General features: G+C 59.9%; 69 protein-coding genes and 2 riboswitches (1 of these 71 cut by a window edge). Of the genes, 61 read left to right on the top strand and 8 right to left on the bottom strand.

The annotated features are described in order from the left end of the window. Positions 1-124, top strand: a riboswitch (FMN riboswitch). This riboswitch is flagged as partial in the annotation. A gap of 115 nt (positions 125-239) precedes the next feature. From B3H64_RS11055 to B3H64_RS11080, 6 genes are all read left to right on the top strand, one after another. Then, positions 240-818, top strand: a complete 579-nt coding sequence (locus tag B3H64_RS11055) for an ECF transporter S component (protein ID WP_050618173.1) — start codon at positions 240-242, stop codon at positions 816-818. A gap of 131 nt (positions 819-949) precedes the next feature. Further along, positions 950-1267: a PadR family transcriptional regulator gene (locus B3H64_RS11060; protein ID WP_286735104.1), complete on the top strand. Its 318-nt coding sequence runs from the start codon at positions 950-952 to the stop codon at positions 1265-1267. Then, on the top strand, positions 1264-2472 hold the full coding sequence (locus B3H64_RS11065; protein ID WP_286735106.1) for a DUF2812 domain-containing protein: 1209 nt from the start codon (positions 1264-1266) through the stop codon (positions 2470-2472). The genes B3H64_RS11060 and B3H64_RS11065 overlap by 4 nt, the downstream gene beginning before the upstream one ends. Positions 2473-2537: 65 nt before the next feature. Continuing rightward, positions 2538-3791 (top strand): DNA polymerase IV, encoded by a 1254-nt coding sequence (gene dinB / locus B3H64_RS11070; RefSeq protein WP_050618170.1) that lies wholly within the window; start codon positions 2538-2540, stop codon positions 3789-3791. Positions 3792-3834: 43 nt separating this feature from the next. Further along, positions 3835-4878: an inorganic phosphate transporter gene (locus B3H64_RS11075; protein WP_050618169.1), complete on the top strand. Its 1044-nt coding sequence runs from the start codon at positions 3835-3837 to the stop codon at positions 4876-4878. Between the two features lie 88 nt (positions 4879-4966). Further along, positions 4967-6157: a coenzyme F420-0:L-glutamate ligase gene (locus B3H64_RS11080; protein ID WP_050618168.1), complete on the top strand. Its 1191-nt coding sequence runs from the start codon at positions 4967-4969 to the stop codon at positions 6155-6157. 64 nt (positions 6158-6221) lie between these two features. Here B3H64_RS11080 and B3H64_RS11085 read toward each other — a convergent pair whose 3' ends face one another. Then, the gene (locus tag B3H64_RS11085; protein WP_286735112.1) at positions 6222-6659 is read right to left on the bottom strand and encodes a hypothetical protein; all 438 of its coding nucleotides are present in this window, start codon (positions 6657-6659) and stop codon (positions 6222-6224) included. A 239-nt stretch (positions 6660-6898) separates the two neighbouring features. Here B3H64_RS11085 and B3H64_RS11090 point away from each other — a divergent pair, with 239 nt between their 5' ends. Continuing rightward, the gene (locus tag B3H64_RS11090; protein WP_286735114.1) at positions 6899-8104 is read left to right on the top strand and encodes an AfsR/SARP family transcriptional regulator; all 1206 of its coding nucleotides are present in this window, start codon (positions 6899-6901) and stop codon (positions 8102-8104) included. A 77-nt stretch (positions 8105-8181) separates the two neighbouring features. Here B3H64_RS11090 and B3H64_RS11095 read toward each other — a convergent pair whose 3' ends face one another. The 3 genes from B3H64_RS11095 to B3H64_RS11105 form a co-directional block, all read right to left on the bottom strand. After that, a complete protein-coding gene (locus B3H64_RS11095) occupies positions 8182-9555 on the bottom strand; it encodes a penicillin-binding transpeptidase domain-containing protein (RefSeq protein ID WP_050618165.1) in 1374 nt (457 codons plus the stop codon). Further along, positions 9552-11345 carry an FtsW/RodA/SpoVE family cell cycle protein gene (locus tag B3H64_RS11100; RefSeq protein WP_050618164.1) on the bottom strand — a complete coding sequence of 598 codons (1794 nt, stop codon included), beginning with the start codon at positions 11343-11345 and terminating at the stop codon, positions 9552-9554. Before B3H64_RS11100 ends, B3H64_RS11095 begins: the two co-directional genes overlap by 4 nt. Positions 11346-11459: 114 nt before the next feature. Further along, on the bottom strand, positions 11460-12395 hold the full coding sequence (locus B3H64_RS11105) for a DUF4349 domain-containing protein (protein ID WP_050618163.1): 936 nt from the start codon (positions 12393-12395) through the stop codon (positions 11460-11462). Positions 12396-12527: 132 nt separating this feature from the next. Here B3H64_RS11105 and B3H64_RS11110 point away from each other — a divergent pair, with 132 nt between their 5' ends. The 5 genes from B3H64_RS11110 (at position 12528) to B3H64_RS11130 (ending at position 18136) form a co-directional block, all read left to right on the top strand. Next, positions 12528-13268 carry an N-acetylmuramoyl-L-alanine amidase gene (locus tag B3H64_RS11110; RefSeq protein WP_050618162.1) on the top strand — a complete coding sequence of 247 codons (741 nt, stop codon included), beginning with the start codon at positions 12528-12530 and terminating at the stop codon, positions 13266-13268. A gap of 12 nt (positions 13269-13280) precedes the next feature. Further along, positions 13281-14570, top strand: coding sequence for a glycosyl hydrolase family 18 protein (locus B3H64_RS11115; protein WP_050618161.1), 1290 nt, complete (start codon positions 13281-13283; stop codon positions 14568-14570). Between the two features lie 265 nt (positions 14571-14835). After that, positions 14836-14991, top strand: a complete 156-nt coding sequence (locus B3H64_RS11120; RefSeq protein ID WP_050618160.1) for a hypothetical protein — start codon at positions 14836-14838, stop codon at positions 14989-14991. Next, a complete protein-coding gene (locus tag B3H64_RS11125; protein ID WP_050618159.1) occupies positions 14984-15211 on the top strand; it encodes a hypothetical protein in 228 nt (75 codons plus the stop codon). The genes B3H64_RS11120 and B3H64_RS11125 overlap by 8 nt, the downstream gene beginning before the upstream one ends. A 175-nt stretch (positions 15212-15386) precedes the next feature. After that, positions 15387-15491, top strand: a riboswitch (NiCo riboswitch). 122 nt (positions 15492-15613) lie between these two features. Further along, positions 15614-18136 carry a cation-translocating P-type ATPase gene (locus B3H64_RS11130; protein ID WP_286735122.1) on the top strand — a complete coding sequence of 841 codons (2523 nt, stop codon included), beginning with the start codon at positions 15614-15616 and terminating at the stop codon, positions 18134-18136. Positions 18137-18427: 291 nt separating this feature from the next. On the opposite strand, the gene B3H64_RS11135 is transcribed toward B3H64_RS11130, so the two are convergent. The 3 genes from B3H64_RS11135 to B3H64_RS11145 all read right to left on the bottom strand — a co-directional run bounded on the left by B3H64_RS11135 (position 18428) and on the right by B3H64_RS11145 (position 21454). Next, a complete protein-coding gene (locus tag B3H64_RS11135) occupies positions 18428-19069 on the bottom strand; it encodes a VanZ family protein (protein ID WP_286735125.1) in 642 nt (213 codons plus the stop codon). 211 nt (positions 19070-19280) lie between these two features. Continuing rightward, positions 19281-20972, bottom strand: coding sequence for a recombinase family protein (locus B3H64_RS11140; RefSeq protein ID WP_286735127.1), 1692 nt, complete (start codon positions 20970-20972; stop codon positions 19281-19283). A 101-nt stretch (positions 20973-21073) separates the two neighbouring features. After that, positions 21074-21454 (bottom strand): hypothetical protein, encoded by a 381-nt coding sequence (locus tag B3H64_RS11145; RefSeq protein ID WP_286735130.1) that lies wholly within the window; start codon positions 21452-21454, stop codon positions 21074-21076. 169 nt (positions 21455-21623) lie between these two features. Between B3H64_RS11145 and B3H64_RS11150 the strand changes: the two genes are divergently transcribed. The 37 genes from B3H64_RS11150 (at position 21624) to B3H64_RS11330 (ending at position 45409) form a co-directional block, all read left to right on the top strand. Further along, the gene (locus tag B3H64_RS11150) at positions 21624-21860 is read left to right on the top strand and encodes an XRE family transcriptional regulator (RefSeq protein WP_286735132.1); all 237 of its coding nucleotides are present in this window, start codon (positions 21624-21626) and stop codon (positions 21858-21860) included. A gap of 215 nt (positions 21861-22075) precedes the next feature. Beyond that, positions 22076-22282 (top strand): hypothetical protein, encoded by a 207-nt coding sequence (locus B3H64_RS11155; protein WP_286735135.1) that lies wholly within the window; start codon positions 22076-22078, stop codon positions 22280-22282. A gap of 93 nt (positions 22283-22375) precedes the next feature. Continuing rightward, the gene (locus B3H64_RS11160) at positions 22376-22774 is read left to right on the top strand and encodes a hypothetical protein (protein WP_286735138.1); all 399 of its coding nucleotides are present in this window, start codon (positions 22376-22378) and stop codon (positions 22772-22774) included. Next, positions 22771-23061, top strand: a complete 291-nt coding sequence (locus tag B3H64_RS11165; protein ID WP_286735140.1) for a hypothetical protein — start codon at positions 22771-22773, stop codon at positions 23059-23061. Before B3H64_RS11160 ends, B3H64_RS11165 begins: the two co-directional genes overlap by 4 nt. Next, positions 23055-23420, top strand: a complete 366-nt coding sequence (locus B3H64_RS11170; protein WP_286735142.1) for a hypothetical protein — start codon at positions 23055-23057, stop codon at positions 23418-23420. The genes B3H64_RS11165 and B3H64_RS11170 overlap by 7 nt, the downstream gene beginning before the upstream one ends. Continuing rightward, entirely contained in the window at positions 23395-23973 is a 579-nt protein-coding gene (locus tag B3H64_RS11175) for an MT-A70 family methyltransferase (RefSeq protein WP_286735145.1), read from the top strand. Before B3H64_RS11170 ends, B3H64_RS11175 begins: the two co-directional genes overlap by 26 nt. Before the next feature lie 161 nt (positions 23974-24134). Then, positions 24135-24752, top strand: a complete 618-nt coding sequence (locus B3H64_RS11180) for an HD domain-containing protein (protein ID WP_286735148.1) — start codon at positions 24135-24137, stop codon at positions 24750-24752. Next, positions 24749-24928 (top strand): hypothetical protein, encoded by a 180-nt coding sequence (locus B3H64_RS11185; protein WP_286735151.1) that lies wholly within the window; start codon positions 24749-24751, stop codon positions 24926-24928. The genes B3H64_RS11180 and B3H64_RS11185 overlap by 4 nt, the downstream gene beginning before the upstream one ends. Continuing rightward, positions 24925-25845, top strand: a complete 921-nt coding sequence (locus B3H64_RS11190) for a transglycosylase SLT domain-containing protein (protein ID WP_286735153.1) — start codon at positions 24925-24927, stop codon at positions 25843-25845. Before B3H64_RS11185 ends, B3H64_RS11190 begins: the two co-directional genes overlap by 4 nt. Beyond that, complete coding sequence (locus B3H64_RS11195; protein WP_286735156.1) at positions 25842-26099, top strand: hypothetical protein; 258 nt, start codon at positions 25842-25844, stop codon at positions 26097-26099. Before B3H64_RS11190 ends, B3H64_RS11195 begins: the two co-directional genes overlap by 4 nt. A 16-nt stretch (positions 26100-26115) precedes the next feature. Beyond that, on the top strand, positions 26116-26697 hold the full coding sequence (locus B3H64_RS11200; protein WP_286735159.1) for a hypothetical protein: 582 nt from the start codon (positions 26116-26118) through the stop codon (positions 26695-26697). Between the two features lie 87 nt (positions 26698-26784). Further along, positions 26785-26997 (top strand): hypothetical protein, encoded by a 213-nt coding sequence (locus tag B3H64_RS11205; protein ID WP_286735162.1) that lies wholly within the window; start codon positions 26785-26787, stop codon positions 26995-26997. A 255-nt stretch (positions 26998-27252) separates the two neighbouring features. Continuing rightward, entirely contained in the window at positions 27253-28215 is a 963-nt protein-coding gene (locus tag B3H64_RS11210; protein ID WP_286735166.1) for a DNA-methyltransferase, read from the top strand. Positions 28216-28219: 4 nt separating this feature from the next. Further along, positions 28220-28465 (top strand): hypothetical protein, encoded by a 246-nt coding sequence (locus B3H64_RS11215; protein ID WP_286735168.1) that lies wholly within the window; start codon positions 28220-28222, stop codon positions 28463-28465. 129 nt (positions 28466-28594) lie between these two features. Further along, the gene (locus B3H64_RS11220) at positions 28595-28897 is read left to right on the top strand and encodes a DUF4406 domain-containing protein (RefSeq protein ID WP_286735170.1); all 303 of its coding nucleotides are present in this window, start codon (positions 28595-28597) and stop codon (positions 28895-28897) included. Continuing rightward, a complete protein-coding gene (locus tag B3H64_RS11225; RefSeq protein ID WP_286735172.1) occupies positions 28894-30927 on the top strand; it encodes a DNA cytosine methyltransferase in 2034 nt (677 codons plus the stop codon). Before B3H64_RS11220 ends, B3H64_RS11225 begins: the two co-directional genes overlap by 4 nt. Further along, positions 30927-31382 carry an XF1762 family protein gene (locus tag B3H64_RS11230; protein WP_286735173.1) on the top strand — a complete coding sequence of 152 codons (456 nt, stop codon included), beginning with the start codon at positions 30927-30929 and terminating at the stop codon, positions 31380-31382. Before B3H64_RS11225 ends, B3H64_RS11230 begins: the two co-directional genes overlap by 1 nt. After that, a complete protein-coding gene (locus B3H64_RS11235) occupies positions 31379-32215 on the top strand; it encodes a DNA glycosylase (RefSeq protein WP_286735175.1) in 837 nt (278 codons plus the stop codon). Before B3H64_RS11230 ends, B3H64_RS11235 begins: the two co-directional genes overlap by 4 nt. A gap of 1 nt (position 32216) precedes the next feature. After that, entirely contained in the window at positions 32217-32444 is a 228-nt protein-coding gene (locus B3H64_RS11240; RefSeq protein ID WP_286735176.1) for a hypothetical protein, read from the top strand. Beyond that, positions 32435-32812 (top strand): hypothetical protein, encoded by a 378-nt coding sequence (locus B3H64_RS11245; RefSeq protein WP_286735177.1) that lies wholly within the window; start codon positions 32435-32437, stop codon positions 32810-32812. The genes B3H64_RS11240 and B3H64_RS11245 overlap by 10 nt, the downstream gene beginning before the upstream one ends. Positions 32813-32858: 46 nt before the next feature. After that, entirely contained in the window at positions 32859-33614 is a 756-nt protein-coding gene (locus B3H64_RS11250; protein WP_286735178.1) for a hypothetical protein, read from the top strand. 82 nt (positions 33615-33696) lie between these two features. Next, entirely contained in the window at positions 33697-33957 is a 261-nt protein-coding gene (locus tag B3H64_RS11255) for a hypothetical protein (RefSeq protein WP_286735180.1), read from the top strand. After that, positions 33938-34681, top strand: a complete 744-nt coding sequence (locus tag B3H64_RS11260; RefSeq protein ID WP_286735181.1) for a DUF5131 family protein — start codon at positions 33938-33940, stop codon at positions 34679-34681. The genes B3H64_RS11255 and B3H64_RS11260 overlap by 20 nt, the downstream gene beginning before the upstream one ends. Positions 34682-34893: 212 nt before the next feature. Continuing rightward, positions 34894-35298, top strand: coding sequence for a hypothetical protein (locus B3H64_RS11265; RefSeq protein WP_286735183.1), 405 nt, complete (start codon positions 34894-34896; stop codon positions 35296-35298). After that, positions 35299-35772, top strand: coding sequence for a DUF1064 domain-containing protein (locus B3H64_RS11270; RefSeq protein ID WP_286735186.1), 474 nt, complete (start codon positions 35299-35301; stop codon positions 35770-35772). 260 nt (positions 35773-36032) lie between these two features. Beyond that, positions 36033-36305 (top strand): hypothetical protein, encoded by a 273-nt coding sequence (locus B3H64_RS11275; RefSeq protein WP_286735188.1) that lies wholly within the window; start codon positions 36033-36035, stop codon positions 36303-36305. 537 nt (positions 36306-36842) lie between these two features. After that, positions 36843-37436 (top strand): hypothetical protein, encoded by a 594-nt coding sequence (locus B3H64_RS11280; protein ID WP_286735191.1) that lies wholly within the window; start codon positions 36843-36845, stop codon positions 37434-37436. Beyond that, positions 37433-39277 (top strand): terminase gpA endonuclease subunit, encoded by a 1845-nt coding sequence (locus B3H64_RS11285; RefSeq protein ID WP_286735194.1) that lies wholly within the window; start codon positions 37433-37435, stop codon positions 39275-39277. The genes B3H64_RS11280 and B3H64_RS11285 overlap by 4 nt, the downstream gene beginning before the upstream one ends. A 14-nt stretch (positions 39278-39291) precedes the next feature. Further along, positions 39292-39516, top strand: coding sequence for a peptidylprolyl isomerase (locus B3H64_RS11290; protein ID WP_286735196.1), 225 nt, complete (start codon positions 39292-39294; stop codon positions 39514-39516). Positions 39517-39521: 5 nt separating this feature from the next. After that, positions 39522-39806, top strand: coding sequence for a hypothetical protein (locus B3H64_RS11295; RefSeq protein ID WP_286735198.1), 285 nt, complete (start codon positions 39522-39524; stop codon positions 39804-39806). A gap of 212 nt (positions 39807-40018) precedes the next feature. Then, on the top strand, positions 40019-41512 hold the full coding sequence (locus B3H64_RS11300) for a phage portal protein (RefSeq protein WP_286735199.1): 1494 nt from the start codon (positions 40019-40021) through the stop codon (positions 41510-41512). Then, positions 41460-42089, top strand: a complete 630-nt coding sequence (locus B3H64_RS11305) for an HK97 family phage prohead protease (RefSeq protein WP_349676182.1) — start codon at positions 41460-41462, stop codon at positions 42087-42089. The genes B3H64_RS11300 and B3H64_RS11305 overlap by 53 nt, the downstream gene beginning before the upstream one ends. 5 nt (positions 42090-42094) lie before the next feature. Then, a complete protein-coding gene (locus B3H64_RS11310; RefSeq protein ID WP_286735202.1) occupies positions 42095-43690 on the top strand; it encodes a hypothetical protein in 1596 nt (531 codons plus the stop codon). Between the two features lie 15 nt (positions 43691-43705). After that, positions 43706-44032, top strand: a complete 327-nt coding sequence (locus B3H64_RS11315; RefSeq protein WP_286735203.1) for a DUF2190 family protein — start codon at positions 43706-43708, stop codon at positions 44030-44032. Positions 44033-44091: 59 nt separating this feature from the next. Further along, entirely contained in the window at positions 44092-44484 is a 393-nt protein-coding gene (locus B3H64_RS11320; RefSeq protein ID WP_286735205.1) for a hypothetical protein, read from the top strand. Next, positions 44484-44816, top strand: coding sequence for a hypothetical protein (locus B3H64_RS11325; protein WP_286735208.1), 333 nt, complete (start codon positions 44484-44486; stop codon positions 44814-44816). Before B3H64_RS11320 ends, B3H64_RS11325 begins: the two co-directional genes overlap by 1 nt. Before the next feature lie 14 nt (positions 44817-44830). Then, the gene (locus B3H64_RS11330; RefSeq protein ID WP_286735211.1) at positions 44831-45409 is read left to right on the top strand and encodes a hypothetical protein; all 579 of its coding nucleotides are present in this window, start codon (positions 44831-44833) and stop codon (positions 45407-45409) included. Between the two features lie 33 nt (positions 45410-45442). Here B3H64_RS11330 and B3H64_RS11335 read toward each other — a convergent pair whose 3' ends face one another. Continuing rightward, a complete protein-coding gene (locus tag B3H64_RS11335; protein ID WP_286735213.1) occupies positions 45443-45904 on the bottom strand; it encodes a hypothetical protein in 462 nt (153 codons plus the stop codon). A gap of 125 nt (positions 45905-46029) precedes the next feature. Between B3H64_RS11335 and B3H64_RS11340 the strand changes: the two genes are divergently transcribed. The 12 genes from B3H64_RS11340 to B3H64_RS11395 all read left to right on the top strand — a co-directional run. Continuing rightward, positions 46030-46509 (top strand): hypothetical protein, encoded by a 480-nt coding sequence (locus tag B3H64_RS11340; protein ID WP_286735214.1) that lies wholly within the window; start codon positions 46030-46032, stop codon positions 46507-46509. Beyond that, a complete protein-coding gene (locus B3H64_RS11345) occupies positions 46509-46763 on the top strand; it encodes a hypothetical protein (protein WP_286735216.1) in 255 nt (84 codons plus the stop codon). The genes B3H64_RS11340 and B3H64_RS11345 overlap by 1 nt, the downstream gene beginning before the upstream one ends. 15 nt (positions 46764-46778) lie before the next feature. Next, positions 46779-48239: a phage tail sheath family protein gene (locus B3H64_RS11350; RefSeq protein ID WP_286735217.1), complete on the top strand. Its 1461-nt coding sequence runs from the start codon at positions 46779-46781 to the stop codon at positions 48237-48239. 2 nt (positions 48240-48241) lie between these two features. After that, positions 48242-48763, top strand: coding sequence for a phage major tail tube protein (locus B3H64_RS11355; protein WP_286735219.1), 522 nt, complete (start codon positions 48242-48244; stop codon positions 48761-48763). Between the two features lies 1 nt (position 48764). Further along, on the top strand, positions 48765-49097 hold the full coding sequence (locus tag B3H64_RS11360; RefSeq protein WP_286735221.1) for a phage tail assembly protein: 333 nt from the start codon (positions 48765-48767) through the stop codon (positions 49095-49097). Between the two features lie 141 nt (positions 49098-49238). Beyond that, positions 49239-51608 carry a phage tail tape measure protein gene (locus B3H64_RS11365; RefSeq protein WP_286735223.1) on the top strand — a complete coding sequence of 790 codons (2370 nt, stop codon included), beginning with the start codon at positions 49239-49241 and terminating at the stop codon, positions 51606-51608. Positions 51609-51620: 12 nt separating this feature from the next. Continuing rightward, positions 51621-51833, top strand: a complete 213-nt coding sequence (locus B3H64_RS11370) for a tail protein X (RefSeq protein WP_286735225.1) — start codon at positions 51621-51623, stop codon at positions 51831-51833. After that, positions 51830-53128, top strand: coding sequence for a phage late control D family protein (locus B3H64_RS11375; protein WP_286735226.1), 1299 nt, complete (start codon positions 51830-51832; stop codon positions 53126-53128). Before B3H64_RS11370 ends, B3H64_RS11375 begins: the two co-directional genes overlap by 4 nt. A 10-nt stretch (positions 53129-53138) precedes the next feature. Beyond that, positions 53139-53651, top strand: coding sequence for a hypothetical protein (locus B3H64_RS11380; protein ID WP_286735228.1), 513 nt, complete (start codon positions 53139-53141; stop codon positions 53649-53651). Positions 53652-53663: 12 nt separating this feature from the next. After that, positions 53664-54056 (top strand): phage tail protein, encoded by a 393-nt coding sequence (locus tag B3H64_RS11385; protein ID WP_286735230.1) that lies wholly within the window; start codon positions 53664-53666, stop codon positions 54054-54056. Further along, positions 54053-54355 (top strand): hypothetical protein, encoded by a 303-nt coding sequence (locus B3H64_RS11390; RefSeq protein ID WP_286735232.1) that lies wholly within the window; start codon positions 54053-54055, stop codon positions 54353-54355. Before B3H64_RS11385 ends, B3H64_RS11390 begins: the two co-directional genes overlap by 4 nt. Beyond that, positions 54348-54544 carry the start of a baseplate assembly protein gene (locus B3H64_RS11395; RefSeq protein ID WP_286735233.1) on the top strand. 958 nt of this gene lie beyond the right edge of the window, so only the first 197 of its 1155 coding nucleotides appear in the window; it begins with the start codon at positions 54348-54350; its stop codon lies off the right edge, out of view. The genes B3H64_RS11390 and B3H64_RS11395 overlap by 8 nt, the downstream gene beginning before the upstream one ends.

Raw genomic sequence — 54544 nt, forward strand, 5'->3', positions numbered from 1 at the left:
GGGTGAAAATCCCGATCGGCGGTAAAGTCCGCGACTCGTTCTCCGAACGACCGACCCGGTGGAACTCCGGGACCGACAGTGACGCATCCCATTGGATGCGAAGTCTGGATGGAAGAAGATGTGTTAAGAAACGCGCACCTTTCCCATGTTTTTAACACCTGGAAGACATTGATGCCTTTCGGGTGTTTTCCATTACATGGGGCGCAGCGGAATCCTGCGTCTGAAAAGGAGTGCTCTTTATGAATCCCCGCACCAAGCAGCTCACCGTACTGGCCATGCTCACCGCCATCGGCGCCGTTCTCATCACGCTGGTCCACTTCCCCCTGTTCCCCTCCGCCGCCTTTCTCCAGTATGACCCCGCCGACGTGCCTATTTTGATCGGCGCCTTTGCCTACGGTCCGGTAGCCGGCGTCATCATCACCGTGCTCGCTTCCTTTATCCAGGCCTTCTTCCTGGGCGGCGACGGCGTCTATGGTTTCCTCATGCACGTTATCGCCACCAGCGCCCTGGTACTGGTCTCCGCCACCATTTACCGCTTCAAGCACACCCGTGCCGGCGCCGTCGTCGGCCTGTGCTGCGGCACGCTGACCATGGGCCTTGTGATGATGGTCGCCAACCACTTTATCACCCCCATGTTCATGGGTGCTCCCACCGAAGTGGTAGACGCCATGCTTCTGCCCGTTATCCTCCCCTTTAACCTGCTCAAGGCAGGCATCAATTCCTGTATCACCTTTGTGGTCTACAAGGCCGTTTCCCGCCACATCGTCCACGGCGAGCCCAGAAAGGACGTCTCCAAGCCCGAGGCGGAAAACATCTGATCCCTCAGTCTGAAAACGCCCCGACCGTCTCAACGGCCGTCGGGGCGTTTTTTGTTTGTCTTGACAGCGCCATCCCGGAAGCTTATAATATCAACAGTCGATATCGAAGCTCGATATAAGGAGGACATGTGATGTCCAAAAGACCTCTGGAGGCGCTGACCGAGACGATGTTCTACGTGCTCATGTCCTTTCGGAAGCGGGATTTATGCGGCGCCGAGATTGCGGACTTCGTGGAGCGCAAAACCTGCGGCCGGGTCCGGCTGGGACCCGGGACCCTCTACACCATCCTGGCCAAATTTGAAGAGGAGCAGCTCATCCGTGAGGTCAACGTTCTGGGTCGGAAACGGACTTACCGTCTGACGGACAAGGGCCGCGCCCTGTACGGCGACGAACTGGAGCGGCTCAGGGCCTGTATCGCCGACGCGGAAAGCGAGGAGGGGGAGACATGAAGCTGGTGCGCAAGCTGGTCCCCGTGGACTTTCTGGACATGCACGGCATTGAGAACTGGCTGGAGGACATGGCCGCCAAAGGGCTTTTCTTCACCGGAATGGGCTCCTGCTTTGCCCGGTTCCGCCGGGGCAGGCCCATGCCCATCCGCTACCACGCCGAACCCAGCGGCTCTGTCCCGGCTTCGCTGGCCCGGGAGCAGGTGGACTACAGCGCCGGGCGGGGGTGGCACTATGCCGGCCCCTTTGGCCAGGCCTTTGCCGTCTACTGGGCCGATGACCCGGAGACCGAGGAATTTCACACCGATCCGGTGGCCCAGAGCTACGCGCTGGAGCATCTGAGCAGGCGGCTGACCCGCTCCGGGCTGGTGTGCGTTCTGGCGGCGCTCGTCATGGCGGCCCTCTTTCTCTGGGCGGCGGCGGACAGCGCCTTCGGCCCGGTCCAGCGGCTGGTCGAGAGCAATTCTCTCTACACCCCCCTTGCCGCCCTGCTCTGCCTGGCGTTCCTCCTCTACTATCTCCGGCAGGTCCTGGGTATCCGCCGTCTGCGGCGGCAGCTCAGCGAGGGCATCCCAGCCCCCACCGGGCGGGGCTGGAAGCGGACCGGCCTGATCTGTCAGCTCTATACCCTCCTGATGACGCTGGGCGCCGTCGCCTCCATCGCCAGCGGGGTCTACTTTTTCACTGCGGGCCGGTGGGCGTCCGAGCTGGCCGGTCTTGCCCGGCCCGCCCCGCTGCTCTCCCTGGCGGAGCTGGAGGGCGTTGCGACTTACCTCCCAGAGCCCTTTTCCTATCCCGGCTATGAAGGCCCCGACCGGGATAACTACGTGCGCTATGAGTGGTACCCCCTCTCCCAGCACTATGAGGTGAGGCAGCGCGGAACCATACCCGGCGCCGGGAATGCGTGCCACCTGCGCATGGACTGGTACGACCTGGCCCTTCCCTTCCTGGCCTCTCCCCTGCTGGACGACCTGTTTGACTACCACACCTGGAAAACCGAATATGAACCGGAGCGCTACCAGGTAAAGGAGCTGACCGCCCCCGGCTTCGACCGGCTGGCGCTGGTGACCGACACAGACTACGGCGGGCAGCAGCTTTTCGCCTGCGCCGGGGACCGTGTGATCTATCTGGACTACAATGGGACCCAGGATCTAGCGGAGCACTTGGAGCAAATCGCCCAGCTTTTGGCGTGGGAACCCGGCCCATAAATATCGAACATTCGTTTGACATTTTGAGGCTGCCGTCGTATACTGGCAGGCAGGAGGTGACCGATGTGGAGCGCACGATCTTACACTGCGATCTGAACAGCTTTTACGCCTCGGTGGAGCTGCTGGAGCGGCCCGAACTCCGGTCGGCGCCGGTGGCGGTGTGCGGCGATCCGGAGAGCCGCCACGGCATCATCCTGGCCAAAAACGAGGCGGCCAAAAAATTTCAGGTCAAGACGGCAGAGACCATCTGGCAGGCCCGCCGCAAGTGCCCGGACCTGGTGCTTCTGCCCGCACACCACGACAAGTACCGGCACTGGTCCAGGGTCATCAACGCCATCTACGAGCGGTACACCGATCTGGTGGAGCCCTTCAGCATCGACGAAAGCTGGCTGGATATCACCGGCTCCATGCACCTCTTCGGCGGGGACGGCAAGGCCATTGCCGACCGGCTGCGCCGGGAGGTGCGCGAGGAGACGGGGCTCACCATCTCGGTGGGGGTATCCTTCAACAAGGTCTTTGCCAAGCTGGGCAGCGACCTGAAAAAGCCGGACGCCACCACCGTCATCACCCGAGAGAACTTTCGTGACAAGGTGTGGCCTCTGCCGGTGACCGATCTGCTCTTCGTGGGGCGGGCCTCCTCCCAGGTCCTGGGCCAGTATGGCGTCCGGACCATCGGGGATCTGGCCGCCTTTGGCCGGGAGCCGCTGACAGAGCTGCTCGGGAAGATGGGCGGGCAGCTTTATGACTACGCCGCCGGACTGGAGCACAGCCCCGTGGTCCCCGCCAGGGCGCTGCCGCCTCCCAAATCCATCGGCAACTCCATCACTTTCCGCCGGAATCTGGTGGGCCCGGAGGACATCCGCACCGGGGTGGCCCTGCTCTCCGACAGTGTGGCCGCCCGGCTGCGCAAGCACGCCATGCGCTGCGCCACCGTACAGGTGACCATACGGGACCCCGATTTCCGGAACATCTGTCGCCAAAAACGGCTGGATATCCCCATCTGCACCTCCACCGAGCTGAGCCGCGCCGCAATGGAGCTCATCCGGGAATCCTGGAATATGAACGCCCCCATCCGCCTGCTGGCCATCACCGGGCAGAATCTGGTCCCCGAGGACCAGGCGGCGGAGCAGATGGATCTCTTCCTGGCCCAGACCGCCCCCCGGCGGGAGCGCCGGGAACAGTTGGAACGCGCCGTGGACGGAATCCGCGGCAAGTTCGGCAAGGGCGCCATCGTCCCCGCCGCTGTGGTGGGTGAGGACATCGACCGCCCCGCCGACCACGCCGGGTCCATTCCTCCCGGCGGCCGAAAGCTGGAATAACCTCCGCCCCCTCCCTCGTACATTGTGGGAGGGGGTGTCCGATTTGACCGTTTCCTTTTTTGCCTACCTGTCCCGGCTCTCCGACCCCGGACTGCTGACCGCATCGGTCCTGACCCTGGCTGTCATCCTGGTCAACGGGTGGACCGACGCGCCCAACGCCATCGCCACCGCCGTCTCTACCGGGGCCCTCCCCTTCCGGCGTGCGGTCCGGCTGGCCGCCGTGTGCAACCTGCTGGGGGTGGTGTGCATGACGTGCCTCAACGCCTCGGTGGCCGAGACCATCTACACCATCGCCGACTTCGGCCCGGACACCGGCGATGCCCTCACCGCCCTGTGCGCCGCCCTGCTGGCCATCGTCCTGTGGGCTACGGCGGCCTGGCGGTTTGGCATTCCCACCAGCGAGAGCCACGCGCTGGTGGCGGGCGTCACCGGGGCCGCCGCGGCCCTTCAGGGCGGCCTGTCCAACGTTCAGCCGGCCGCCTGGGCAAAAGTGCTTCTGGGGCTGCTCCTCTCTGTGGGCCTGGGCTTTCTCCTGGGACGGCGCTGCGCGGGGCTGGTCCGGCGGCTGTTCCCCCTCGGGCACAGTACCGACCGCCTGTTCCGGCGGCTTCAGGTACCGGGCGCCGCCGCCATGGCCTTTCTCCACGGGGCACAGGACGGGCAGAAATTCATGGGGGTCTTTCTGCTCTCCGCCGCTCTGGCCCAGGGCCGCCGGGACACCGAGACTTTCCTTATCCCCCTGTGGCTCATGGTGCTGTGCGCCCTGTGCATGGCCGCCGGCACCTCCATCGGCGGCCGGCGCATCATCGACACTGTGGGGCGCGACATGGTCCCTCTGGGGCCCCGGCAGGGCTTCTCCGCCGACCTGGCCGGAGCCCTCTGCCTGCTGCTGTGCACGCTGCTGGGCCTTCCGGTCTCCACCACTCACGCCAAAACCGCGGCCATTCTGGGCGTTGGGGCGGCCGAGGACCGGACCTCCGTGGACCGACGGGTGGCCCGCTCCATCCTCATCACCTGGCTGTTTACCTTTCCCGGCTGCGGCCTCATCGGCTTCTGTGCCGCCCGTTTTCTGCTCTGGCTGCGGTAACCGCCCTTTTTTGCACTTTCCTCTTCCATTGCCTTCAATTTCGCGCTATAATATTGTGTAATTGATTTTTACCATTGGAGGCAAAGTCATGGAAAGATTAGTCGGTACCGTGTCTCGGGGCATCCGTGCGCCCATCATCCGGGAGGGCGACGACATCGCCCAGATCGTGGTGGACAGCGTGGTCGCCGCCGCCCAGCAGACCCCCTTCGAGCTGTATGACAAGGATGTCATCGCCGTGACCGAGGCCGTGGTGGCCCGGGCTCAGGGCAACTATGCCACGGTGGAGCAGATCGCCGCCGACGTAAAGGCCAAATTCGGCGGCCACACGGTGGGCGTGGTCTTCCCCATCCTCAGCCGCAACCGTTTTGCCATCTGCCTGCGGGGCATCGCCATGGGCGCGAAAAAGATCGTGCTGATGCTCTCCTACCCCTCCGACGAGGTGGGCAACCACCTGATCGACATGGACCTGGTGGACGAAAAGGGCGTGGACCCCTACCGGGACGTGCTGTCCGAGGCCAGGTACCGGGAGCTCTTCGGCTATACCAAGCACGTCTTTACCGGCGTGGACTATATCGAATATTACAAGGAACTCATCACCGGCTGCGGCTGCGAGGTAGAGGTGGTGCTGGCCAACGACTGCCGGGCTATCCTCCCCTACGCGAAGCATGTGCTGTGCTGCGACATCCACACCCGTGAGCGCTCCAAGCGGCTGCTGAAAAAAGCGGGGGCCGAGCTGGTGCTCGGTCTGGACGAGCTGATGACCGCCAGCGTGAACGGCAGCGGCTATAACGAGCGCTACGGCCTGCTGGGCAGCAATAAGGCCACCGAGGACAAGGTCAAGCTGTTTCCCCGCAACTGCCAGCCCGTGGTGGAGCGGATTCAGAAGGGCGTCCAGGCCAAGACCGGCAAGCACGTGGAGGTCATGGTCTACGGCGACGGCGCGTTTAAGGACCCGGTGGGCAAGATCTGGGAGTTGGCCGACCCGGTAGTCTCCCCCGCATACACCTCCGGTCTGGAGGGCCAGCCCAACGAGGTGAAGCTCAAGTATCTGGCCGACAATGACTTTGCCGACCTCTCCGGCGACGCCCTCAAGGAGGCGATCTCCGATTATATCCGCCACAAGGACAGCGACCTCACCGGCCAGATGGTCTCTCAGGGCACTACGCCCCGGCGGCTCACCGACCTGATCGGTTCCCTGTGCGACCTGACCTCCGGCAGCGGCGACAAGGGCACTCCCATCGTGCTGGTCCAGGGCTACTTTGACAACTATACCAAATAAACAAGTCTGCAACCGAAAAGGCTCCGGGTCCTACAGGACCCGGAGCCTTTGTTCACGTTCCCTCTCACTCCCAGGCGGCCAGCGCGCTGTCCAGCAGGCCAACCAGCTCTAAAACGCTGCGGAATCGGGCCTCCTCCGCCCGCTCCAGCCACGTCAGGCTGCCCTGCCAACTGGCGTTCTGACGAAACAAAACGCTCAACTGGAACGTGGCAAGGGGCTTCTGCTCCCCCAGCGCCTCCGGCGCCGGTCGTGGGGCCCCGGCCGCCACCCTCTGCTCCGGCTGATCGAACGCACGGCCCTCCATGCTGCGCTGCGGAAAATCCAGCGCATCGAGCAGCCCCTCCATCCGGATCAGGAGCTGAGTCAGGTTGTCAAAATACGGCTCTTCTTCAAAATAGGGATTCTGCAGCGTCCCCCGTATCTCTTTGTTACGATAGGAGTACACCCGAATCAAGCTGCGCTTCATCTCATAGGGGACAAACCGGCTCTGACCCTGGGGCATCCGAGACCACCTTCCGTTTCCTCATTGTCTTCACAATTGGCGTCTTTAGTATAGCATCCGGCGGTTCTTCTTTGGTTACAACTGCACATTTTTGGGGACATGTCTTGCCTCGCGACTCTTACTGTGTTAGAATTTATGTGGGATTTCTGACGCTGCTGCTGGAAAGCGACCCACGCCCGGCTGTGTCTGCGTTGCTCCGCTATCGTGCGGTGCAGATTGGTTTGGAAGGAGGTGGTCCCGTGGGCACGGCAGATACGCTGCACATCTCTATGTTCGGAAGCTTTACCATGACCCGCCGCGTGGCGGGCGAGGCCCTTGTGGTGACGGACCAATCCAGTTCCTCCAAAAAGCTGTGGACCTTTTTGGAGTATCTCATTGCTTTCCGCTCCAAGGTGGTCTCCCAAGACGAGATCATCGACGTGCTGTGGGGGGATTCGGACATCGACAATCCGGTCAACACGCTAAAAACCCTTCTCCACCGGGCCAGACATACCGTGGAGGCCCTGGGCTTTGAAAATGGGAAGGAGATCCTCCTCTACCGGCGGGGTACTTACCGTTGGAACCATGACCTGGACATCGCCGTAGATACCGAGCAGTTCGAATCGCTCTGCGAGGCCGCCACCCGGCCGGGACCGGATCGGCTGGGGCACATGCTGGCCGCCGCCGCCCTGTACCGGGGAGATTTCCTCCCAAAGGCTTCCCACGAGCCCTGGGCTGTCTCCCTGCGGGTGTACTACCATGCCAAGTTCCTCAAGCTCTGTACCGAGGCCGCCGGGCTTCTGGACGCTGAGGGCCGCTATGCCGAAACGGTGGACCTGTGCCGCCGTGCCATCCTGGTGGACCCCTATGACGAAGGGACGCACCTGCACCTCATGCAGGCCATGATCGCCACTGGCGCGCAGCAGACCGCTATCCAGCACTACCGCTATGTCACCCAACTTTTTATGGAACAGCTTGGCGCCAGTCCCTCGGCGGAGCTGACCGCGCTCTACCGTGAGCTGGTCCGGTCCACCCAAAGCGTGGAGATGGACCTCCGCGTAGTCCGGGAGACCCTCTGCGAGGTCCGGCCGAACCCGGGCCCCTACTACTGCGAATACGCCATCTTTCAGGATGTGTACCGTCTGTCGGCCCGCACTGCCGCCCGCACCGGGCAGGTGGTGCAGCTTGCCATGCTCTCAGTGCTGGACGCCCGTGGAAAACCCCTCACAACCCGGCAGATCGGCGTCAGCATGGGCCGCGTACGGGAGGTCATCCATTCCGGCCTCCGTCAGGGGGATGCCTATACCCGCTTCAGCGCCACCCAGTATCTGCTCCTGCTTCCCTGCGCCAGCTACGAAAACGGAGGAAAGGTCCTGGATCGTCTGGTCACCAGCTTCCGGCGGATCTACCCCCAAATGCGCGTCCTGCTCCAGTACAGCGTCCTGCCCCTTATGCCTCTGATGTGATGCGGGCGAAGTATCCTGCTCGAAATCCGAACGCCCCCCGGCAAAGCCGGGGGCCGCTCTGATTTCTTCCGCCGTCTTTAATCGCCGTTGACCAGGGCATTCAGCACCTTGGCCGCCACGCCGCCTGCGGCCTCCGCGCCGCTGCCGCCGTTTTCCACCAGCACCACGAAGGCATAGGGGGCGTCCTCATTGCGTAGGAACCCGGCAAACCAGGCGTTGGGCGCCTTCCCGCCTCCCACCTCGCCAGTGCCGGACTTGGCGCAGAGGTCCATGTTGGGGAACCGGCCGCTGCCATAGGTCTCGGCGACGTTCCGTGCCATCATGTCGGCCAGCAGCTCCGCCGTGTCCGCCTCCACCAGCCGCCCGGTCCGGTGCCGGACATACAGGGACACCCGGAAATCCAGCGGCGTCACCGTCTGAAGAATGAGTTGGGGGACGGCGGCCTTCCCGCCGCTGGCGATGGCGCCCATATACACCATCAGGGCGCAGGGATTCACCAGGTCGTTGTACTGCCCCACTCCCGCCCAGCCGAGCTGATTTGCCGTAGCTCCGGAAAACTGGAACCTCCCCTTGGCCGTGGACAGTCCATTGATGCGGTAGCTCCCGGTGAGTCCCGCCTTCCGGGTGTAGGCTTCCATCACCTCCGGGCCCAGCTCCGCCGCCAGTTGGGCAAACACCCCATTGCAGGAGCTGGCCAGCGCTCCGTAGATATCCAGCTCCCCGTGAGCGCCGGGACAGGTCACCGCCTCCCCGCCCACCAGGGTAGAGCCGGTGCAGGTAAAGGTCCGGCTCATCAGGTCGGGCATGTGCTCAACGGCCGCAGCCAGGGTGACCGTTTTGAACACCGAGCCGGGCACGAAGGTGCCGGAGAGGAAGCGGTTCAGATACACGCCCTCATAGCGCTCGTCCCCCTCCTGGATCTCCGGCGGGTCTGCCGGGTCATAGGAGGGGTTGGAGACCATGCAGAGGATCTCCCCTGTCTTATAGTTGTAGACCCCCACCGCCCCCTTCCGTCCGTTGAGGGCATGATAGGCCACATAGTTGAGGTGGGCGTCCAGGGTCAGATACAGATCGTTCCCCTCTCCAAAGGGGCTGTAAGCGCCGGTAAGGAGATTGTAGCCGGACAGCTTGTCGCCGAAGGCCACCAGCGCCCCGGTGCCGATCTTTCCCTGGGCGTCCCCCACCGCGTGGAGGGTGGCCTTGCGGACGGTGGGGTTGGCGTAATAGGCCCGGTTCCCCTCCGCGTCCACCCAGGAGAGCAGATCCCCGTCCCGGTCCAGCACCCGCCCCACCGCAAGCTGGCCCTTGCTGTTGTAGATGTGTCGATTGAAGGCCGAGGCCGCCCAGGCCCCCCCGCTGCGGAGCTCCCGGAAGGTAAAGATCCCCAGGCCCAGCACCAGGGCCGCCGCCAGAAGCAGACACAGCCCCGCCCGTCTTTCGATGCGCTTCATGCCGTCCCCTCCTGCTCCGCCGAATCAGGCGTCTGCCGCTCCGGGGCCTTGCGGGCCCTTCTGGAGGGCAGGCGTATGGCAAAGCTGGCATTCTGCCGGGTGTCCGTGGCCTTGAGAAAGGCCAGCAGCCCCCAGGAGGCCACCATGGCAGAGCCGCCGTTGGAGACAAAGGGGAAGGTCACACCCGTGAAGGGCAGCAGATCCACCGACCCGAAGACGTTGAGGCAGGTCTGAAACACCATCAGGGAGGCGGCGGCGCAGGCGGCGATGGTGTAAAAGCTGGACCGGCCCGCCCGGCAGGCCCGGACGGCAAAGACCGCCAGGGTGACGATGGACAGGACGGCCAGCGCCGCGATGACCAGTCCCCACTCCTCCGCCAACATCCCGAATACCAGATCGGTATCCGCCGCCGGGACCCGGTGGAGCCAGCCCTTCCCCGCCCCCACGCCCACCAGTCCGCCGGAGGCGGCCGCCGACATGGCCCGGGTCTGCTGGTAGCCGCCGCCGGAGGCGTCGGACCAGGCGTGGCCCCAGGTGGCGAACCGCTGGAGGATGTAGGGCTTGATGGTGACCACCACGGCGGCCCCGCCCATGCAGGCCCCGGTGATGAGGCCCAGGGTGGCCCAGTCGCCGGAGCGCAGATAGGCAATGACCAGGAAGGTGACAAAAAACACGGCGGCGGTGCCGAAATCGCTCATCAGGGCCAGACCGCCCATGCAGGCCCCGGTCAGGACGATGAACAGCCCCAGGTTCCGTTTCCGGAACAGGCGGTCCAGGGTGGCCGATCCGGCAAAGATGTAACAGATCTTGGCCAGCTCCGAGGGCTGGAGGGACAGCGGCCCCAGGACGATCCAGTTTTTCGCCCCGTATTTGCCCGTTCCCAGCAGCAGCGTGACGCCCAGCAGGCCGATGGCCGCCGCCGCCATGAGCCAGCGGATCTTTTTGGCCCGCTCCAGATCCCGCAGGAAGACCCCCAGCACCAGGAAGAGCAGCAGCCCCAGCAGGACGGCCAAAAACTGTTTGGGCAGGGACGAGGGGGCCGAGGAGGCCGTGACGGCCAGAGAGAGGGTGGAGAGGAAAAAGGCCACGGTCTCCATTTCAAAGCCGATGCGCCGCAGGGCCCGCAGGGTGAGGCAGTAAGCCCACATGGCCAGGCTCAGGCACAAAAAGGTCATGGGAATGGCGGCGGAGGCGCGCTCCCCCGCCGCGATGACCAGTTGGACGGCGGTCATGACCTGAAACAGAGTCAGCAGCACCAACCCCAGCCAGGGGGACACCGGCCGCTCCGCCCGCCGCCGGGACCGGCGCTCCTGCTCCTCCTCCGGGGAGACCGCCAGCAGCACCGTCTCCACGCCGCCCAACGAGAGCACGTCGCCGTACTGGACGGCGGCCTGCCCCGCCACCTCCCTGCCGTTGACCGCCACGCCCCCCTTGGAATCCAGGTCATAGAGGGTCCAATTCCGGTCCTCCCCCCGGATCAGAGCGGCGTGCTGGCGGGAGACGGTGGGGTAGTTGAGCACCACGTCTGAAAATCCGGAGCGGCCAATGATATTCTCCCAATGGGTCAGCGGCTCGTCCGCCCCGTTGGGCAGGGACAAATAAGCCCAGACCTCCGGTACATGGGGCACCGTGACCAGGGAGCGGATGGTGCGGGCCAGAATGAGCAGAGCCAGAACAGGGAAAACGAACCGCGCCGCCGCCGTGTACCAGGCCGTTGCCAGGGGATACGCCTCCAGCAGAGCCGCAAGCCGGTCCATCAGGGCCTGCGGCGCGGATAGGAGCTGTTCCATCGGGTAAATCCCTCCCTTTCAGAGTCGGGGACGAGCAGGTCCTCAGGGCAGTCATTATATCACATTTCCCTCAGATAACAAGGGGGGACGGGTCGCAGACCCATCCCCCTGCCTCTACCGGCCCTCTGTTTCCTCTGTCTGGGCGTCGGGCGGCGCATGGACCGCGCCGCGCTTCCGAAGCCGCCTCCGGACGGCCAGCCCCGCCCCCATTAAAACGGCCAGGAGCGCCGTGACACCCACCGCATGATAGGCCAGCCAGACGGCCAAATTTCCCAGCCCGTCGCCAAAGGAATGCAGACCCTCGCCAAAAGCAGAGGCGACCCGAGCTCCCAGCGGCGCCACCTCGCCGGGCTCGTCGCTGATCCGGGCCACCTCGGTCAGCCGGAGCTCAATGGTCGCAAAATCAATGAGGGAGTCGTAGCGCTTCAAATCAGAGGTATACTGCTCGATCTGATACTCGGTCTCGGACAGGGCGTTTTCCAGGGAGATGATATCTTCCATAGTCGCCGCCTTCTCCAACAGGGCCAGCAGCCGCTCCTGCTTGGTCCTCTGGGTTTGCAGGCGCAGTTCGATGTCGGAATAGTTCTGTCCCACATCTTCTGCGCTGCCGGACTGGCTCACCACATGTCCCACCTCGCCCACCGAGCCCGTAAAGGCATCATACTGCTCTTTGGGGACCCGAATGGTAAAGCTGCCCCAGCGGCGGGCGGCGCTCTCGTAATAGCCCCCTCCGCTGGTCTCCTGATACTCAAAGTAGCCGCCGCAGCGCTCCACCAGAGCTTCCAGCGCCGTTTCGGCCGCCGGGTAGTCCGTGGTCTGCACTTCGTAATCGGCCCTTTGGATGAGCTTGGCGTCCTCGTAGACGCCTGCGGCCCGGAGCGTTGTGCTCAGAGCCATGTCAGGGGCCGGTTCTTCCGGGCGGTCCATCTCTCCCTTGTATTCCGCCGCCGCCGAGGGAGCGGCGGCCATGGTGGCGCTGTTCCCGCCGGAGCAGGCGGTGAGCACCGCGGCGAGCAGGAGTGCGAGCGGCAGGATTGTTTTTCCTTTCATTGGGCACCTCACTTTCATCCGTTGCGCGAAGGAATGGGGCTGTGTTATGCCCTTTAGACGAGGTTCACCGGCAAAAGGTTCCAAACCCGCTTGGGGCGCATAGGATGGGATACCACCAAAGGAGGAATCCCCATGCCTATCATTTATCTCTCTCCTTCCACCCAGGAGAACAACTTTTACGTCAGCGGCGGCACCGAAGAGGAGTGGATGAACCGGCTGGCGGACGCCATGGTCCCCTATCTGGACGCCTCCGGCATCCAGTACGTCCGCAACACGCCCGAAATGACCGCCGCCGCCGCCATCCGCGCTTCCAACGAGGGCAACTACGACCTGCACCTGGCGCTCCACTCCAATGCCGCTCCGGAGGGCCTCTACGGCCAGATCCGCGGCATCATTGTCTTTTACTATCCCGGCAGCACCGAGGGGCGGCGAGCGGCGGAGATCGTGGCTGAAAATCTGAAAAACATTTATCCGCTCCCCGACCGGGTCCGGGCGGAGCCCACCACCGCCATCGGTGAGGTCCGGCGGGTCCGGGCGCCCTCGGTCTTCATTGAGCTGGGATATCACGACAATCCCGACGACGCGGCCTGGGTCAAGAACAATCTGAACGCCATCGCCCGGAACATCGTGAGCTCTCTGTGCCAGTACTTCGGCATCCCCTTCCTGGAGCCCCGCCCCGCCCGTCCCGCCGTGGTGGATGTAAATTGGGGCTCGCTGAACATCCGCTCCAGGCCCTCCACCACCGCCCCCATCGTGGCCCGCGCTTACGACGGCGCCCGGCTCACCGTCATCAACCAGTGGCAGGGCTGGTATCTGGTCCGGTTTGACGGCGTGGTGGGGTATGCCAGCTCAGACTACGTCACCCTGGTCTGACGGGAGGCTCCCATGGAGATCTATGTCGTACAGGCAGGCGACACTCTGAATGCCATCGCCCAGCGATCCGGGCTGTCTGCGGAGCGGATTGCCAGCGAAAACCGGCTTTTTCCCCCCTACGAGCTGGTGGTGGGGCAGACGCTGGTCCTCCGTTTCCCCGACCAGGTCTACACCGCCCGGTCCGGCGATACGCTCTATTCCGTGGCTCGGGCCAGCGGCGTACCGGTCCGCCAGCTCTACCGCAACAACACCGTCCTGGAGGGCTCCCCCACCCTCTATTCCGGCCAGACCGTGGTCCTCAGCTATCAGGGTGACAGCGCAAAATACCCCCCCATTGCGGTCAACGGCTATGCCTACCCCTTTATTGATCCGGGCCTGCTGCGGCGTACCCTTCCCTTCCTCACCTATATCACGCCCTTTACCTATGGCATCCAGCCGGACGGCGCGCTGGTGCCGCTGGAGGACCAGGCGCTCCTCACCGCGGCCCGCAATGTGGGGACCGGAGCTCTGATGCACTTGTCCACCCTCACCGACGAGGGCAGCTTTTCCAACGAGCTGGCCAGTCTGGTCCTCAACGACCAGGACGTCCAGGGCGTCCTGATCGACAATGTACTCAACACGCTGGAGACCAAGGGCTACAGCGGTCTGGACGTGGATTTCGAATTTGTTTTCCCCCAGGATGCGGCGGCCTATGCTTCCTTCATCCGCCGCCTGCGGGAGCGGCTGAATCCGCGCGGCTACCCCGTGGTGGTGGCGCTGGCCCCCAAAACCTCGGCCGACCAGCCCGGTCTGCTCTATGAGGGCCACGACTACCGCGCCCTGGGGGCCGCCGCCGACCGCGTCTTTTTAATGACCTATGAGTGGGGCTATACATACGGCCCGCCCATGGCGGTAGCACCGCTGCCCAATGTGCGCTCGGTGGTGGAGTACGCCCTGACGGAGCTCCCCGCCGGTCAAATCTGGCTGGGCATCCCGGCCTACGGCTATGACTGGCCGCTGCCCTTCCGCCAGGGGGAGACTCGGGCCACCTCCATCTCCCCCCAGTATGCCGTCAGCCTGGCCCGGCGTTATGGTGTGGCCATCCAATACGATGAGACCGCCCAGGCGCCCTGGTTCCGCTACATGGACGAGAGGGGTACGGCACATGAGGTCTGGTTTGAAGACGCCAGGAGCATCGCCGCCAAGCTGTCCCTCATCCCGGAATACGGCCTGTCCGGAGCCGGATACTGGAATCTCATGCGCCCCTTTGCCCAAAACTGGCTGGTGCTGGACAGTCTGTTCCACATTCAGGACCCCGTCTAAAAGGAAAATATTATCGTTCATAAAAAGTTCACAGCACGTTATAAAACTGTCCATCAATTCCCTTTTCAGTATGATATTCTATACTTGCAAAGACCTAATACCAATTCCAACCTCCTCCCTCTCTCTCTTTGCAACACCGCTGTGCTCCCCGGAAGGGCAATGGCTCTTCCGGGGAGGCAGACCAAGAAGTTCCGCCGGACGACATTTTGGGTCGCCGGCGTTTTTTTTGCCCGTTTTGGCTCATACTAGGCGCGAGGTGATTCCAATGTCCACAGTATCTCCCAAGATCCGTGCCCAGTTCGAGTCCATGCCCATTGACCTGAAAAACCACATTCTCTCCATGGACGTCAAGCTGGAAAACATGAACGACCTGATGGCCGTCCTGGAGCGCATCGTAGCAGAGGGCGAAGGCCATGCTTGACCGCGCGCTTCTCTCCCCGGAGGCCATCGCCTATTTCAACGCGCTGCCGTTGGATGCTCAGATTGCGCTGGAAAAGAGCAACACCAGTTTTCGCTCCCTGGACGATATCCAGGACTACCAGCAGCGGATGCTCTCCCATGTAAACGATGTGCTCTACAAGCAGCTTCCGGAGCCCGCCATCCCCTCCAACGCGGCCTTGGACCCGCTGGACGCAGACTGAAATGTAGAAGGCGCTGCCGACCGGCAGCGCCTTCTGCACAGCTTTCGGGACCTTGTCATGGGTCCTATTACTGCCCGGCACACCCAACGGTTGACATTCCACGTCTTCTCACATATAATGGAACGTAATCTCTTTGCACTGCATTACATTCCGGTTCTGCCGGGATGCGAGATCACCAGTACAAACTGAGCAGGCGATGCCCGGAAGCGGGCGTGGGGCCGGGCCGCTTTATCTGCGGCAGCAGATTGCATTTCCTTTTATGCACATCTGTGGGACAGTTGTATGTTCCATAGGTGTGCTATTTTATACCTATTTATGGAACAGCCGACCTCAAATGGAGTGCCATAGGAGAAATCATGACACCGCATTGCCAGATGGCAGCGGGAAACGGAGGATTCTTTTATGACAGTCAGCCAACCGAACGTGGCAGGGCTAACCTCTGCCGAAGCAAAGCGATTGCAGGACATATACGGTAAAAACGAGCTGTCGCCACAGAAGAAGGAAACCTTTTTCCAGAAAATATTTCATATTCTCTGTGAGCCTATGTTTTTGCTGCTCATTGCCGCCGCCATTATCTATTTTATTCTGGGCGAGCCCAGAGACGGCGCGATCATGCTCATCTTCGTGGTGGGCATCATCAGCATTGATGTGATCCAGGAGTGGAAAACCGACCAAACGCTCCATGCGCTGAAGGATCTATCCGCGCCGCAGATCACTGTCATCCGCGACGGGAAGGAACAACGGATCGCCAGCGCCGACCTGGTTCCGGGCGACCTGATGATGATCTGTGAGGGCGTCAAGATTCCGGCAGACGGCGTAGTGCTGCGCTGCGCCGACCTGTGCGTGGATGAATCCTCTCTCACCGGCGAAGCGGAGGGCGTCTGGAAAACGCCCACGGGAAGCACTGAACCCACAACGGATTACTGGCGCAAGGATTACTGTTATGCCGGTACCCTGGTTACGCAGGGCACCGCTGTCGTTCAGGTGGATCAAATTGGCGCGCAGACCGAATACGGAAAAATCGGTCTTGGCGTGGCCACCGCGCCGCAGGCGGATACCCCGCTGCAAAAGCAGACCGGCAAGCTGGTGAAAACCTGTGCCATCCTAGCAGGCGTGCTGTTTGCGCTGGTGGCCGTATTTACGTGGTTCAATATTCCCGATCATCCATTTTCCGACCGTCTGATTGAAAGCATCCTTTCCGGCGTGACGCTTGCAATGGCCATGATTCCGGAAGAATTTCCGGTCATCCTTACGGTGTTCCTCTCCATGGGCGCGTGGCGGCTGGCAAAGAAAAACTCGCTGGTGCGCAAGCTGCCCAGTGTGGAGACGCTGGGGGCCGTCTCCGTCCTCTGCGTGGATAAGACCGGCACCATTACCAAGAACCAAATGACCGTACAGGAAATTTGGGTGGCAGATGGCACAGAGCAGGTGCTCGTTGAGACGATGGGACTTGGCTGTGAAACCGACGCCTACGACCCCATGGAAAAAGCGATGCTCCGCTGCTGCGAGGCGCACGGCATTTCCAGAGAGAGCCTGTTTAGCAATGAGTTTGTGCGCGAGTATCCCTTTACCAATGAGCGGAAAATGATGGGACACGTCTGGCGCAAGGGCGGCAGACTGGTCGTTGCCGCCAAAGGCAGCCCGGAACGTATTTTGACCCTCTGCTCTTTGACGGACAAGGCGCGGTGTGCCGCGGAAGAACAGATGCAAGCGCTTTCCTCTCAGGGATTGCGCGTGATTGCCATTGCCGCCGCCCATCCAGAAAATGAAGCTGCAATCCCCGCCGCCATCACCGACTGCCGTTTGACACTGCTTGGCCTGGTGGGGCTTGCCGATCCTCCCCGCGAAAGTGTCAAGAACGACATTGCCGTCTGCAACCGCGCAGGAATTCGTGTGGTCATGATCACCGGAGACAACGGGATCACCGCCTCCGCTATTGCCCAAAAAATCGGAGTTCCCGGAAGCGACAATATCATTACCGGCGAGGCACTGGAGGCCATGTCTGACGAGGAACTGCGGGTCGCAGTGAAAACCGCGTCTATTTTCTCCCGCGTCATTCCCGCGCACAAGATGCGCATCGTCAAAGCCTTTCAGGAAAACGGTGCGATCGTCGCCATGACCGGTGACGGTGTAAATGACGCGCCGGCCCTGAAGTATGCCGACATTGGTATTGCCATGGGAAAACGTGGCAGCGAGGTTTCGCGCGAGGCCGCCGATCTGATCTTGTTGGACGACAATTTTACCACCATTGTGGAGACCGTCCGGGATGGACGCCGGATCTACGACAACATCCGTAAAGCGGTGGGCTATGTGTTCACCATTCATATTCCCATTGCCGCGGCCTCCCTGCTGGCGCCCTTCCTGGGGATTGCGCCTGCGGCGCTGCTGCTGTTGCCGCTTCACGTGGTGCTGCTGGAGGTGCTCATTGACCCGACCTGCTCCATTGTTCTGGAGCGTCAGCCTGCGGAAGAAGATATCATGGCTCGCACGCCCCGTGACCCGAAGGAAAAACTGCTGACCGGAAAATTGTTGGCCAAGAGCGTTTTACAGGGGATTTTTATATTCGCCGCGTCCTTTGGCGCTTATTTTGCGTCACTGGCGGGCAATCCGGACAACGCCCCGGCGGCTCGCGCCATGGGTCTTGCCATCATCATGCTGGCAAATTTGTTTTTGGTGCAGGTCAACAGCTCTGACCACGATTTCGCTTACCGCTCCGTGAGGCGGCTCAGCAAAGACCCGGTCATGTGGGCAGTCAATCTGGGTACGCTGACGCTGCTGGCCGTGATTCTGTACACGCCGGTTTCCCTCTATCTGAAGCTCGCCCCGCTCACCGGCGCGCAGTTATTTACAGCGATTGGCCTTGCCGCTGCGTCGGTGTTGTGGTATGAGTTTGTAAAGCTGGCCACAAAGCTTCGCAAAAGATAAGCCGATGGGAATTTGTCCGGATACGGGAGTTGGGGTATAGTCCGAGGAGAAAAAGGATCACCGCTTGGCCCTGCGCCGCAGCAAGCGTTTTTTCTCCACAAAATACGAGAAGCACTTTTGGGACCGCAGGCTAGGGCATGCGGCTGACCCTCGAAGCCAATATACTGCCGGAACGATTAAAAATGGCAGTTATGAATCCAGGTCCCTCTCCAAATCCTCTTTTCTGGTGATGGAATGACCGATGCAGTGTTCAAGCTTCTGATTTCAGATCGCACATACAAAGATTCACTGCTATGACTTCTGATGGAACACCGTTTTTAATAAGAAAAAGACTCCTGTGGACACAATAACTCCAAACCCATTTAAAATAATGTCATTAATATCAAAACTCCGGCCAAAAATCGGTTGCAATAATTCAATCCCAACGGAAACTCCAATTCCCATTCGGATGGTATGTATCCATGTACTATTCCTGTGAAATAATGGGTAGAGAGCCCCAAACGGAAGAAACATCAGGATATTACCGGCATTTTCCGAACTGAAGTCGAAATAAAAGTCGGGAATAAAATCATATTCAAAAGTAAACCAATGATAACTGCTCCCACTGGGCATATGATAAAACAGAAAATAGTAAATATCGCTCATGACAAGGTTAAACAAGGTCAGAGATAGAAGCCCTGTAATGTAACATACAAACAGCGAGGATAAAATCGTTTCCTGCAAAGAAACGCCCTGTTTTTTTCTTTTATATACTGCGTAGATAATTCCAGCGACTAGAGCGATCGGCAACGCCTGCAAAAAATAGCCAGGGTATGTATCGAAAAAGAAGTATTGAACGTTCATATTGTCTGGAAAGTACATCGGTACAATCTTTCTCCCTTCCACCGGTTTAATCAACATCAAACTCAGCCGCCAGATAATGGGGCGTCCCATCCTCCCCTTTTATGCTCGGGCAAACTTCCGGATTCATTAGTATACTTACCTTATACATTATATATCAACAGCGCAAAAAGGCAATGGCGGGGAGCGGTTCACATTCCCCTCCATTGCTCTTCGAATAATACGCTCGATCGAAATGATAAATCCGAACACACGCCCCAACTTGGAGAATGTAGTTCGGATTATCATTGTTTATCAGGCGGCTTCATTCCGGGTATTTCCGTTTCTCCACCCGAATCCAACCTGCTGCGCTGGCCTTCGATTCAGAAAAGAGGAGCAAGGGAGCGGACGGATGACGTACTTTTGTTCCGTAGGAATAAAAATACGTCGGAGCAAAGCATACTTTACTCCGACGTGGTACACCACAACAATTCAAATCCGAACCGTCCAAGCACTCTAAATCCTCTTGCATTTCAATATAGGAAACCTGACTGGCGTCTTTGATATTGAAATACATAACCACTTTATCGTCATACAGATATATGGAATTTACAAAAATATCAATCACACGCTGGCGGAAAGCTGGATCCGTGGGATCTCCATGGACGAACTGCCGGAGCCATGCCACGATCTCCTCCTCTGTGAGCGTGATCCGGCTGGCCACTTTCAGTTTTGCCAGGTCCACCTCCGCCTCCTCTTTTTGAGTGGCCAGCAGTTCCACCCGTTCGTTGATCTTTGCAACGGCAGGCGCGGCGGTGGTTCGGATCAGGGCGTCCACAAGGGCGTCCATTTCTTTATCCATGGCCCGGATCTTTCTTTCAAGATCCCGAACACCGGCGGCGTCAAAACTGCGGTTATATTCAGCAACCACGCCGGCGGCAATTTCGTGGATCCGCTGATCGGTCAAAATGTGGGTTGTGATCTGTTCGACAACATACCACTCCAGAAAGTCCTTTTTCTCATTTTTCTTTTGACAGGTATGGGCCTTTTTACGGGTAGCGCAGGCATAATAGTGATAAGTGGCCCCACGCCTACCACGGCCACACTCACCGACCAAGGGGGAGCCACAATAACCGCAGAATACTTTTCCCTGCAGCTGGTATTCCTCTTTTGCCTTTACTCTGCCAGGCGCCCGCCTGTTGCGCTCCAGCATAGCGCCAACCTTTTCAAATGTGGCACGGTCCACAATGGCCGGCACGGCGCCCTCCACGGTTATTTCGTCCTTAAAGGTGTAGGTGCCAATATACGTTTGATTTTTCAGCATGACAGAAAAGCTGTTGACCGTAAAAGGCCGCCCGGTCCTGGTCCTCCATCCACGGCGGTTACACTCTTTTGCGATCTCCGTTTTGGTCATACCGTCGGCATAGGAGCGGAACACAAAACGGACCATTTCCGCCTCTTTTTCATCGACCACAAGCCGCTTATTTTCCACGCGGTAACCCAAAGGCGGGTTGCCTCCAAGGGTCAACTGCTTTTCGGCGTTCTGGTGCATACCGCGCCGCACATTTTGGGAAAGCTGGCGGCTGTACTCCTCTGCCATGGCCTCCAGCACGGCCTCCAAAATAATGCTGTCATTTCCGGCGTCTATGCCCTCTGTAACAGACAGCACCTTTACACCCTGCTTTTTCAGTTCGTTTTTATATATGGCGCTGTCATAGCGGTTTCTGGCGAAACGGTCCAGTTTCCACACCAGCACATATTTGAAAACGCCCTTTTTGCTGTCCCGGATCATTCTCTGAAATTCCGGGCGGCTGTCTGCATGGGTGCCAGACAGTGCGCGATCAATGTATTGGCCCACCACATGGAAACCGCGCTGGGCTGCGTATTTCATGCAGGCGTCGATCTGGCCGTCGATACTCTGATCATTTTGGCCAATAGAACTATACCGGGAATAAATCACGACGTCGGCCACGTCGTCGTTGAAATCCGGCTGAACCGCCCGCGCTGCCACTGACATTTTAATACCCCCAGTTCAAGATCATCGACCCGCAAAAGCGGGTCATTTTTTTATATATTTGCTGAAATCAATAATTTTGCAATTTCTTGTCGAGGAGTAAGTTAAGCCATTTTTTCGATGTCCCCTTTTATGCCTGTGACACAATCGTAATATTTACGCAACGCAGCATCAACAACCGCCCTGTCGTCCTCGCTGGCCATATGATAAGCCGAAGCAATAAGCAAATCCTGATCACTTAGATTAGCAAATACGTCAGCTTTTTGAATTGGTACTTTAGGAACAATTTTGTCATTTAACAAACCCTCAATATCAATATCAAGAGCCATACACACTTTGAGCACCGTTACAACACTGGCTCCATCAATCCCGCGTTTAAGCATTGAATCAATTGTTGAATACGGCATATCAAGGGCCATTGTAAAAGCGCGAACACTCTTGTACTTTTCTAAAATCATATCTTTCAACTGATCTTCAACCCTCATAAAGACACCGCCTTTCATGGAATTCATTATATATGAGATTTTGAAAAATGCAAACGAAATTAACGAAATTGCGAAAACAAATATTAAAAATATCTTGACAATTCACGCAATTACGGTTATTATTTAGCCAAAGTTAACGCTATTGCGTGAATTTGAGAGGTGATAAAAAATGCCAATGTACCCCAATCTTGCGGCGGAAATGTCGAGAAACGGAATAACTGCCGAAAAAATGGCAAAAAGGATCAGAATTAACGCCGCCACCATGTCCGCAAAAATAAACAAAAAGGATCGCATGAAATTATGCGAAGCGGCACAGATCAGAGACGCCTTTTTCCCTGGAATGAGCATTGACTATCTTTTTTCCACCGAACTGGTTGAAAGATTGAAAGAGGAGGCCATACGTTGAACGAGTACGCAAGGAGAAAAGTCAAGGAGTGGTGGACCAGATTGTGGTGCAATTCGCTCCACATAACCAAGCGGGAGAGCGAAGAACTCACAAAACGCGGTTTGGACCCAAACGGGTGCATTCTCGTTGATCGAGATAAGAACGGAACGTGCGTTTTTGTGTGCGTTAGAATCACCGGCCCGCACATCATCAATGGACAGTAAGGAGGCGCCGGAATGGCACTTGTCAAAGTGGGCATTATCGCCCTGCGTTCACCGGACGGGAAGTTTTTACCGGCAACGCCGATTTATAAGGAATTTCCGGTGAACGAGCGGGGCCGCACGGAGCAAGAGGAAAAGGCTACGGACGAAATTTCCAAACTGCTGGCCGGAAAGTTCAAGGAATACATAGACGGCTGCCGCGCGGCAGAAAACCACCCCTAAACAAATTAACGGAGGGAACACGCGATGGGCAAAAGAAAGGAAATTAAGTGGAGGCGTACAGGCCGCCGGACCCTGGAGGGCCGCCAAAACGGCATGGAGTTTAGGATTTACGAGGACGTTTACCGGGCGCAGGAAACCGAAAAGCGTTTCACCGTGTCGGAGTACGACACCAAAAACATGGGGCGGAGTATCAGCACCGCCGGACACATGGATTTTACCATTGACGACGCCAAAGAGTTATGCCAGCAGATCGCCGCCGGCGAGATCGACCTGGAGGCCATGCAGCAAAAGTTCGCGGCGGAGGACGCAGCCAGAGAGCAAGAGGCCATCCGGGCCGCAGCCGAGCGGGCCAAGAAGTTCCGCACACGCCTGGAGGCGGCGGGCATTTCGTATATGGACCTGCTGGAACTGGAGGCCCTGCGGGCCGACCTGGGAGGACTGGCCCACAATATCCTGATCGGATATGAACGCGGGGGAGGGCTGGCCGAATGAATGAGGAAACCAAGACCACCGAGGCAACGGTGTACCTGGACGGCAAACCGCTGGGGCCTATCACCGCCAGTTTTGAAGTGGTGGCGGAGGGCTTCAGAAAGTGGATCCTGTCCGTCGCGTCGGCGGTGGAGGCCCGGCACGAAATGGAAACGGCCATGCGGTGGGCGTCCGTTTCTAACCGCCCTATGTTGTACCGATACCGCCACACCAAGAAAAAGAGGACCCGCAAGAAGTACGAAAAGAAGATCCTGGCCTGGTATCGGGAGGAGGTGCTGGGGAAATGGTGAGGTTGAAAGCGACGAAAACCAGCCTTTACAAGCTGGTGGCGGAGTATGTGGACAACCTCCCGCCCATGCGGAGCGGGACACAGTTCACCAAGTACCCGCGCACCCCGGACTATGCCCTGGACTGGATCACGCCGAACTGGGACACGGCCCACGCCTTTTTCTCCACCTGCATGGGGCGTCCTCTCCTCTCCATCGAAGTCAAGGACGGGGAAACCGGAAAGACGGTGAGCCGGGAGGTTTACAACCTGGACCTGAAAAGCCTACGGGAACGCGGCATGGTGGAGGAACTTGTGACGGCAGCGGAGCGCCGGAGGCTGGAAAGGGGTGGCGACAATGGCGGACTTTCTCCCGCTACCTGATCGGCAATACACCGTGATTTATGCGGATCCCCCGTGGGAGTACAGGCAGCACGGAACCACGGACAAGAGCCGGGGAAACGCGGCCAAGCATTACCCCACAATGTCCACCGAGGATATATGCAAATTGCCGGTACGGAAAATTTGCGGGGGTGGGGGGGCAGCCTGTTTCATGTGGGCGACTTTCCCAAACATCACCGAGGCCGTCAAGGTCCTGGAGGCGTGGGGGTTCACCTACAAAACGGCGGCATTTGTGTGGATCAAGAAGAACCGCAAGAACGGCGGGAACTTTTGGGGCATGGGTGCGTACACCCGCGCAAATGTGGAGGTTTGCCTGCTGGGTGTTACCCCAGGGTTCCGCGCAAAAGAGCGGATCCGCAGCCATCGGGTCCACCAGGTCATTGAGGCACCCTTTGAGGGACACAGCAAAAAGCCGGACGAAACGCGCCGGCGGATCGTGGAACTGCTGGGGGACGTGCCACGGCTGGAAATGTTCGCGCGGGACCGCGCCCCAGGGTGGGACGCCTGGGGCAATGAAGCCCCGCCGGAAGAATAGGAGGACGCTATGCCATACATTCACCGGATCATAAAGGCCGGACGCACAAAGAAACATCTGCGGGGGACCGTCGAGTACATCCACCCGCGTGGGAATTTCCATACCGTGGCTTTTGAAGTGCGCGGGAAGATCATCAAAGAAAGTTTTCAGGGGGTAGCAGTATGAACCAAAGAGCAAAAGCGGAGTTTATGAAGATCTGGACCGAGCGGGTCCAGCGGGACTATGCGAACGCCATGCTGGAGTGGCTGGAGCGTGAAACGGACTTTTTCGAGGCCCCGGCCTCCACCAAGAACCACGGGGCGCACCCCGGCGGGCTGGTGGAACACTCCCTGAACGTGTACCGCCGCCTGCGGAATATCGTTTGCATGGAAACCTATGGGGAAATCACTTCCGGCCTGCTGGCGGAGGATGTGGAGGAAACGGTGGCGATCCTGGGCCTGCTGCACGACGTTTGCAAGGTGGGCGTGTATCACATTGAAACCAAGCGGCGGAAGAACCCGGCCACCGGGTTTTGGGAGGACTGCCAGGCGTATGTGTTCCGGGATCCCCTCCCCCTGGGGCACGGAGAAAAGAGCCTGTACCTGATCCGGCGGCACATGGACCTGGAGCCGGAGGAGGCCATGGCCATCCGCTGGCACATGGGAGCCTATGACAGCGCGGTAAAGGGAGGCGCCCGCGACATGGGCGCGGCCCTGGAAATGTCGCCGTGGGTGTGGCGCCTCCAGGAGGCGGATATGTGCGCCACGTTTGTGGATGAACGGGAGGAAGCGGAGGAATGAAAAAGAACCTTTGCAAGCCGTGCGCGGTGGCAACCGCTGCCCGGCGTGATCGGGAGGTCCAGCAGTTGCCGGGCCGGTGCGAAAAGATCACCCGCGACAAGTGCGGGCGGCGGCGGTTCGGCCTGCCCTATGAGGTCAAGCGGAAGTTTTTCACGGGAGGAGGCGCCAAGAAGTGAGCCAGAGGAAAGCGAAAGAATACCGCCAGGCCATGGAGCAGTACCACGGCGTGGTGGAGGACGTGGACGACCTGAAACGCCGGATCGGAGCCATGGAGGCCCGACACAACCGGGAGGACCATCTGGCTGCCTACCAGCGCCGCAAGGCACGGCGGGAGTGGGAGGAGTTCCGGGCCCGGCAGACGGAGCGAGAGGAACGGCAGAAGCGCCGGAGGCAGGAAGAGCGCCGCCGCCAGTTTGCCCGGCGGCGGATCGCCCTGCTGGCCCTGGCCATCCTGGCCGTGATCGTTCTGCTGGCGGTGGCTATCAAAGCGGCGTCCGACGCCAAGGCGGTGGAGTACACCCCCATGGCCACGCCGGTGGCGGACGTTGACCCGGAAGTGGTGGCCGTCCTCTCAAACCTGTGGGACGGTGAGGGTGAGGACCCGATGGAGGCCGAAAAGATAGAGGCCGCCCTGCTGGCCCAGGGGTATCTTTCGGACGCCGTGCCACTCCCCTACGACCTGCAGGACATTATGCGGACCGCCTGCAGTACATACGGGTGCCCCTATCCCATGGCGTTGGCCGTGGCGGAAGTAGAAAGCCATTTCGACATGGACGCCGTGGGGGCTGCCGGTGAAGTTGGGATCATGCAGCTAAATCCGGGGCCGGAAAATACATACTGGGTCAACCTGGAGGCAGAAACAAATCAGGACCCAACAACACCGGCGGGAAATATTGTCTGTGGGGTGTACCTGCTGGGAACGCACCTGGCGAATTATCAGGACATGGAAAAGGCCGTCATGGCCTATAACATGGGGAACGCCGGAGCGGAACGAGCGTGGGAAAACGGTATCACTTCCACGGAATATTCTGCCAATGTGCTGGCCGCTGTTGAGCGGTGGGAATGTACCGTGAACGCATGGGCCGGGGAATGAATACACCTGCGCCAAACTGGACCACCCACGCCTCCGCCGTGACCCGCTCCAGGAATGAGCGGTGGAACGCGCCGGGGGCCGCCAGGGTGATCCACCCCAGCCGGGGCACCATAGTGGTGCCATGTGGGTCCCCGTACGCCGCTCTACTATGCGCAGCGGAGGTGTGGGGCTGCGACTGGCTGGACATTCGGGACGCAAAGGTGTGGCGGGCCGAACCTGGGGACCAGGTGGCCGCCCGTCCCTACATTATATAAAAAGGAGGCCGAACAAATGCTGATCAATGAAAACGGCCTTGTGCGAGCCATAAAGAAAGCATACAAGGCTGGAGGCTACACCGTAAACAACCTGGGCGACACCATGGCCATTTACACCGACGCATGGTTTATCAAGTGCAACCGCGCCATACTGCCCCGCAAAGTGCTGGCCGTTATCGTGGAACACATGGGCATGATCCCGGAACTGGGCGCCCCGGTTTCTGTACTCAAAGGCGAGGATCCCCAGCAGGTCATGGAGGAGATCGCAAGGACTGATTTAGACGGCTGGTGTACCGGAGAGCGTAGCGACGACGTGACCATGGTGCCGGTGATCATGCAGGGGTATCAGATTTTCCAGACTGCCGGCGGCGGTCCGTGCTGGGGCTGCCCCCTGGGGCTGTTGAACATGATCGAGCGGGACATGGCGGAGCATGGCGGGGCGGACGTTGTGGACAACAACCGCCTGCTATGGACCGGGGACGGCGAGGCCGTGGCCATTTGCACCATCCGAAAGGCCACGTCAAGCTGGGCCAAGGAATGGGAGCGGGCCGTGTGGAACGCCCTGGAGGGCGTGGACCTCCACAAAGAGGAGGTTTAACACGGGCGGACCGCTTGCCGGGTGGTATAAAAAGAGGCGCCGCCGCCCGGACATGGGCAAATCAACGGTGCCAAAGGAGAACCAACCATGACAGAGTATCAGAGGATCACCGCCAGCCTGGACGCGCTGGCCACCATGCTGGAGGGCTTGCCCACCATGGGCGGCCCATGGGACGACGCTTTCCATCGGGAGTTTTGCGACGCCTGCCCATTCCAGAACTGCGCCGGCAAGGACTGCCCGCACCAGGAGATCAGGCAGGGGCGCGTCCGCTGGTGGTTAAAACGGGAGGTAAAGCTGTGAAAAAGGAGACACCAATCTGCAGGGCCTGCCAGCATATGGAGGTAATAGGACGGGCCATAAGAACGTCAGGCACAGCGCTGGGAGGGCCGCGTGGTGATTGCCATTGCAAGCACCCGGACGCCGTAGCCACATTTAACAAGGTGTGCCCGCGCAGTCCGCGCATGGCGGGCTTTATCGGCTACACCGCACCGGGCGGGAATGTGCCGCAGACCAAGACAAGCCCCAGGTGGTGCCCGTTGCGGGAGGTGGCGCGGAATGTCTGAGATTATTCTGCTGGGTGACGCCGTGGCCCAACTGCAGACGCTGGAGCCGGAGAGCGTCAACACCTGCGTGACCTCCCCGCCATACTACAATCTGCGGGACTACGGTGCACCCGGCCAGATCGGCATGGAGGCAACCCCGGAGGAATACATAGGAAGACTTGTACGGGTATTCCGGGAGGTCCGGCGGGTCCTGCGCCAGGACGGGACACTATGGGTCAATATTGGGGACAGTTACGCCACCAGGTCAGGCCCACAACCGCCGACAAACACCCGCAATTCCACCGGGCACACGGAGAAACGCCCACCGAGCGGGTACAAGTACAAGGACCTGATCGGGGTGCCGTGGCTGCTGGCCTTTGCCCTCCGTGCTGACGGATGGTATTTGCGCCAGGATATTATCTGGAGCAAATCCAACTGTATGCCGGAGAGCGTCCGAGACCGTTGCACCAAGAGCCACGAGTATATTTTCCTGCTGTCAAAATCGGAGCGTTACTACTTCGACACCAAGGCGATCAGTGAGCCGGTGGAGGGAAAAACGACCTTGCGGCTTTTGGAGAATATAGACAGGATCGGAAAGGAAACGCGGTTCGGCGGAAAAAAGTACGGAGACGCCACCAGCGAGGAGAGCAGGACAAAAAGCGGAAAACCATACATACCAACAAATAGACGGAATAAGCGCAGCGTGTGGACGATCAGCACAAGCGCGTTTCGGGGCGCACACTTCGCCGTGTACCCTGAAAAGCTGGTGGAACCGTGTATTTTGGCCGGGTGTCCCGCAGGCGGGACGGTCCTGGACCCTTTCACCGGGAGCGGGACCACCGGAGTGGTGGCCAAGCGGCTGGGCCGCAATTTCGTGGGGGCAGAGATCAACCCGGAGTATTGGGCCATGGCCAAGGAACGGATCGCAAGCACCCAACCAGAGGCGGAGCAGATAACACTTTTTGAAATGGGGTGACATTGTGGACGTAACTGTAAATATGAGCGTCGAGGAGTTCCGGGAGTTCATGGCCTGGAAGGAGGCGCGGGACATGTACGAAAAGCGGGAAAGTAGCCTTCGCCGCGATATGGGCGCAAAGCTGGAGGGGTTGGCCTCCGCTGTGTGCAGAGCGGTCAAGCCGAGGGACGACGACCAGGAGGCTTTCGAGATCGTGGAGCAGGGCCACATGAGCGACGCCTGGGAACTTGCGCAAGAAGTGTTTGCGTAAAAAGATAACCACCCGCGCCCGGTGCTGACAACACGGCGCAGGTGGCAATGGGAACGGCAGAAACCGTCCGACTGTCAACATTATAACAACGGATCGGATGGATTGCAAGCCGGAAAGGGAGTGCAACCTGTGAAGATTTACATAGCCGGGAAGATCACCGGCGACAGAGGATATAGAGCAAAGTTCAGGGCGGCGGCCAGGGCGCTGGAGGACATGGGCCACGTGGTCCTGAACCCGGCCACCCTGCCGGCGGGATTGACCGATGGGGACTATATGCGGATCAGCATGGCCATGTTGGAGGCGGCGGACCTGGCCGTGTTCCTACCGGACTACCTGGACAGCGAGGGCGCAAGGGTGGAATGGGCGTGGTGCCAGCGCACCGGGAAAGAGTGTGCCCTGTATGTCGAGGTGGCGGGAGGTGTCCGCAGGTGAGCCATGCACAGATAAACCTTTTGGATGAAATGATTGTGGACAACTTCGCCGGCGGCGGCGGGGCCTCCACGGGCATTGAACTGGCCACGGGAAGGGTGGTGGACGTGGCGATCAACCACGACCCGGACGCCATCCTTATGCACCGCACCAACCACCCCCACACCCAGCATTATCAGGCCAGCGTGTGGGACGTGGACCCCGTGGAGGTGTGCGGGGGCCGCCCGGTGGGCCTGGCCTGGTTCTCACCGGACTGCAAACATTTCAGCAAGGCCAAGGGCGGCAAGCCCGTGGAAAAGAAAATCCGGGGCCTGGCCTGGATTGTCCTGCGCTGGGCCGGGAGGGTCCACCCCCGCGTGATCATCCTGGAGAACGTGGAGGAGTTCCAGACCTGGGGGCCGGTCCGCAAGGGCAAGCCGGTGAAAAAGCTGGCCGGGCGAACTTTCCACCAGTGGTTGGGCCAGTTGCGGGCGCTGGGGTATACCGTGGAGTGGCGGGAACTGGTGGCGGCGGACTACGGAGCGCCCACCACCCGCAAGCGGTTTTTCCTGATCGCCAGGTGTGACAGGCGGCCAATCGTGTGGCCAGAACCGACACACGCCCCGGCGGACAGCGTGGAAGTCAAGGCGGGCACGAAAAAGCCGTGGAGGAGCGCGGCGGAGATCATCGACTGGACCCTGCCCTGCCCGTCCATATTTGACACGCGGGAGCAGGTCCGGGAAAAGTACGGCCTGAACGCCCAGCGGCCACTCCGCCCCAACACCATGCGCCGGGTGGCCCGTGGGGTGGACAAGTTCGTGATCAAGACCGCCAACCCGTTCCTGGTGATCGTGAACCACGCCGGGGAGTTCCGGGGGCAGGGGCTGGGGGAACCGCTCCAGACCATCACCGCCAAACACGGCTATGGGGTGGCCTCCCCAGTTATGGCCCCGGCCACGCTGACCAACACCACCGGGAGCGCGGGTGCCCCAGCGTCCGATCCGGTCCATACCGTCACCAGTGCGGGCAACCAGGCGCTGACCGAGGCGGTCCTGGCCCCGCTGACCATGCACAACAATGAGAACGCCGTGGGCACGGCCATCACCGCCCCGATCAACACCATCACCGGGAGCGGCGCGGGCGGACACCAAATGCTGATCACCCCAACGTTGGCCGCCATTGGCCAGACGGGTGGCGGGGACCGCTGCCGGAGCGTGGAGGACCCGACCCACACCCAGGTGTCCAAAGCGGAGGAGTGCGTGGTGTGCCCGGCCATGATCCAGTATCACACCGAGCAGACCGAGCGGGTCAGGGGCCAGGCCGTCACGGACCCGATTATGACCATTGACGCCTCCAACCGCTACGGTGTGGCGGCGGCCACCATGGCAAAGTATTACGGGAGCGACCAGCACGGGCAGGCCATCCAGGACCCCCTCCACACCGTCACGGCCAAGGACCGGGAGGGCGTCGTGCTGGCCAACATATCCAAGTTTTACGGCGGCGGGGTGGGCGCGGAAGTCTCCGACCCTCTCCCAACCGTGACAGCCGTGGACCACAACGCCCTGCAGACCGCCCACATGGTCAAACTAAAAGGCACAAACCTGGGTGGACCAGCCACGGAGCCGGTGCAGACCATCACCGCCGGCGGCGGCCACCATGGCGTGATCACCACCACGGTCACCGAGGCCGTACCGGGCGCCGATCTCCGCAACTGGCCGAAAATCCGGGCGGCCCTGAATGAGTTCTGCGGCTACCATCTGGCGGACAACGAGGTGATCCTGTTCCTGATCGGCAGGGCCTGGTATTTTATGGCGGATATTGGCCTGCGTATGCTGACACCCAGGGAATTGTATATGGCCAACGGGTTCCCGGTGGACTACAAGATCGAGCGGGACTATACCGGGACGGTGTACCCAAAAACCAAACAGGTGGCCAGGTGCGGAAATGCGGTCCCGCCGCCGTTCGCCACCGCCCTGGTGCGGGCAAACCTGCCGGAGTGGTGCAGCCAGGAGATCAGAACCATGGAGGAACTGGAAAAGGCGGTGGCGGTCTAATGCTGGAAGTTGTACCAATGACCCTGAAAGGGGCCAACGCCTACGTTGAACAGCACCACCGGCACCATGGACCCGTGGTGGGGCATAAGTTCTCCATAGGCTGTTCAAACGGTGAGGAAATTGTGGGTGTGGCAATTGTGGGGCGCCCGGTTTCCCGGCACCTTGACGACGGGTGGACGTTGGAAGTAAACCGCCTTTGCACTGACGGGACCCGCAACGCTTGTTCAATGCTATATGCAGCGGCGTGGCGGGCGGCCAGGGCCATGGGCTATAAACGCCTGGTGACCTACATACTGGAGAGTGAAAACGGCGCAAGCCTGCGGGCCTCCGGATGGAAATGCGTGGGGCAAGCTGGCGGGCTACGGTGGACAGGGAAACGCCGCCCGGAGGTGGACCTGTACCCAGCACAAATGAAAATCAGATTTGAACGGACAACGGAGGAGGAAAGGCCATGAACGGTAAAACAACCACGTTTGAGTGGCCCGTGTCCAATTTCGACCTGGACCAGATCGCGGAAAGCGGCCAGGTTTTCCGTTGGGAGCGGCGCGGCCCGTGCAACTACCTGATCCCAGCGGGGGATCAGGTGTGCGTGGCCTATATGACGGCGCCGGACAAGCTGGCAGTCAGGTGCCGGGAAAACCGTGCAGCGTTTTGGCGGTATTATTTCGGCCTGGGCGACCCGTACCCGGAGTATTGGCAGACGATCAACACCTGGGCGGAGCGGGACGGCCCGGACGCCTACCTGTCCAGAGCGGCGGCGGAGGCCGACGGCATGGTGGTCCTACATCAACCCGCATGGGAAACAATGGCCAGTTTTATGATCAGCCAAAACAACAACATTCCCAGGATCCGGGCCAGCGTGTCCGCGCTGTGCCGCCGGTTCGGAAAGAAGATCACCACTGTGGACGGTGAGGAGTATTACACATTCCCGCCACCAGAGGCCCTGACCGACGCGGCGGAACTTGCGGGCCTGGGCCTGGGTTATCGGGACAAGTATATGGCAGCTATGGCCAGAGCCATCACCGGCGGCGGGCTGGACGTGCCACTGGTGTCCGCCATGGACTACACCAGGGGCAAGGCAATCCTGGAAGCGATCCCCGGAATTGGCGAAAAGGTGGCCAACTGTATTCTGCTTTACGGCATGGGGCACCTGGAGGCGTTCCCGGTGGACACATGGATCCGCCGGGTGCTGGATCGGGAGTTCCCGGACGGTTTCCCAATGGAACGCTATGCCGGATTTGCCGGCCTGGTGCAGCAAATGATTTTCTACTACGAACGGAGGAAATGACATGAAGAAAGGCAGCGTTTACGCAGAAATTCAAGAGGGCGGGGCCATCAAAACTGTTGTTAACGCCAATGGTGGCGAAATCTTGAATATGCTGGTAGCACTTACGGCGGCGTGTGCCACCGCGATGTTAAAGCGGGGTGTACCGGAGATCGAGGTTGAGGGGTGCATACACGCAATAGCTGGCGCTGGGCTGGCGGAGGCGAAAGAGGAGGCAAAGACATGGGAATGATCGTCATAAGTGTGGGCGCCACCCAACTGGGCAGCATGAGAACGGCGCCAAACGGCGACGTTGTGAGCGTAACGCCTGCGGTATGGAAACCGGATAGCAAGGGCGGAAGTGTGGCCATTTGGCCGCTGAACCCCGAAACAATGGAACAGGACGGCCCGGCGGAGGTTTTCGGGGATTGGCAGGCCGCCGAATACCTGGCCAGGGTGCTGGAACTTCTCCACCCTAACCGCCAGATCAACGTCCCGGATCTGCCCGCCATGGTCCGGGCGGCCTGCAAGGACGGCATGGATATATGCCACTACTGCCACGACTGTAATTGTCGGGACTGTATTGTGAACGAGTGGAAGGGGGACGCTGGCGGCCAGTAATGCGCCGCCGGTGAAACCTACACGGCGGAAAGGGGCGGGGAAAAGTATGCAGAGAGTTAAAACGCGGCTTTTTTCCGGGGCCGTGTGTGAACAAATTGTGTTCAACGTCCCGGACCGGGTGCGGGAGATCAAAAAAGCGGAGCCAAGGCCCAGGTTTAAGACCGAGGAGGAACGGGCGCAGCACCGGATCGGCATTTCACGCAGGAAACACGCCCGAATGTTCAACGCGGCTTTCTCCCCCTCATCCCTATACAGCACCCTTACATTAGATAATGAATATGAGGTCCACACGTTCAAGGAGGCCCGCCGCCTGCGGGATAACTATTACCGCCGCCTGAAATACCATTTCCCGGACGCAAAGATCGTCATTTACATGGGCCGGGGAAAAAGCACCCACCGGATCCATTTTCATATGGTGTCGGACGGGATCCAGGAGGCGCAGATCACAAAGCTGTGGGGTATGGGTGAGATCGTGCGGATCGAACACCTGAAAGAACACAATTATTATAATGGTATCGACCACGGCCAGGATTACACGGGCCTGGCCAATTACCTGTTTGACCACTGGACGCCGGAGCAGGGCGGCCACCGCTGGAAAGCCACCCAAAACATGGACAAGCCGGAGCGGGAGCCAAACACGCCGGTAAAGCGCAACTACACGGAGAATAAACCGCCCCGCCCGCCAAAGGGTTACATATTGGTGGAGAGCAAGGCCACCAAATACGGCTACCTTTATTATAAGTATGTGCGCCAGCCGGAGCCGGATAAAAGGAACGGGCGGAAACGGAAGGGATCGGGCTGAATTTAGGTTCAGCTTTTTATGGCCTTGTAAATGTGTAAAGTTTAGAGACGAACCACACGGAGAACAGAAAGGAGACCGAACGATGAACCCGAAAACGGATAAAAACGTCATTGTTGTGAGGAGAGACAGGGACGGCATGTCCGTGGAGTTTCACATCGCAGACGCAAAAGAGGCCGTGCTGGCCCTTAAAAACGTGATCGCCGCCACCGCCTGGAACATGGCGGCGGCGGGGACACCGGAGGAGGCAATCCGGCAGCAGGTTGAAATTTGCGTCAACTTTGGTATCAGCGAGGGCGTGGCCCGCGCAAAGGAGGAAAAAGAATATGAACATCACGAAAATTGACTGGGCCACCGCGTCGTGGAACCCGCTGACGGGGTGCCGCCACGGGTGCCCGTACTGCTATGCCAGGAGAACGGCCCACCGTTTTGACGCGGGCATGACCGACCTGGAGCCACACCGGTACGGCCTCCACGTCCTGGAGAAGAAAATCAAGGGGACGCCGTACCCGTATGGGTTCGAGCCTACCCTGCACCGCTACCGACTGGATCAGCCAGCGAGGAAAGCGGAGGGGCAGACCGTGTTTGTGTGCAGCATGGCGGACCTGTTTGGCCGCTGGGTGCCAACGGCCTGGATCGTGGAGGTCCTGGACGCCTGCCGCCGGGCACCGCAGCACCGTTACCTGTTTCTGACGAAAAACCCCGCTCGATACCTGGAGTTGGACAACCTGGCCCTCCTCCCCCACGGGGAAAATTTCTGGTACGGGTCTACGGTGGCCAGCATGGACGCAGCGGCCATGTACCCCAGGCCGTGGGCGAACATCAACACGTTTTGGTCCATGGAGCCGCTACTGGGGCCGGTGGACATGGCGGCGGTGGAGGGTTTGCCGTCGTGGGTGATCCTAGGGGCAGAGACCGGGAATCGCAGGGACAAGGTGGTGCCGCGCCGGGAGTGGGTGGACCAGATTGCCGCCTTTTGCGCGGAGAATGAGATCCCCGTGTTTTACAAGGGCAACCTGCGGGAGTATTTCGCGGACCTCCCCGCCTCCGCCTTTCCGTGGGAGGTGTGAGCCGTGGAGGACAAGAGGAACGCGCCTGGGCCATGCGTGGGGTGCAGATTTTACCCGCTCGAACTGTTCATATGCTGCCGGTGGCGTCTGGCCTACGCTGTTAACGAGTTGAAAAAGACCGTCCCGCTGATCCGCAGGACGGCGGTGGAGAATTTGACGTGCAGCGACTATGCGCCGGGCATTGAAACCGAGACCGGAGAGGGGCGCAGCCAATGAAAGCCGTACTTATGAGCATGAAACCGGAATGGTGGGAGAAAATCCTGACCGGGGAAAAGGACCTGGAGATCAGAAAGACCGCCCCGGTGAGCGGAGCGGGAGAACCGGAGCCGTGGCCGCTGCTGGTCCTGGTCTACGTCAGCGGGACGGGCGCGGTGCAAGGGCAATTTTCTTGCCAAGGGTACATCAAGACCAACCTGCTGGCGGGCATACACCAACGGGCATGTTTGCCGCTGGCAGATCTGGTGGACTATGCCGGCGGACCTGGCCGGAGCGTGTGCGGATGGGTGGTAAAAGACCCGGAGAAATACGACAAGCCCAGCCCCCTGGCGGAGTTCGGCATGAACCGCCCGCCTATGTCGTGGCAGTACGTGGAGGTCCCGGATCGGGAGGGTAGATGAATGGCCATAAGCGTGACTGACCTGCCGCCAAAATACCAGGCACAGGCAATGAAAAAGTACATGGACCAGCAAGCGCGGCGGGGGCTTATGCCATCCGCCGCACCTGCGCATGATCAGCCGAAAGGGCCAAAATACCACAACACCACCACGGAGCGGGTCACGCCGTCCGGGGCAGTCCTCCACTTCGACAGCCGGAAAGAGGCCCGCCGGTATGACTACCTGATTGAGCGGGAGAAGGCCGGGTTAATCCAGGACCTGCGCCTGCAGGTGGATTTCACGCTCCAGGAGGCATACACCGACACAGAGGGCCGCCGGGTGCGGGCCATCCGGTACAGGGCGGATTTTACATACCGGGAGCAGGACGGGGGCCTGGTGGTGGAGGACGTGAAAAGCCGGGCCACAAGGACCAAGGAATACCTGCTAAAGCAAAAAATGATGAAGGACCGTTTGCGGATTGAAATAATCGAGGTGTGACCATGAGCGGACAGACAACGGAAACCGAGATCAGGCGGGAGGACGTAAAAGAATACCTGCAGCAATACCACTTTGCCAGAAAGAAAAAGCGGATTTTGGAGGAGCGCCACCGCGTCCTATCCGCTGAACTTAATGCCCCGGCGCCGGGTTCGACCTTTCGGACCATGCCGACCTCCCGACGCGCTGGCACGGATGGACCAATTTCCGTTGTATTCCGCGTGTCGGAGGTAGAGGACCGGATCGAGGAGCAACGCCAGGAAATGGGCAAGGCCGTCTTGCGCATTATGGACTTGATCGACCTACTGCCACCCAATTCCATGGAGCGCACCGTGGTGGAAATGCGGCATATCGACTGCAAGAAATGGGAGCGGATCGCGCAGGAGGTTCACATGAGCCGGTCACGGATCATCGACTACTACAACGCCGCCCTGGACGCCATACTGGCCTATAAGCGGGCCAGAAAGGTGGTGGGGGATTATATTGCCGCCGGTGAGGACGGGGCCGTGCTGGGGCATAGTGAGGGCAAGGCGTGAAAAGTTCGGACGCTATCGGACGGTTTGGTGTGCTATATTGATACCATGGAAAGCAACGGGGGGGACGTAACCCACCCGACAATATGAGGGCCGCCAGGTGAAAAGACCTGGCGGCCCCTTGCTTTCCACACCATGGGCCGGTGGAGCGTACCGCGTGGGCTTTCCTCCTTTCACCACGCCCGCCGTGGCTGACTACCGCAGCGGACCGGCCCCTCCCTTCAAGCCCCTGGTCACATTTGCCGAGTGTGGCCAGGGGCACCCCGTAACACAGCCCCACCCCCCTGTTTGGGTCCTTCCGGGGGTCCGCAGCCACGCGGGGCAAGGAAAGCCCGGAATCTTTGTCCATGAGGGAGGAAAATTTCCGGGCTGTTACGTTACGGATTTTCAAAAACAGGCCCGGCTTTATACCCCCTAAAGGGGGGTATAAGCCTGGAGGAAAGCGAGGGGCAAAACGCGAAATCACCCAAAGCCAGGAAAAGCGAAACCGGCGGCACCGATCAAGACGGCCAGCCGGCGGCGGAAAAGGAGGTGCTGCTGGTGGCGGGAAAGGCTAAAAAGACGACCACGGGAAAGGCTGAAAAGCCGGTGGTCATGTCCGGGGCGGTCCCGGAGTGGTCCAGCACCACGGCGATCTCCAAACTGCTGGGAAAAACTGTCCGGCGGATCCAGCAGTTGACCCAGGAGGGTGTCCTGGAAACCGAGGTGCCGCCCGGCGGCGGCGCCCGGAAGTATCGGACCTGCGAAACGGTTCAGCGGTATATTGCCCATGTTGAGCAGAAAGCCCAGGAAACCGGGGAAAACAGCCGGGCGGCGGAACTGAACCTGAAAAAACTGCAGGCGGAGGTGGACCTGAAAGAGAGCCAGGGCCAACTCCACCGCCTGAAAACAGCGATTGCAGAGGGCAAATATATTTCGGCAGACCAGGCCACCGAGGAACTGGCGGAGTTCCTGGCCACGTTCAAAAAGTTTGCCATGAATATCCCGCCCCGCATGGCCGGCACCATGTCCAGCTATGCCGACGCGGTGACGGTCCGGGCCATGGAAAAAACCATGCGTAAGGAATTGGAGGCCCTGCTGGCCGCATTTTCGGACGGAGCCGTGGCAGAGCAAGCGGAGGACGGGGAGCCATGAAAAAATACCGCCAAAAGCCTTATGCCGTGCCGCCGTGGATCCACAAGGCTGTGCAAGTATTACGCCCCGTCGAGCGGGTCCCCGTGTCGAAATGGGCAGAGGCCAACCGCGTCCTGCCGGACAGCAATTCCATACCAGGCCCGTGGCGCAATAGCGTGACCCCGTACCTGGTGGAGATCATGGACGCCTTTTCTGACGAAATGGTAGAGGAAATTATTTTTGTGAAGCCCACCCAGGTGGGCGGCACCTCTGCCATGGAGAATATGCTGGCAAGCGCGATAGCCCAGGACCCGGCGCCGGCCATGTGCGTCTACCCCTCCGACGATCTGGCGGAGCGCACGGTGGAAAGCAAACTGGACCCGATGATCAAAAGCTGCAAGGTCCTGGCCGCAAAATACCGGATCAACGACAGCAAGAAACTGGCCCTAAAGTTTGCGGATATGACGGTATGGCTGACGGGCGCCAACAGCCCGGCAGACCTGGCCAGCACAAATATACGCTATCTTTTCATGGACGAAGTGGACAAGTTCCCCGGAGCCTCCAAGAAAGAGGCGGACCCCGTTTCCCTGGCCAAGGAGCGCACAAAGACGTTTTTCAACCGAAAGATCTTCATGGCCTCCACGCCGACCCTGAAAACGGGCCATATCTGGAAAGCCAAAGAGGCGGCGGACGTTGAAAAGCATTATTTCGTCCCCTGCCCCCATTGTGGGGCATTTATCGAATTGAAGTTTGCACAAATCAAGTGGCCATCCAAAGAGGATGTACCAGAGAGCGCGGACCGAGCGGAAATGGCAACCTACGTCTGCCAGGAATGTGGGTGCGTGATTACCGACCAGGACAAGGGGAAAATGCTGGCCGCCGGGCGTTGGAAACCTGTGCGGCAAAAAACCCAGCACCCCAAAAGCGTGGCCTTTTGGATGAACACCCTATATTCCCCCTTTACCCGCTTTTCTGATATTGCGCGGGAGTTCATGCGATCCAAAAACGACCCGGAACTGCTGCACAATTTCGCCAATAGCTGGCTGGCCGAACCCTGGGAGGACACCAAGCTGAAAACCAACGCCGAAATGGTGATGGAGCGCCAGACGAAAACACCGGAATGGACGCTGCCGCCATGGACCAAGCTGGTGACCGGCGGGATCGACGTACAGGAGAATTGCCTGTACTGGACGATCCGGGCCTGGGGCGATTATATGACCAGCCAAAATATTTCCCACGGGCAGGCCCTTTCCATGGGTGAGGTTGAACGGATTATGAATACCGAGTTGACCATGCCGAACGGCGAAAAGGTCATGGTCAACCTGGCCCTGATGGACAGCGGCGATCAGACGGAGGACGTTTACGAGTTCTGCGCCCTGAACTCTGACTGGGCGCTGCCCTGCAAAGGCACCACCACCATGCTGTCCCATTACCGCCTTTCCACCGTGAACAAGGCCGGGAGCCGGGCCAATGGCATGACCCTGGTACTGGTGGACGGCGGCAAGTACAAGGACCAGATCGCCGCCCGCATGAGGAAAGAAAACGGGACCGGCGCCTGGATGGTATATCAAGGCTGCGATCTCGATTACGCCGAACAGGTCACCGCAGAACACAAGATCACCGAGCGGAGCGGGGGCAAGGAGGTCCAGCGGTGGGTCCTGAAAACCTCCCACGCGGACAACCATTACCTGGACTGCGAAGTGTACGCGGCGGCGGCTGCCGACGTGCTGGGCGTCCGCAACCTCTACCTGCAGAACCGAGTGGAGGAGAACGCCCAGGAGGTCAAAAAGCGGGCGGAGCCGAAACCGGACGCCCGCCCCCAGGAGGAAAACTGGATCAAAGATAACGATAACTGGATTTAACGGAGGCCATGAACATGAGCAACACCAACAACCCGGCGGAAATGCTGGAGCAGATCAACGCCGCGATCACGGCGGTGCTTTCCGGCGGCCAGTCCTACAAGATCGGCAGCCGGAGCCTGACCCGCGCGGACCTGTCCACGCTCCAGGCCATGCGGGCAGAACTGGAGGCGCAGATCACCGTCGGCCAAGCCTCCCCCCTGCTGGATCGCACCTATGTGGCGTTCTTTGACGGGAGGTAACCGGAATGGACGACAAAAACACGTCGCTGGCCAGCCAAGTAGCCGGGCATTACGGTTACGACACATTATCCACGTCAAGGGGAATTTGGGAAAACGAACCTGGAGTTTTACAAAAAATCGCATTATTGCCGGAAGTCCTGGACGAAAAGAAAAAATGCCGGGTCATTATCGACTACGACCCGGCATTTTCAAGAGTTCTTGTGCAAATTTTTGACGGTCAAGCCTCCCGGCAGGGGCAGCCATGCGGGAACAGCGGGGAATTTGTAAAATCCTCCGAACTGTCCCAATAAACCGTAATAGCTACCAGACCACGGCCTTTTTCGTAATGTTCGCTGGTAAGAAAAGCGTAACCGTCAAGCCGTTCAAGCACGGAAACCCTTTCGTCAGCGGGCAGGCCGCTGACATCCACAATGTACTGTTTGATAAAATCACCCCCTTTCCCGCCTAAATACTACCACATGAGGCGCAAACGGGGCAACAAATCCAGAAAGGAAGTGACGCCATGGGAGCCATTGACAAGATCATAGGCGTGGTTTCTCCCCAAAAAGCCTATGAGCGCGAAATGTGGCGCCAGGCATTGGAGGTGGCCAGAGGCTACGACGCCGCCAGTTATGGGCGCCTGAACTCCGGCTGGAGGGTCCACAACGACAGCGCGGAGAACACGGACAGAATGACCCGTGACGTGATCCGCGCCCGCGCCCGCGACCTGGAGCGCAATAGCGATATTGCCCAGGCGGTCCTCCACGCCTTTGAGCGCAACGTGGTGGGCAAGGGTTACACCCTGCGGGCAAAGACCGGGGACGAAACCCTGAACAAAGAGATCGAAAAAGCGTGGAAACGCTGGTGCAAGGCCCGCAACTGCGACGTGACCGGGGAACAATCTTTTAACCAGATCCTACGCATGGCCGTGGACCGCAAAAAGGTGGACGGCGGCCTGCTGTTCGTCTACCGCTACACCGAGGGCGGCGTGGTCCCGTTCAAACTGCAGATCATGGAAGTGGACGAACTGGACACCAGCCAGACCACACCGCACCAGCGGGGAAACCGCGTTGTGGGAGGTATCGAGTACAACCAGTACAGGCGCCCGGTGGGCTACTGGTTCCGACAATATGACATTGAGGGCTGGCAACTGACGCAGCCGGTGTATATCGAGGCCAAGGACGTTTATTTTTACAAATCAAAGCGGCGGCCCAGCCAGTTGCGTGAAATCTCCGACATGACCCACACGATCACGCGGATCAGGGACACAAACGAGTTTATAACCGCTGTGTCCGTCAAGGAGCGGATCGCGGCCTGCCTGGCCGTATTCATCAAAAAGGCAGTCCCGGCGGGCGGGTTCGGGCGCGGCGGCGTCAGAACGGAAAACGGCACCGTGGACTATGAGGGCAAGAAGCTGACGCCGGGCATGATCCAAAGCCTGGGCGCCGGCGACGAAATCCAGGTGGTGGATCCCAAGGGGGCCGCCTCTGACGCCACGGCCATGGTCAAAACGCAGCAGGCATTGATTGGCGCCGGCCAGGGGTTGAGTTATGAGGCTGTCAGCCGCGACATGGCGGGCGCCACCTACTCCTCCGCCCGTCAAAACGCCATCGAGGACGAAAGCACCTACGCCGAGGACGTGGAAATGCTCACGGACTTTATGAGCGAGGTTTACGAAAACTTTGTGATCTCCGGTTATCTCTCCGGGCTGTTCAATATGCCCGGTTTTTGGGATAAAAAGGCGGACTACCTGGATCATACATGGGTAAAGGCCCCCAAAAAGTGGATCGACCCCTCCAAGGAAAGCACCGCCAACAAAACCGCCCTGCAATCCGGTCAAAAAACCTACCAGGATATTTGTGCGGAGCAGGGCAAGGACTGGAAAGACGCCGTGGACGAAACGGCGGAGGTCCTGAAATATGCCCGCGAAAAGGGCGTTGAGATGGGAGGTGTGATATTTGGAAATGGTACGACAGCAGCCCAGCAAAACACCGGATCCGAACCGGGCCAGGGATAAAAACCAGGGCACCCGGAGCCAGGGGCAGATCGTTTTCCGCGCAGCGGAGGATCAGAACAGCCGGCGGCGGACGATCAGCTTTTCCAGCGAGGAACCATACCAGCGTTGGTTCGGTATGGAGATCCTGGACCATTCGGACGGAGCCATGGACCTTTCCCGCCTGAATGAGGTGGGCGTGGTCCTGTTCAACCACAACACGGACAAGGTGCTGGGCCGAGTTCTGCGGGCCTGGGTGGAGAACCGCCGGGGCATGGCAGAAATTGAGTTCGACACCGACGACGACGCCGAAAAGATTTTCGGAAAGGTCAAGGCCGGAACCCTGAAAACCACGTCTGTCCGCTATGCGGTGGACAGCTGGGAGGAAGTGGCACCGGGCAAGACCTCCGCAGACGGACGTTTCACCGGCCCGTGTCAGATCGCCCGGAAATGGACACCCATGGAGGTTTCCATTGTGTCCGTACCGGCAGACGCCACCGTGGGCGTTGGGAGGGCTGACGGCGAACAGAACGCCGGCGGCACCACCCTTTCCCTTTATGAGCGACAGATCCAGATCAACAAAAACAGATATTGGAGGTAAGAAAAATGACCATTCAGGAAATGATCGCCCGCCAGCAGGAGATCGTCAACGGCGCCCGCGCCGCTGGCCGTGACCTGACGGCGGAGGAGCAGGCCGAATTTGACAAGCTGCAGCGCCAGATCGACGAAGCGGACGACGGCCAGGGCGGAGAGCCTGCCGGCGGCGCTCCTGCCAGCGGCCAGCGCAGCGCGGACGATCCCGCCCAGGGCGGAGATCCTGCCCCTGCTGACGGCCAGCGTGGTGCCGGCGCCCCTACCGCTGCCCCTGCCGCCCCCGTTGCCCCTGACGCCGGCCAGGCCGTGACCGCAGAGCGCCAGCGGATCAGCGACATTGTGGCCCTGTGCCGCCAGACCGGCATGGAACCGGATCAGTATATCCGCAGCGGCGCCACCATGGACACCGTGCGGACCGCTGCCCTGGAACACCTGATGAAGCACGGGCGCCCCCTGTCCAGCCGCATGAATGACGACCCCGGCGACAATTTCCGGGCCGCTGCCACTGACGCCTTGCTTATGCGTACCGGCGTGAACGTGGAGAACCCCGCCCAGGGCGTGGAGCAGTTCCGGGGCATGAGCCTGCGGGATCTGGCCATTGAGTGCATGGCCCGCGACGGCCAGGGCAGCACCACCGAACTGCTGCGGATGGGCAAGGACGATCTGTGGTCCACGGCCTGCCGCCAGTTCTTCAACCCCACTTCCGCGTTTCCCGCGATCCTGGACAACACGATCCGCAAGACCATTGAGAACAGATACCAGACCGTGCCCACCACGTTCCAGCTGTGGACCAGCAAGGGCAGCGTGGCCGACTTCAAGCCCACCAAGGATCATTCCTATCTGGCGGGCGGCGCCGGCGAGTTCCTGCGCGTGGGTGAAAACGGCGAACTGAAGCACGACACCCCCAAGACCGAACTGCTGCCCCAGCGCAAGGTTGACACCTATGGCCGCCAGTTCTCCATGAGCCGCCAGGCGTTTATCAATGACGACATTGGTTTCATTACCGAGGTCCCCGGCCTGTATGCGGCCAGCGCCAAGCGCACGATCAACAAGCAGGTGTATTCCATCCTGGTGCAGAACCCCGCCGTTTTCGACGGTGTGCCCCTGTTCAACGCTGCACACAACAACCTGATCACCGCAGGCGCCAAGCCCTCCATTGATACCATGCAGGCCATCATGCTGAAACTGCTGCGCCAGACTGATCCGTTTGGCGAGGCCATCACCATCCAGCCCCGTTACATCATCGTGCCCGTGGGCTATGGTTTCCTGCTGTCCCAGCTGTTGGAAACCCAGCAGATCGAGGTTTCCGGCATTGGCAGCAAGACCATGAACCCCCTGTATAACTACCGCAACCAGCTACAGGTCATTGAGGAGGGCACCCTGAACGTCCTGGCCGGCGACAATGCGGTGCCCTGGTTCATGGTGGGCGATCCCAGCTACGCCAAGTCCATCCAGGTTGATTACCTGAACGGCCAGGAAACCCCCACCATTCGCCGCAGCGAGGTCCCCGGCCAGCTGGGCTATGTTTGGGACATTTGGCTGGATTGGGGCATTACCGCCGTGGACTTCCGTGGTATTGCGAAAAACCCCGGCGTGACCATCGAATAAGGGAGGTAAAGAAAAATGAAAGCTACCTATTGGCAGCGGGGTGAAACCCTGGACTACACCCCCGAAAAGGCCGTCGAGAACGGCGAAGTTGTGAGCCTGGGCACCCGGATCGGCGTGGCTGGTTCCGACATCCAGGCGGGCGAACTGGGCCACCTCCATGTGGTGGGTGTCTTTGAAATGCCCAAGGCCGCGTCTGTGCCCATCACCATGGGCGCCGCCGTCTACTACGACGCCGGCGCCGGCGCGATCACCACCACAAGCGCCAGCAACGTCCCGGCGGGCTATGCCGCCGCAGCGGCGGACGCCAACGACGCCACCGTGCTTGTCAAGCTGCTGGGCTGATCGGAGGACGCCATGAAAAAGTTTCTGTCCTGAAAAATATCTGAATGGAGGAACCGCACATGAAAGCATTGACCGCAAAGCGGGCGGTCCTGTATCAGGGCCGTATGTATGAGCCGGGCGACACCCTCCCCGCTGGTGACAGCACAATGGTGGAGGCGTGGCTGGAAGCCGAAAGCGCGGAGTGGACCGGAGAGACCAAGGAACCCGCCCAGGAGGCCCAGGAGAACACAGAGGACACCACGGAGGCCCAGGAGGGCGCAGAGGGCACCATAGACGTTGTGGACGGCCACATGACCCGCGAGAGCCTGGAAACCTTGACTAAGGCCAATCTGGAAGAGCTGGCCAAGGACATGGGCGTGGAGATCCCCAGGGGCGCCACCAAGGCACTGATCATTGAGCGGCTGGCGGCGGCACCCGTTGAGGTGCCGGCCCCTGACGGGGGTGCCCAGTAATGGGCGCCCCCAGCTTTAAGGACCAGATCGCGGCGGACATCGGCACGTTTCTGAACGTCCAGGAGTTTGCGGACATTCACACCGTTAACGGCCAAAAAATGACCGTGGCGGTGGATGAAAACGAGATCCTGGAGCGGGATAAATCCAGGCTGGGGACCCATTTGGACGGGCTTTACAAGTCAAGGCGCCTGATCTATGTGGCGCGGGTGGAGTTTGGACCCCGCCCGGCCATTGGTGCCATGCTAACCCTGGACGGGCGGCAGTACAAGGTAACGGACTGCACCGAGGAGGCCGGCGTGCTGGCCATTGAGTTGGGAGCGACGCGCACATGAGCGAACTAACGTTTTTGGAGATCGACACCGACGCCGAAGTGGAAAAGATCGTCCGCCAGCTGGACAGGTTCAAGGACAAGTTGGGGGCGCCTGACGTTCTCCAAAAGGTAGTAAAGACCACCGCGCAGAAAGTCAAGACCCAGCTTGTCAAGGACGCCAAAAAACGCTACGCCCTGGTAGACGAAAGCGGACTGAAAGACCAGGCCAAGGGAGCGCCGAGGGTTTCCACCCAAAAAGGCGCTGCCGTTTCCGCTGTGATCACGTCAAAAGGTCCCATGCAGGACATTATGGCGTTTCTGACCCAGCCGAATACCAAAACAGGCGCGGCGGCGGCCCAGGTTTTGAACGAGGGCCGCGAAAAAGAGTTGAAAAAGGGCGATCTGAAAGCCTTTGTCACTCGATTTGCCAGCGGCCACGTTGCCATTGTTCAGCGGAAAGGCGAGAACCGCCTGCCTGTAAAAAAACTCCTGTCCCCGGCTGTTCCCCATATGCTGGGAAACGAGGAGGTACGGAAACAGGCCGAAACGCTGGCGTTTCAGATCATGCAGACGGAAATGGAAAAGCAGATCCGAAAGATCACCGCAACGACATAAAAAAACGACGGCCCGGAGGCCGCCGATGGCTGTTCAGTTTGCAAGGCTGGGCAGGATCCAGAGATCCACAACCATATCGGGCAGTTGCGTGGCCACTACGTCGCCGCTGGACACCTTTTCCACAATGTCAGCGGGAACGGTAAAGCTAATCACTTTACCCTCCGAACCGTCGGACATATCCGCCACGGCCCAGTATTGCAGTTCGCAGCCTGTAAAGCCCTGGTTTGCGATCAGGCCCACGACGTTGTGATAATTCTGCGCGACAGTCAGATCGTTGGTGGAACTGGGTTTGATCTTTGCCTTAACCACCACGACCCCGTTTGTTTCCCGGTTGTCGCTCAACTCCAGCAATTCGCCGTATTTCAGGCCACCGTCATTTTCAGAGGTTTCAACGGATCCGGGTTCGCTTTCGGCGGAAGTATCGGAGGAAGAACCGCAGGACGAAAGGCAGAGAATGAACGCCAGCACAATGAGAAAAACAAGTGATTTTTTCATGGGGATAACTCCTTTCTGTGGCCGTGGAGCGGCCCTGTTTGCTGACTATTACCACGGATTTCTGATTATTACCACATAAGCGATTATAAGTTGCAAAACACGACTTTGCAAGGGGGCGCAATCATGTGACACAAGAAAACCTGCTGGACGCCGTTGTGGACGACCTGAAAAAGCTATTTGCCCACGACAGGCTGGCCAACTCCATGGGCGCCGAGCGGGAGATCCGGGTTTTCCCGCAGGATCTTCCGTGCCGCGAGGGCGACGACGAAGAAACCGAACCGGACAACCTGCCGGAACCATATGTGATCGTCCGGTTGCAAAAGGGCACCTTGCCGGAGCAGGACGAACAGCAGACGGTCAACGTCATTTTGGTGGCCTGCGTATGCGACCCGGATCCGAACCGGCAAGGCTACCGGGACGCCCTCCACATCGTCAACAGCATTATGACCCACTACGGTGCAAATGGCGTCGTTGGTGGAAAGTATGTGCTGCAATATCCAATCGAATGGGCCACCCAGGAGGAGGAAACACACCCGTACTATTTCGCCGCCGTGTCGCTGAATTTTGAGGCGCCGGCGATCTTCAAGGAGGTGCCAGAAACATAATGGCAAAGGCCAAAAAGAGCGAACAGACCGCCGGCACGGTGGTCTATGTTGGCCCCACCGTCCCCGGAGTGGCCAACCAAAACACGTTTTACAGCAACGGGATCCCCGCACCCCTGGCGGAAGCCATCACCAAAAACCCGCCCATGGGCGGCCTGGTGATCCCGCTGGACCAGCTGCCGGACGCAATGAAGAAACTGCGCGGCGGCTATGGTCACATTTACCGCCTGTATCGCCTGGTACAGGCCAAACTTTAACAGGAGGTATAAACCATGTCTTATTTTCATGGAGTTTACAACTCCGAACAGGACACCAGCCTGACCACCCCGATCCAGGGCAGCGCGGGCCTGCAGGTCATTTTCGGCGTTGCGCCAATCCACCTGGCAAAGGACCCGAAAAAGGCCGCCAACACCCCCCTGCTGTGTTACAGCTTTAAGGAGTGCCAGGAGGCCGTGGGCTATTCCGACGACTTCAAGACGTTCAGCCTGTGCCAGTCCATTGACGCCTGTTTTCGCGTGTTCAATGTCGCCCCCGTTATCCTGGTGAACGTGCTGGACCCCACCAAGGCGACCCACACCACCGAGAACGCGGCGGAGGACTGCGACGTGGCGGACGGCATGATCTTCTACGAAAAGCAGCACGTCATGTTGGACACCCTGGTGGTGAGAAACAACTCTGCCGAACTGGTGGCGGGCAGCGACTACACCGCAGCCCACGCAGACGACGGCACCGTGGTGATCACTCTGCTGTCTGCGGCAGCCAAAGAGGCCGCCAGCCTGTCCGTGTCCAGCACCAGCATTAAGCCCAGCGCCGTGACCTATACCGACATTGTGGGCGGCGTGGACGCCGCCACTGGCAAGGAAACGGGCCTGGAACTGGTGCGCCAGATCTACCCCAAGTTGGGCATGACCCCCGGTATTCTGCTGGCCCCGGGATGGAGCGACAACGCCGTGGTGTGCGCGGCCCTGCAGGCCAAGACCGAGGCGATCAACGGCTGTTTCGACTGCTGCACCTATGTGGACATTTCCACCGGATCCGACGGCGCCAAGGTCTACACCGACGTAAAGGGAGCCAAGGAGGCCATGGGAGCCAGCGGCACCCATACGGCGGCTTTCTGGCCCAAGGCGGCCATTGGCGACAAGGTTTACTGTATGTCCGCCATGGCGGCGGCCCTGACGGCCTACAACGACGCCAGCAACGCAGACGTGCCCTATGAAAGCCCGTCCAATAAGGACCTGCGGATCACCGGCACCGTGCTGGACGACGGCACCGAGGTGGTGCTGGACCAGCAGCAGGCCAGCGATGTGCTGAACGCCAACGGCGTGATCACCGCGATCAACGCCAACGGGTTCAAGCTGTGGGGCAACAATACGGCGGCCTATCCCTCCACCACGGATCCGAAAGACCGCTGGCTGGCGGTGCGGCGTTTCTTTGACTGGGACGGAAACAATTTCATCCGCACTTATTTCCAGAAAGTTGACAAGCCCGGAAACAAGCGCCTGATCCAGTCCATCGTGGACAGCCAGAACATTATCGGCAACGGGTACGTTGCCCGCGACTACTGCGCCGGCTACCGGGTGGAGTTCCGCAGCGACGAGAACCCGGTCACCAACCTGCTGAACGGCCATTTGACTACCCACACGTTCCTGGCCCCCTACATTCCGGCGGAGTACATCGAAAATATCCGCGAGTACGACGTGGACGCCCTGCAGGCGGCATTTGGAGGTAACTAACAATGAGTGAAAAATCTATCCCTACCAAGATCAACAAGTACAACGTCTACGCCAAGGGAAACAAGTTGCTGGGACGGGGCGACGAAATGGAACTGCCCAAGTTTGAAACCCCCAGCGAAACCGTCAGCGGTGCCGGGATCCTGGGCGAGATCGACGACCCCACCGTGGGTTATTTCACCAACCAGACCATGGACGTGCCTTTCCGGGTCCTGGATCAGGCCGCCGTGGATATGCTGGACATGACCAAGGCCGTCCAGCTGGAGATCCGGGGCGCCCAGCAGACCACGGACAGCGAGGGAAACATTGTTTTCCGAGATATGCGCGTTGTGGTCCGTGGCCGCTCCAGCGGTTTTACCCCCGGCAAGCTGAAAAACGGCAACACCATGGAAACGTCCGTGACCCTTTCGATCCTGTATATCCTGATCGAACTGGAGGGCGAAAGCATGGTGGAACTGGACAAGCTGAACGAAGTATTTAAGATCCGTGGCATGGATATGCTGGCGGAGATCAAGGAGATGTGCTGACATGGAGAACCTGAACGAAAAGAAAGCGGCGGAGGACGCCCTGGTGCTGAAATTGGCCAAGCCATACAAGTTTGACCAGCAGGAATATACGGAGGTGGATCTGCACGGCCTGGAGAATACCACGGCGGCAGACCTGGACGCCGTGGGAAAGATCCTGCAGCAGACCGGCACGGTTTCCCCCATGCCGGAAATGACGCTGGGGTACAGTTGCTATTTGGCGGCCCGGGTGTCCGGCCTCCCTGTGGAGTTCTTCGAGGGACTTCCCGCCCGCGAGGCCATCAAGCTGAAAAACGTGGTCACGGGTTTTCTGTACGGCGGGGATGGGGACAACTAACCCCCGCCGTGCTGAAAAAGGGCTGTGTGGCCCTGTCCATGCAGTTGCATACCGGGTTTGACTATTTTATGGGGTTGTCAATAGACGACCTGAACGAGATCGCGGAAACTGTAAAAACCGTTGTGGAGGAGGTGGCCGGGCATGGCAACAAAAAGTAAGACCTACGAACTGGCGGTGAAAATCGCTGGCAAGTATGACAGTTCTATGAAAAAAGCCTGCCTGGACGCAGAAAAGGATCTTTCCGAACTGGGAAAGAGCGCCAAGGCAGCGGGAAAGGTGGCCGCCACGGCCCTGACCGCCGCTGCGTCGGCGGCGGTTGCCGTGGCGACCACCTCCCTTTCTACATACGCCGACTTTGAGCAGGCCATGGCCAACACCGCAGCCATAGCGGGAGCCAATGAGGAGCAGTACAAAGCCCTGGAGGCGGCGGCCCGTGAAATGGGTTCAAAGACCACAAAAACGGCGACAGAGGCGGCGGAGGCGTTGGGCTACATGGCCCTGGCGGGCTGGAACACGCAACAGTCTATTGCCGGCCTGGAGCCGATCCTGCGCCTTTCAGAGGCTACGCAGATGGACCTTGCGCGGTGCAGCGACCTTGTGACCGATAGTATGTCGGCCCTGGGGCTGGGCGTGGAAGATATGGCCGGGTATTTGGATCTGGCTGTCCAGACCAACAACAAAGCCAACACCACGGCGGAAATGCTGATGGAGGCATTTATAGGGTGCGGCGGTGCCGCACGGACCGCAGGGGTGGATATGACCGACCTTTCCACCGCCCTGGGTATTCTGGCCAACAACGGCACCAAGGGGGCGGAGGCCGGCACGGCCATGAACGCCATGTTGGTCCGCATGACCTCCAAAGACGCGGCAATTAAGGCAATGAAAAAGCTGAAAGTTTCCGCGTTCGACACGGCGGGAAACTTCCGGGGCCTGGAAACAGTCCTGGGGGACCTGTCCAAAGCCATGGCCAACCTGTCCACGGAGGAGAGGGCGGCCTATATGTCGCAGATTGCAGGCACCAACTATTACACCGAAATGTCCTATCTGCTGGACGCCGTAACGCAGGGTGCGGACGGGGCGGCCAGCGCGTGGGCCAACCTGGAGGGCCAGCTGCAAGGCAAGGACGGCGCCCTGATGAATATGGCCGGACAGGTCACCAACACGCTGAAAAGCGCAAAGGAGATCTTTATGTCCGCCGTACAGGAGGCGCAGCTGACGATTGGCGAACAGCTGGCGCCCTATGCCCAGGAGGGATTCACCTATCTGGCCAACGAGGTCCTGCCGGAGGTAACCACGCAGATGGGGGTCCTGATCCCGCATCTGATCGAGGCGGCAAAATGGGCATGGGAGAACCGGGACACCATTTTGAAGATCGGCGGCGCGGTGCTGGGCACCGTTGTGGCCTATAAGACAGCCAAAACGGCACTGACGGCATACCACGCCGTTTCCAGCCTGCACAAGGCGTATGTCATGGCCATGGCCGGGCGTCACCTGCCCGCCCTGATTGCGGCAAAGGTAAAGGACAAGGCGGAAACGCTTTATCTGTATGCGCTGGAGGGAAAGGACCTGCTGCTGAAAGCGAAAAGCACGGCGGCGGTTGCGGCCCATACCGTGGCAGTAAAGGCCAGCACCGTGGCCTCCAAGGCGGCGGCAATAGCCACAAAGGCCCTGGGCGTGGCCGTGAAGTTCCTGACCAGCCCCGTGGGGATCGCCGTCATGGCGATCATGGCCCTGGTGGCCGCTGGCGTCTGGCTTTATAAAAACTGGGACACCGTAAAGGCCAAGGCCGACGAACTGGGCGCAAAGATCGGCGCCATTTGGGCGAACATCGACGGCGCGGTGACGGCGGCGATCTCCGCAATTTCGGAGCGGTTCCCGCTGCTGGGCGCCGTCCTGTCCGGTGTATGGACCAGCATACAAGACTGTTGGGCCAATATCCAGGCGATTTTCTCCAATATTATCAGCTTCATTGACAACGTGTTTTCCGGCAACTGGAGCGCCGCCTGGCAGAACATAGTCAACATTTTTGGGAACGTGTTCGGCCTGATCGTGAACCTGGCAAAGGTGCCGATCAATGCGGTTATCTCCGCAATTAACTGGGTGCTTTCCAAGATCAACAGCATTTCCGTGACAATCCCGGACTGGGTGCCGGGCGTGGGCGGTAAAACCCTGGGCTTTAATATTCCGACCATTCCGGCGTTGGCTGCTGGCGGCGTGGCTACGGCCCCCACCCTGGCCATGATCGGAGAGGGCGGAGAGCCGGAGGCGGTGCTGCCGCTATCCAAGCTGGCGGCCCTGCTGGATGAATGGAGCAAAAAGCCCAAGCCCAGCGGCGGCGGAGGCCAGGGCGGCGGTGACACGCCGATCCAGTTCTCCCCTGTGTTCAACTTCTACGGACCCACCACCAAAGAGGAGGCCGTGGAGGCTGGCCGGGTGAGTTTCGCAGAGTTCAAACGCCTGTATGAGCGCATGAAAGCCGAGGAGCGGCGCAAGCAGTTCAGCCCGGCATAAGAGGAGGACGCCATGGCAAACACCTATACAACGCAGCAGGGGGACGCCTGGGACGTGATCGCCCTTCGGGTCTACGGATCCGAGAAATACACCGGGTTCCTTATGCAGGCCAATTTCAAGCACCTGGACACGTTCATTTTTGACGCGGGTGTGGTCCTCCAGACCCCGGCCTCGCCGGAGGGCGCGGAAGCGAGCGCGGCGCCGTTCTGGAGGGCTGAAACATGAGGACCCGAAAGGCGGAGGTGGAGATCACCTACAACGGCGCGGCGGTAACCACGAAACTGGCCAAGTATGAAACAGAGGTCACCTACACGGATCCGGCCAGCGGAGAGGCCGACACCCTGGACATTACCATGCACGACAGAGATCGCCAATGGAACACGGCATGGGTCCCCCTTATGGGGGACACCATGACCGCCACCATAAAGGCCAAGGACTGGAGCCGCGCGGGAGACACCAAGATCCTGCCCTGCGGTTTCTTCATTCTGGACAATTACGAATATTCCGGCTGGCCGCTTGTGGCGAATATTTCCGCCGTGTCCGTGCCCGCAGAGGGCAGTTTTCGGGCAACCGAGCGGACCAAGACCTGGGAGGACGTGACGATCCAGGAGATCGGGAAAGAGATCGCAAAGCGGGCCGGTATTTCTCTGGCCTGGGACGTGGAGGGCGAACCGTTCACGATCAAAAGCGTGGAGCAGGCGGCGCAGACTGATTGCGAGTTTTACATGGACCTATGCGACACCTACGGGCTGGCCATGAAAGTCTATTCCCAAAAAATCGTGGTCTATGACCGGGAGGCGTACAAGAAAAAGGACCCCGTGGCCAAGATCACCGAGGATGAGATCACCTCCTGGAGTTGGTCCAAAAACCTGACCGGAACCTATACCGGCGGGGAGTACACCTACACGGACCCCAACACCGAGGAGGAAATAAAGGTCATCGTGGGCACCGGCACCCGGATCCTGAAACAGTCCGGCAAGGCAGACAGCCAGGCCGACGCGGAGCGGAAGATCAACGCGGCGGTGGCCAAGGGGAACCATGGCGCCACCAAACTGTCCCTGACCGTCAAGGGCCGCCCGGATCTGGTGGCCTCCCAATGCGTCACCGTGGTGGGCCTGGGTAAGCTGTCCGGCAAATACTACATTGACAGCGCCGCCCACCACATCACCGGATCCAGCGGTTACACCACGGACCTGGAACTGTCCCTGGTGGAGGCCATGACCGAGGAAGTGATCAAGGACGCCACCGAGCGGCTGGCCGCTGTTGGCGTTATGAACACCCCAAGCTATTGGGTGGCCCATTACAAGGACGTGGGCAGCCTGGGCGGCCTAATCCTGAACATGGCCACACGGATCAAGGTCAACCAGCACGGCACCAGCGTCAAGACGGTGCCGGAGGCCCTGGAGGTCCTGACCAATACGGGCGTAATCAACTCCCCCGACTACTGGGCCAAAAAATACACCGCCGTGGCATGGCTGGACACGCTGCTGATCAACGCAGCCAACGCCATGACACCGTAAGGAGGAACCAATGGAAAACGAGATCAGACTGGGCAAGGTGTCCTCTGTCAACTACACCGCCGGCATGGTCCGGGTGGTGTATCACGAAAAGGACGACAGCGTGACCCGTGAGATCCCTATGCTGTCCGATGAATACAATATGCCCGCGCCTGGGGACATGGTGCTGGTCCTCCACCTTTCCAACGGCACGGAGGCCGGGGTGGTCCTGGGACGCCCCTGGAGCGGGAAACACAAGCCGCCGGAGGGCGTGGCGGGCCTTTATCGCAAAGACCTGGCCCGCACCCCCGGCGAGGCCATGATCCGCTACCAGGGCGGCGTCCTGACCATCAAGGCCGCCAAAGCGGTGGAGGACGGCAACGTGGAGGTGACCGGGGATCTGGCCGTAAAGGGAAACCTGACCGTAACCGGCACCATTACCGCGCAAAGCGTGACCACCAGCGGCGACGTGGTGGCGGCTGGCAAGTCCCTGATCAGCCACACCCACACCGACAGCCTGGGCGGCAGTACGTCCGCGCCAAAGTAAGGAGGTGACCCCATGATCGGAACACTGGGGAGAAAAATTATTTTCGAGGTAAGCGACGACAAGGCCATGACGTTCCACGACATGACCCGCGATATTTCCAGCCGGTGGGCGGAACATGAGGTGCTGGGCTGCAAGCCTAAGCCGGAGTTTTTGGGGCCTGCAAACCAGTCTGTGAGCCTGACAATCACCCTTTCCTCATCCATGGGTGTGAGGCCCAGGAACGTGCTGGAGGCCATAGAGGGCATGGTGGAGGCCGGCACGGCGGAATATTTGGTGATCGGACATCGGACCGTCGGGAAAAATCCCTTTCGCCTGACGGCCTCCAGTGAAACGTGGGACCGTGTTTACAGCCGGGGCGAGTTGAGCAAGGCCACCGTCACCATTACCCTGGAGGAATACACATGAACGAAACCGTTTTGTACGACTTCAAACTGGCCTATACGTTCGCCGCCGACTGGCTGGCGGACCTGGACCGGCAGCTGGCTTTCCTGCTGTCCACGCGGGAGGGCACCGTGCCCATGGATCGGGAGTTCGGGATCAACATGGATTTTGTGGACAAGCCGCCGGAGGTGGCGAAAAGCCTTTACACGGCGGAGGTCACCAAAAAGGTGGCCCAGTATATCCCCACCGTGCGGGTCCAGGAAATCACATGGAGCGCGGCGGAGGGGAAATTATCCCCGAAAGTGGTGATCACAAGTGCCTGATTTTTCCGCAGTCAAAAACGCCCCGGACATTTCTTTCATTGACAATAAGACCATTGAGGACGTGCGGGACGAAATGGTGGCCGATTATGAGGAATACATGACCAAGGCCACCGGCCAGACCGTGACCCTGCCGCGATCCAGCCCCCACCGGGGCATACTGTACGCAACGGGCCTGCAGGTTTACCAAGC

The organism is Intestinimonas sp. UBA1698 (assembly GCF_002320075.1).
Lineage (GTDB): Bacteria > Bacillota > Clostridia > Oscillospirales > Oscillospiraceae > Intestinimonas > Intestinimonas massiliensis.

Bases quoted from the DNA above. Each gene is read 5' to 3' on its own strand.
- B3H64_RS11055 (WP_050618173.1), top strand. From the start codon at position 240: ATGAATCCCCGCACCAAGCAGCTCACCGTACTGGCCATGCTCACCGCC.
- B3H64_RS11060 (WP_286735104.1), top strand. From the start codon at position 950: ATGTCCAAAAGACCTCTGGAGGCGCTGACCGAGACGATGTTCTACGTG.
- B3H64_RS11065 (WP_286735106.1), top strand. From the start codon at position 1,264: ATGAAGCTGGTGCGCAAGCTGGTCCCCGTGGACTTTCTGGACATGCAC.
- B3H64_RS11080 (WP_050618168.1), top strand. From the start codon at position 4,967: ATGGAAAGATTAGTCGGTACCGTGTCTCGGGGCATCCGTGCGCCCATC.
- B3H64_RS11085 (WP_286735112.1), bottom strand. From the start codon at position 6,659: ATGCCCCAGGGTCAGAGCCGGTTTGTCCCCTATGAGATGAAGCGCAGC.
- B3H64_RS11095 (WP_050618165.1), bottom strand. From the start codon at position 9,555: ATGAAGCGCATCGAAAGACGGGCGGGGCTGTGTCTGCTTCTGGCGGCG.
- B3H64_RS11100 (WP_050618164.1), bottom strand. From the start codon at position 11,345: ATGGAACAGCTCCTATCCGCGCCGCAGGCCCTGATGGACCGGCTTGCG.
- B3H64_RS11105 (WP_050618163.1), bottom strand. From the start codon at position 12,395: ATGAAAGGAAAAACAATCCTGCCGCTCGCACTCCTGCTCGCCGCGGTG.
- B3H64_RS11110 (WP_050618162.1), top strand. From the start codon at position 12,528: ATGCCTATCATTTATCTCTCTCCTTCCACCCAGGAGAACAACTTTTAC.
- B3H64_RS11115 (WP_050618161.1), top strand. From the start codon at position 13,281: ATGGAGATCTATGTCGTACAGGCAGGCGACACTCTGAATGCCATCGCC.
- B3H64_RS11120 (WP_050618160.1), top strand. From the start codon at position 14,836: ATGTCCACAGTATCTCCCAAGATCCGTGCCCAGTTCGAGTCCATGCCC.
- B3H64_RS11125 (WP_050618159.1), top strand. From the start codon at position 14,984: ATGCTTGACCGCGCGCTTCTCTCCCCGGAGGCCATCGCCTATTTCAAC.
- B3H64_RS11130 (WP_286735122.1), top strand. From the start codon at position 15,614: ATGACAGTCAGCCAACCGAACGTGGCAGGGCTAACCTCTGCCGAAGCA.
- B3H64_RS11135 (WP_286735125.1), bottom strand. From the start codon at position 19,069: ATGGGACGCCCCATTATCTGGCGGCTGAGTTTGATGTTGATTAAACCG.
- B3H64_RS11140 (WP_286735127.1), bottom strand. From the start codon at position 20,972: ATGTCAGTGGCAGCGCGGGCGGTTCAGCCGGATTTCAACGACGACGTG.
- B3H64_RS11145 (WP_286735130.1), bottom strand. From the start codon at position 21,454: ATGAGGGTTGAAGATCAGTTGAAAGATATGATTTTAGAAAAGTACAAG.
- B3H64_RS11150 (WP_286735132.1), top strand. From the start codon at position 21,624: ATGCCAATGTACCCCAATCTTGCGGCGGAAATGTCGAGAAACGGAATA.
- B3H64_RS11155 (WP_286735135.1), top strand. From the start codon at position 22,076: ATGGCACTTGTCAAAGTGGGCATTATCGCCCTGCGTTCACCGGACGGG.
- B3H64_RS11160 (WP_286735138.1), top strand. From the start codon at position 22,376: ATGGAGTTTAGGATTTACGAGGACGTTTACCGGGCGCAGGAAACCGAA.
- B3H64_RS11165 (WP_286735140.1), top strand. From the start codon at position 22,771: ATGAATGAGGAAACCAAGACCACCGAGGCAACGGTGTACCTGGACGGC.
- B3H64_RS11170 (WP_286735142.1), top strand. From the start codon at position 23,055: ATGGTGAGGTTGAAAGCGACGAAAACCAGCCTTTACAAGCTGGTGGCG.
- B3H64_RS11175 (WP_286735145.1), top strand. From the start codon at position 23,395: ATGGCGGACTTTCTCCCGCTACCTGATCGGCAATACACCGTGATTTAT.
- B3H64_RS11180 (WP_286735148.1), top strand. From the start codon at position 24,135: ATGAACCAAAGAGCAAAAGCGGAGTTTATGAAGATCTGGACCGAGCGG.
- B3H64_RS11185 (WP_286735151.1), top strand. From the start codon at position 24,749: ATGAAAAAGAACCTTTGCAAGCCGTGCGCGGTGGCAACCGCTGCCCGG.
- B3H64_RS11195 (WP_286735156.1), top strand. From the start codon at position 25,842: ATGAATACACCTGCGCCAAACTGGACCACCCACGCCTCCGCCGTGACC.
- B3H64_RS11200 (WP_286735159.1), top strand. From the start codon at position 26,116: ATGCTGATCAATGAAAACGGCCTTGTGCGAGCCATAAAGAAAGCATAC.
- B3H64_RS11205 (WP_286735162.1), top strand. From the start codon at position 26,785: ATGACAGAGTATCAGAGGATCACCGCCAGCCTGGACGCGCTGGCCACC.
- B3H64_RS11210 (WP_286735166.1), top strand. From the start codon at position 27,253: ATGTCTGAGATTATTCTGCTGGGTGACGCCGTGGCCCAACTGCAGACG.
- B3H64_RS11230 (WP_286735173.1), top strand. From the start codon at position 30,927: ATGCTGGAAGTTGTACCAATGACCCTGAAAGGGGCCAACGCCTACGTT.
- B3H64_RS11235 (WP_286735175.1), top strand. From the start codon at position 31,379: ATGAACGGTAAAACAACCACGTTTGAGTGGCCCGTGTCCAATTTCGAC.
- B3H64_RS11240 (WP_286735176.1), top strand. From the start codon at position 32,217: ATGAAGAAAGGCAGCGTTTACGCAGAAATTCAAGAGGGCGGGGCCATC.
- B3H64_RS11245 (WP_286735177.1), top strand. From the start codon at position 32,435: ATGGGAATGATCGTCATAAGTGTGGGCGCCACCCAACTGGGCAGCATG.
- B3H64_RS11250 (WP_286735178.1), top strand. From the start codon at position 32,859: ATGCAGAGAGTTAAAACGCGGCTTTTTTCCGGGGCCGTGTGTGAACAA.
- B3H64_RS11255 (WP_286735180.1), top strand. From the start codon at position 33,697: ATGAACCCGAAAACGGATAAAAACGTCATTGTTGTGAGGAGAGACAGG.
- B3H64_RS11260 (WP_286735181.1), top strand. From the start codon at position 33,938: ATGAACATCACGAAAATTGACTGGGCCACCGCGTCGTGGAACCCGCTG.
- B3H64_RS11265 (WP_286735183.1), top strand. From the start codon at position 34,894: ATGAAAGCCGTACTTATGAGCATGAAACCGGAATGGTGGGAGAAAATC.
- B3H64_RS11270 (WP_286735186.1), top strand. From the start codon at position 35,299: ATGGCCATAAGCGTGACTGACCTGCCGCCAAAATACCAGGCACAGGCA.
- B3H64_RS11275 (WP_286735188.1), top strand. From the start codon at position 36,033: ATGGGCAAGGCCGTCTTGCGCATTATGGACTTGATCGACCTACTGCCA.
- B3H64_RS11285 (WP_286735194.1), top strand. From the start codon at position 37,433: ATGAAAAAATACCGCCAAAAGCCTTATGCCGTGCCGCCGTGGATCCAC.
- B3H64_RS11290 (WP_286735196.1), top strand. From the start codon at position 39,292: ATGAGCAACACCAACAACCCGGCGGAAATGCTGGAGCAGATCAACGCC.
- B3H64_RS11295 (WP_286735198.1), top strand. From the start codon at position 39,522: ATGGACGACAAAAACACGTCGCTGGCCAGCCAAGTAGCCGGGCATTAC.
- B3H64_RS11300 (WP_286735199.1), top strand. From the start codon at position 40,019: ATGGGAGCCATTGACAAGATCATAGGCGTGGTTTCTCCCCAAAAAGCC.
- B3H64_RS11305 (WP_349676182.1), top strand. From the start codon at position 41,460: ATGGTACGACAGCAGCCCAGCAAAACACCGGATCCGAACCGGGCCAGG.
- B3H64_RS11310 (WP_286735202.1), top strand. From the start codon at position 42,095: ATGACCATTCAGGAAATGATCGCCCGCCAGCAGGAGATCGTCAACGGC.
- B3H64_RS11315 (WP_286735203.1), top strand. From the start codon at position 43,706: ATGAAAGCTACCTATTGGCAGCGGGGTGAAACCCTGGACTACACCCCC.
- B3H64_RS11320 (WP_286735205.1), top strand. From the start codon at position 44,092: ATGAAAGCATTGACCGCAAAGCGGGCGGTCCTGTATCAGGGCCGTATG.
- B3H64_RS11325 (WP_286735208.1), top strand. From the start codon at position 44,484: ATGGGCGCCCCCAGCTTTAAGGACCAGATCGCGGCGGACATCGGCACG.
- B3H64_RS11335 (WP_286735213.1), bottom strand. From the start codon at position 45,904: ATGAAAAAATCACTTGTTTTTCTCATTGTGCTGGCGTTCATTCTCTGC.
- B3H64_RS11345 (WP_286735216.1), top strand. From the start codon at position 46,509: ATGGCAAAGGCCAAAAAGAGCGAACAGACCGCCGGCACGGTGGTCTAT.
- B3H64_RS11350 (WP_286735217.1), top strand. From the start codon at position 46,779: ATGTCTTATTTTCATGGAGTTTACAACTCCGAACAGGACACCAGCCTG.
- B3H64_RS11355 (WP_286735219.1), top strand. From the start codon at position 48,242: ATGAGTGAAAAATCTATCCCTACCAAGATCAACAAGTACAACGTCTAC.
- B3H64_RS11360 (WP_286735221.1), top strand. From the start codon at position 48,765: ATGGAGAACCTGAACGAAAAGAAAGCGGCGGAGGACGCCCTGGTGCTG.
- B3H64_RS11365 (WP_286735223.1), top strand. From the start codon at position 49,239: ATGGCAACAAAAAGTAAGACCTACGAACTGGCGGTGAAAATCGCTGGC.
- B3H64_RS11370 (WP_286735225.1), top strand. From the start codon at position 51,621: ATGGCAAACACCTATACAACGCAGCAGGGGGACGCCTGGGACGTGATC.
- B3H64_RS11375 (WP_286735226.1), top strand. From the start codon at position 51,830: ATGAGGACCCGAAAGGCGGAGGTGGAGATCACCTACAACGGCGCGGCG.
- B3H64_RS11380 (WP_286735228.1), top strand. From the start codon at position 53,139: ATGGAAAACGAGATCAGACTGGGCAAGGTGTCCTCTGTCAACTACACC.
- B3H64_RS11385 (WP_286735230.1), top strand. From the start codon at position 53,664: ATGATCGGAACACTGGGGAGAAAAATTATTTTCGAGGTAAGCGACGAC.
- B3H64_RS11390 (WP_286735232.1), top strand. From the start codon at position 54,053: ATGAACGAAACCGTTTTGTACGACTTCAAACTGGCCTATACGTTCGCC.